A 42,757-nucleotide genomic window follows, 5' to 3' on the forward strand; every position below is an offset into this window, starting at 1 on the left:
GTGCTCGACAACGAGTCCATGGGCGACCGGCGTCATCTCGACGGGTTCGGTGTGCGCTTCATCGAGGGCGATATCCGCGATACGGACGTGCTCGACCATGCTGTCGCCGGGCAAGAGGTCGTCGTGCATCTGGCCGCCGATACCCGCGTGATGGATTCCATCGAGAACCCCGAGTACAATTTCGACGTCAACGTCAACGGCAGCTTTCGGCTGCTGCAGGCCTGCCGCAACCATGGCGTCGGCCGCGTCGTTGCCGCCTCCACCGGCGGCGCGATCCTGGGCGAGGTGCCCGCCCCCGTGCATGAGGAGATGGTGGCCAAGCCGATGGCGCCCTACGGCGCCTCGAAACTCGCGATGGAGGGATACCTGTCGGCGTTTTCGGGCGCCTATGGCGTGCAGGGCTGCGCGCTGCGGTTTTCCAACATCTATGGCCCCCGTTCCTATCACAAGGGCAGCGTGGTGGCGCATTTCTACAAGCAGATCCTCGCCGGCAAGCCGCTGACCGTCTATGGCGATGGCAGCCAGGCGCGTGATTTCCTGTTCATCGGCGATCTCGTCGAAGGCATCAGGCGCGCGATGGAGATTGACGCCACAGGCGTGTTCCAGCTGGGCAGTGGCCGGCCGACCACGGTGAACGAGCTGCTCGACATCATCCGCGACGTGACCGGCCGTGCCCCCGAGGTGCGCTACGAGGATTTCCGCGCCGGAGAGATTCACACGACCTGGTGCGACATTTCCAAGGCCCGGGACTCGCTCGACTTCGATCCGGATACCCCGCTGGCGGACGGAATGCGACAAACCTGGGCATGGTTCACGGACCGCGCGAGTGGATGATCTCGATCCGTGCAAACGCGCCTTGACATGCCCGAACAGTTCGCGGCACAGGTCAGGAAGGCTCTGGCGCTGCGCTGCGGGCGTGCTTGGATTATGAAAACTAGGAGAATCAAATGAAAGTCATCGTACTTGGGGGGGACGGATTCTGTGGTTGGCCGACCTCGCTGCACCTGTCCCGCCGCGGGCATGACGTGATCATCGTGGACAACCTGTCGCGCCGCGAGATCGATCTGGAACTCGAGGTGGACAGCCTGACACCGATCCGGCCCATCGGCGAGCGTCTGCGCGTCTGGAAAGAACTGACCGGCAAGGAGATTGAGTTTCACAACTTCACGGTCGGTGAGCATTATCACAGGCTTCTCACGCTGATCGAGGACGAGAAACCCGACGCAATCATCCACTTCGCCGAGCAGCGCGCCGCGCCCTACTCGATGAAGTCCGCATCGCACAAGCGCTATACCGTCAACAACAACCTCAACGCCACCAACGACGTGCTCGCCGCGATCGTCGAGTCGGGCCAGGATATCCACCTGATCCACCTCGGCACCATGGGCGTCTACGGCTATGGCACGGCCGGGATGAAGATCCCCGAGGGGTATCTGAAGGTGAAGGTCGACACCGCACACGGCCCCAGCGAACAGGAGATCCTCTATCCCGCCAACCCCGGGTCGATCTATCACATGACCAAGACCCAGGATCAGCTCTTCTTCCACTTCTACAACAAGAACGACCAGATCAAGATCACCGACCTGCACCAGGGGATCGTCTGGGGCACGCAGACCGACGAAACCCGCATGGACGAGCGGCTGATCAACCGTTTCGACTATGACGGCGATTACGGGACGGTGCTGAACCGCTTCGTGATGCAGGCGGCGGTGAACTACCCGATGACCGTTCACGGCACCGGTGGCCAGACACGCGCCTTCATCCATATCCAGGATACCTGCCGCTGTATCGAGCTTGCGCTCGAGAATCCGCCACAGAAAGGCGAGCGCGTGAACATCCTGAACCAGATGACCGAAACCCATCGCGTGCGCGAACTGGCCGACATCATCGCCAAGATGACCGGCGCCGAGATCGCCTATCTCGAAAACCCGCGCAACGAGGCCGACGAGAACGATCTGCATGTTGCGAACGATCGCTTCCTCGGCCTCGGGCTTGAGCCGATCACGCTCAATGACGGCCTGCTCGAAGAGGTCAAGCAGATCGCCGAGAAATACGCGGATCGTTGCGACCGGGACAAGATCCCCTGCGTCTCGCTCTGGAGATAACGCCAGCCGAGGTCATTCGCGATCACGCTCGGAGGGAACATGCAACTGGAAACCAATCAGCGGCTTGAACTCACCGAGCGTGCCGCGGCGCTCACACGAAACTACGAGCGGCTGCGCACCCACGACCTGCTGCGCGGCCTGCTCACCGAGGACTACCCCGGGCGCATCGGTCTCGTCTCCTCCTTCGGGGCCGAGGCGGCCGTGACGCTCCACATGGTCGCCGAGATCGACCCATATACACCGGTCATCTTTCTCGACACCTGGAAGCACTTTCCCGAAACACTGGCTTACCGTGACGATCTGGTCACGCGGCTGGGGCTTTGCAACATGCAGACGGTGACGCCCCGCCCCGTTCACCTTGAGGTCGAAGATCCCGATGGCAATCTCAGTGCACGTGACCCCGACCGCTGCTGCCACTTTCGCAAGACGCGGCCAATGCTTCAGGCGCTGCGCGCCATGGATTGCTGGATCACCGGCCGAAAGCGCCACCAGGCCGACACGCGCAGCGAACTGACCCTGTTCGAAGTCCAGGATCGCTGGATCAAGGTCAATCCGCTTCTGGACTGGAGTCCCGACGACGTGGCCGCATACTACCGGACGCACGATCTGCCCCCGCACCCGCTGACATCCCAGGGATATCCTTCGATCGGATGCGTTCCCTGCACGCGACCCGTCGCGCCCGGAGAGGACGCGCGCGCCGGTCGCTGGTCAGACAGTGAAAAGACCGAATGCGGAATCCATTTCGAGAATGGCAAGATTGTCCGCGGTGGCACCTAGGCGCGGCGGCGCCCACCCCTCATGCCAGTGAAAAGCGCGCATCCGCCGACAGGTGCGGATGTGGCGTGACACGGCGTTTGCCGGTCAGATCGACAAGATGCGCAAACACGTTGCGTGTGGCGGCGCCGAGAAGCGCGGGCGGCGTGTCGGTATAGATCCGCGTGGCCAGCCCATAGGCCGTGTCGGGGCCCTCCGCCAACCGCGAAAGGATCTCGGCCTCGCGCCCCTGCCGATGGGCCACCAACCAGTCGAGCCGCCCCGCCGGGTCGTCGATCGGCGCCCCGTGACCGGCATGGAACACCCGCCAGTCGCGGCGCTGCAACCGTGCGCAGGACGCCATGAAATCGCTCAGATCCCCGTCGGGCGGCGAGACCAGCGAACTGGCCCAGCCCATGACGTGATCCCCGCAGAAAAGTGCATCCCCCCATGCCAGGCTGATGTGGTTGCCGTAATGCCCCGGCGTGTGGACCGCCCGCAGGCTCCAGCCATCGCCCGCAAGGGTCTCGCCATCGCCCAGCACCTGGTCGGGGTGAAACCCGGTATCGACGCCCTCGCCGCCCCCGGCCAGCCCCTCGTCGGCCAGCTTCTGCATCACCGCCGAGCGCCCCGCCTGCCAGTCGCCGAATCCCACGATGGGCGCGCCGGTTTCGCGCGCCAGCGCCCGCGACAGCGGCGAGTGATCGACATGCGAGTGGGTCACGACGATATGGCTGATCTCCTGCCCGGGGCGCAGCGCATCCAGAATGGCGCGCAGATGCGCCGCGCTTTCGGGGCCCGGGTCGATCACGGCCAACTGCCGCTCGCCCAGAAGATAGGTATTGGTCCCGCGATAGGTCATCGGTGACGGGTTCGGCGCCAGGATCCGGGTCAGGCCCGGCTCGATCTCGATCGGCACGCCCGCGGGCGGGTTGAAATCATCGGGGCTTTGCATCGCTCTTCCTTGTGGCTCGTTCCCCGGCTAGGAATAGGCATGTTTTTCGATTGGCTCAAACGGTATATGCCACGCTCGCTTTACGGGCGGGCGGCGCTTATCCTGATCCTGCCGGTCGTGCTGCTGCAACTGGTGGTCTCGGTGGTCTTCGTTCAGCGCCACTTCGAAGGCGTCACGCGCCAGATGAGCCAAAGCACCAGCCGCGAGCTGGCCCTGGTGATCGCCTCGGTCGAAAGCGGTGACGAAAGGGCCACGCACCAGGCCGACCGGTTACAGATCGAGGTGCGGCGGCTGGCGAACGGCGATTTGCCCGGACGCGACTCAAGGCGCTGGTATGATTTCTCGGGGCTGATCATTCGCGAGGAAATGCGCACGCTGCTGCCCGGTTTCGCAGGAATCGACCTGCCCGATGACCAGCGGGTGCAGGTCTATGTTCAAAGCGAGGCGGGCCCCCTCGAACTCGGCTTCGACCGGAACAGGGTCTCGGCGAGCAATCCGCATCAGCTTTTTGCCAACATGCTCTTCTTTGGCATCCTGCTGACGGTGATCGCCTTCATCTATCTGCGCAACCAGTTGCGCCCGATCAAGCGGCTCGCCCGCGCAGCCGAGGCTTTCGGACGCGGGCGGCACGTGCCTTACCGGCCCACCGGCGCGGTCGAGGTGCGCGCAGCGGGTCATGCCTTTCTCGACATGCGCGCGCGGATCGAGCGGCAGATCGAACAGCGCACGCTGATGCTCTCGGGGGTCAGCCACGACCTGCGCACCCCGCTGACCCGTCTCCGGCTTGGCCTCGCGCTGCTCGACGAGGACGAGCGCGCACCGCTCGAACAGGATGTCGACGAGATGCAGCGCCTGCTCGACGCGTTCCTGGCCTTCGTGCGCGATGCCTCCGAGGGTGAGACCGAACTGGTCGATCCGGTCGATCTGGTGCGCCGGATCGTCGAGGACAGCCAGCGCGCCGGTCATCCTGTCACCCTCGTCCAGGCTACGGGCGAAGGGCCGGTCCCCCTGCGCTCACTGGCCATCCGTCGCGCGGTCGAGAACCTGATCACCAACGCCGTGCGCTATGGCAACTGCGCCGAGGTCTCGGTCGAACTGACCGACAAGTCGCTGCGCATCCGGGTCGAGGATGACGGCCCCGGCATCCCCCCCGAAAGCCGCGAAGAGGCGATGCGCCCCTTCACCCGGCTCGACACCGCGCGTAACCAGAACCGCGGCTCGGGCGTCGGGCTGGGCCTGTCGATTGCCACCGACGTGGCCCGCGCCCATGGCGGTGTGCTCCGGCTCGGCACGAGCGACACACTGGGCGGGCTCAGGGCCGATATCGTGATCGCGCGTTAAAATATTCCTGGCGGGCGCCCCCCTCAGGCGAAACTGCGCACCGTCTTGAGCGCGCCCTCCAGCGCCTCGCCCTTCTCGTCCTGCAACGCCGCCTCGCGCAGCCGCGCGACCCACTGGGCGGCATCCTCGCGCCCGCGCAAAAGTCCGGCCCCCTCCATCACCCGGTCGAACTTAGACAGGCCCCGTGCATGGGTGTCGGAATAGCCCTTGATCAGCCGCCGACAGCGCATCATCTCGACGGCCAGTGCGTAATCCTGTGACACGGCCTCCCTGACCACTACCAGCCAACGGTCAAGATGCGCCTCTTCGTGGCGGTGGCGCAGGGTGCGGCGGCGATACCCGCGCAGGCCGCCCAGCGCATAGAGCATCAGGAACGATCCCAACCGATGGGTGCGCACCCGCCGCCCACGGTTGAACCAGCGGTCGAGCCGCGCCATCCATTTCGGGCTCGCCTCGATACGTGCACCGATGCGCGCGGGCAACAGCCCGGCGATCTCCTCGGCGCGCGGATGCATGAACTCGGTCAGCGCCACGGGCCGGTCGCCGGCACCCATTTCCTCGCGGATACGCGCGAATCGCGCCGCCCGGGTCTTGAGATCGGCCACCCGGATCACGTCGTCATAGGCCATGGCATTGGCGATATGTTTCGCGGCCTCAAGGCTCAGCTCATGACCCTGCGCCGCATCGTCCAGTGCCGCGATCTCTTCGAGCCGATCCATGTATTCGCGGCCATAGTCCACGTCCTGGAACGCCACCACCTTGCGCAATCCGTGCAGGGCCATCTCCTGCGCCGGTCCCGGCAGGGCACGCGCACGGGTCGCCAGCGCCTCCCATTTCTCAAGCAATGGTTTCGGCCCCTGCGCCGCCGCCTGCATGGCAGGGGCCGGGCTCTCGCCGGCATCCTCCGGCTCTGCCACATCGTTGCGCGCCCGCTCGAAAGCCGCGCCAAAGGCCTGCAAGGACGCCTCGACGCCCTTGCCCGACGCGCGGATCGCATCCTCGAAGGCCGCGCGTGGAAAGGGCAGAGCCCCCGACCCCGCCAGCGCGCCAAGCAGCGAGGACGAGATCACCGAGCCATTCTCGGCCGCCATGCGATCCATGTCGAACGAGATGAGCTTGTCCGCGGCCAGTTCCGCCGCCGCGCGCACCTCCTCGGACGAGGCGATGCCGTCACCCGGCGCCATCTTTTCCGAAACCGCCAGCGCACGGTGGGTCGAAGCGATGAGCGTGGTGCGATCCGGGGTGACGAAACCGCGCATGATCGCACGTCCCGCCTCCATCATCTCGGCGGCGATCAGGATATCGACGTCACCCGCCGCCGGGGCGAGCGAAAACACCGGCGCGCGGTCGCCCAGCGGGGCCATCTCGATGTAGTAGATCGTGGCCCCCGTCCGCTGGGCAACACCCGCGACCGACGTGGCCTGACAGGCATAGCCTTGCGCGCGCGCTACCGCCTCGATCCAGCTGGTGAGCACTCCACCGCCCTGCCCGCCCACGGCCATGACGGCCAGCTTGATGATGGTGCCGAGTTTCGCGTCGGGTCGGCGCGGGGCCAGGGCCTGCTGAACGGTCATCGTGCACCCTCCGCGAATTCAAGCCGCCGCGCGGAGCGGCGCGCCTGCAACCAGCCGATGATGCGGGTCGACAGGGCCTGCCACCACCGCTCGATTCCCTTGGGGTTGTGCACCACATCGGCGCGGTAGAAGCTGGGGCAAAGCACGGCGGCATCCGCCACCTCGCCGCAATTGCCGCAACCGACGCAGGATTGGTCGATATGGGCGATGGGATCGTCGCGCAGCGGGTCGTCGAGCCGTTTGAGAGACAGCGACGGACAACCCGAAAGCCGGATGCAGGCATGATCGCCGGTGCAAATATCCGCGTCCACGCCAAAGCGCGGCACCTCGACGCGCGCACCCTCCCTGATCGCGGTGTTGCGCAGCGGCTTCTCGCGCCGCTGGCGATTGAGCATGCATTCCGATGAGGCCACGATCACCTTTGGCCCCGTCACGTCGGTGGTCAGCGCCTCGCGGATCGTGTCACGCATCCTGCCCACGTCATAGGTATGGTCGATCTGGCGCACCCATTTCACGCCCACGCCCCTGAGCGCTTCGGCAATCGGCTGCTGGGTGGTCTTGGTCGGGTTCTCGGCGCGGCTCGACAACACGTCCTGCCCGCCCGTGGCCGCCGAGTAATAGTTATCCACGATCACCGCCACGCTGTCGGACTGGTTGAACACCATGTTCCCGATCGAGGACGACAGCCCGTTGTGCCAGAACCCCCCATCCCCCAGGAACGAGATCGCCCGCCGCTCGCCGCCGCCGTCGAACGCCGCGTTCGAGGCCGGGCCAAGCCCATACCCCATGGTCGAGCCGCCAATCTCGAAAGGAGGCAGGCTGGCAAAGAGGTGACAACCGATATCGCCGGTGATCTGGTGCTTGCCCATTTCCTCCTCGACCAGTTTCATCGCGGCAAAGATCGGCCGCTCCGGGCAGCCGGTGCAAAACCCCGGCGGCCGGGTCGGCACGGTTTGCGACAGGTCGGGAATTTCCGGCGCCGGATCGTTGGGCGCGCGCACCTGCCCCGGAAGCAACCCAGGCGCATGTTCCTTCAAAAAGGCGGTGATCCCGTCCAGCATCACCTGCCCGGTATATTCGCCGGCCATGGGCAGCATGTCCTTGCCATGCAGTCGCACCTTTAGGCCCGCGCGCAACAGCACCGTGGACAGGCCCTGTTCGATGAACTCGGGCTGCCCCTCTTCCACCACCAGCAGCCCATCCTTGCCACGCGCAAAGGCTTCGAACTCGTCGCGCACGATCGGATAGGTCACGTTGAGACAATAGATCGGCACCGCGCTGTCGCCATGAATGTCGGCCAGGCCCAGCCGCTGCAAGGCGCGGATCACGCCGTTATACATCCCGCCCTGGCAGACAATGCCGATGCGTGCCTCACCGGGGCCGAAAACCTCGTTCAACCCCTTGTCGCGGATGAATTTCTCTGCCGCCGGCCAGCGGTTGTCGATCTTGTCCTGCTCGTGCCGATAGGACATCGGCGGCAGCACCACCCGGTTGAAATCACGCTGCGGGTCGGACAACGCCTCGCGCACCGTCAATGGCGGGCGGCGGTTGTCGCGGCAGTCGAAACTACCCGTCACATGGCACGACCGGATGCGCACCATCAGCATCACCGGCGTGTTGCTCGCCTCGGACAGCTCGAACCCGTCGCCCACCGCCTTGACGATCGAAGGCAGGTTGGGCCGCGGGTCGAGCAGCCAGAATTGTGATTTCATGGCAAAGGCGTGGCTGCGCTCCTGCATGATCGACGATCCCTCGCCGTAATCCTCGCCCACGATGACCAGCGCCCCGCCATTGACGCCAGACGAGGCGAGGTTCGCGAGCGCATCCGAGGCCACGTTGACACCCACTGACCCCTTGAACGTCACCGCCCCCCGGATCGGGTAATGCACCGAGGCCGCCAGCATCGCCGCCGCCGCGGCCTCCGAGGCATTGGCCTCGAACCGTACGCCCAGTTCGCCCATCAGGTCCTCGGCATCGGCCAGCACGTCCATCAGGTGGCTGATCGGCGCGCCCTGGTAGCCGCCGACATAACCTACACCGTTTTCCAGCAGCGCCTTGGTGATCGCAAGGATCCCCTCGCCGGTGAAGGTCTCGCCCGCGCCCATGCGCAGGTGCTCGACTTCGCGTTTGAACGATCTCTCGGCCATGTGCCCCCTTCAGAATGCGTTGTGGCGCACGTTGCGCAGGATCTTTTGCAGCGTCGCGACAAAGGCCCGCTGCTCGGCCTCCGGAATGTCGCGGAACATCTGGTCATGCGCAGATGCCATCGCGGGCCAATGCCGCTCGAACGTGGCGCGGCCCGCATCGGTGATGAACACCCGCGTGGCACGGCTGTCGTCCCGGTCGGGCGCGCGCCGGATCAACCCGTCGGCCGCCATCCCGTCCAGCGCCCGGCTCAGCGTGGATTGCTCGACCACCGCGTAAACCGCCAGTTCCCGGATCAGGATGCCGTCGATCACCGCCAGGACCGCCAGCGCGCGCATCTTGGGCGTGCTCATGCCCTGATGCGCCATGTCCGCGCGCAGCGTGGCGTTGTAGCGCCCCATGATGCGGTTCATCAGGTAGGGCGCGAAATTGTCCAAACCGATCTCGCCAAGTCGGCGCGTTGCCTCGGCCTCGTCCTTCATCCGCCTGCCCTCCCCGGTGAACGCGCGCCTGTCCGGCGCGGTTCGACGTTAGGTGATTTTATATGCGTTTGCAATTACCTTGACGTCACCGCCCGCCCAACTGGTTCGTCCATGAAGGCTCGTTTTCAGGATTCTTCGAAACATCTCCTTATTTAATGCGTTTGCATATACCGATCCACAACCCGCCACAGGCTTTGACAAGACCCGCGCGCCCGCGCTAATGAACAGCTGTTCAATTCATTCAAACCGGAGGGATCGCCCATGCGCATCCAGGATACCGCTGCCATCATCACCGGGGGCGCCTCGGGCCTTGGCGAAGCCACGGCCCGCCAATTCGTGGCAGGAGGCGCACAGGTCACGCTGCTCGACCGCGACAGCGCACGCGGCGAGACCGTCGCCAAGGAGATCGGCGCCACGTTCGCCGAAACCGACGTCACGTCCGAAGACAGCGTCGCCGCAGCCATTGCCAAGGCGAAATCCGACATGGGCCGGATCACCTGCGCCGTGAACTGCGCCGGGATCGGCACCGCCGAAAAGACCCTGGGCAAGGAGGGGCCGCACAGCCTCGACCATTACAAGCGCATCATCGACATCAACCTGGTCGGCAGCTTCAACGTCGCCCGCCTCGCCGCCGCCGAAATGGCCACCAACGACCCCGACGATGACGGTGCGCGCGGCGTGATCGTCAACACCGCCTCGGTCGCCGCCTTCGACGGGCAAAAGGGCCAGGTCGGCTATGCCTCGTCAAAGGGCGGCATCGTCGGCATGACCTTGCCGATGGCGCGTGACCTTGCGCGCAGCGGCATCCGCGTGATGACCATCGCGCCGGGCATCTTCGCCACGCCGATGCTCATGGGCCTGCCGCAAGAAGTGCAGGACAGCCTCGCCGCCGATGTCACCTGCCCGCAGCGGTTGGGCGATCCGTCGGAATACGCGCGCCTCGCGCAGTTCATCGTCGAATGCGGCTATCTCAACGGCACCGTGATCCGCATCGACGGCGCGCTTCGGATGCAATAGGCTCGGGCCGCGGCGGGCCGCGCGCCCCTCGCGGTCATCCCACGCCTTCGGTCTCGATCTTGAGGTCGTGCCCGCAATGCTTGCAGTGGATCGCGTCCGGATCATGCTTGAGCAATCCGCATTCCGGGCATTTGTGCCGCACCTTCGCAGGCATGAAGATCGCCCGCGCCAGTCGCAGGAAAAGCCCCACGCCGATCACCATGATCCCCACAGCCAGAACCCGCCCGGTGCCCGTTGTCATGATGATATCGCCATAGCCCGTCGTGGTGAGCGAAGTCACCGTGAAATAGAGCGCATCGACATAGGTCTCCAGTCCCGGCTCCTGCCCGCCGCGCAACACCAGCACGAGCGCGGTCATCGCGAAGATGAACACCAGAAGATTGACCGAGGCGAGAATCGCATCCTCGTGCAGGCGAAAGAACCGCACGTCCCGCCTCAGGTCGCGCAAGAGGTGATAGGAATGCACCAGCCGCAGCGCCCGTATCACCCGCAGCGCCGCCCATCCCTGCCCCAGGAACGGCGCCGAGGCGAGCACGACAAGCACCAACAGGTCGACGATCACGTAGATCTGCCGCATGTGGCGCAGCCCGTTCTCCGCGATCCAAAGTCGCCCCAGGAAGTCGGCAAGGATCAGCGTGCCGACCACCGCGTCCGCCGCGATCAGCCAGGGGCTGATCGGTATCGCCGCCGTCGCGAGGAAAAACACGATGGTCACCGCGTCGAAGATCAGCAGACCATAGCGAAACCGCGTCGCGCGCTTGCTGCGCCCCTCGTAGAGTAGGCGAAGGCGGTCCCGGACTGTGCGATCTGACTGGCTCATGCGAAACAACTTACCCAAGCCTGCGCGCGACCTACAGAAAAATCAGCTTTCGGCTTTCTCGGCCAGCGTCAGCCATTCTTCCTCGGCCGCGGCCAGTTTTTCCTGCCGCTCGACCAGCGCCTCGGTGGCCTTGCGGAACTTGACCGGCTCGGCGGTGTAAAGGTCGGGCTGCGCCAGAAGCTCCTCGAGCTTGGCAATCTCCGCCTCCAGCCGTTCGATCACGCCGGGCAACGCCTCGAGGCGGTGCTTCTCGGTGAAACTCAGCTTCGGCCTGGCGCTGACTTGCTGCGTGATCTTTTGGCCGGAAGATTTTGCTTTCTCTGACTTTTCCTGCCGCTCCGACGCCTCCGTGCGGGATTTCTGCCGCTGGTAGTCGCTCCAGCCTCCGGCATAGACGGTGGCGCGCCCATCGCCTTCCATCGCCACGGTTACGCTCGCCACCCGGTCGAGGAAATCGCGGTCGTGGCTGACCAGCAGGACGGTGCCCGCGTAGTCATCCAGCAGTTCCTGCAACAGGTCGAGCGTCTCCACGTCGAGGTCGTTGGTCGGCTCGTCCAGCACGAGCAGGTTGCTCTCTCGCGCCATCAGCCGGGCCAGCAACAGGCGCGCTTTTTCCCCGCCTGACAGGGACTTGACCGGCGCCCTGACCTGTCGCTCGTCGAACAGGAAATCCTTGAGATAGCCCACCACGTGACGCGGCGCGCCGCGCACCATCACCTGGTCGGACTGTCCCGAAACCCGCATTTCCTTGTCCTCGGTCAGGCTGTCCCAGAGGGTCGCCTCGGGGTCGAGCTGCGCGCGCGCCTGGTCGAACACCGCCGGAACAAGGTTGGTGCCATGGCGCACGCTGCCGCTGTCGGGCTCGATCTCGCCCATCAGCAGCTTGAGCAAGGTGGTCTTGCCCACACCGTTGGGCCCGACAAAGGCCACACGGTCGCCCCGCATCACCGTCAGGTCAAAGGGTCTCAGGATGAGCTTGTCATCGTAAGACTTTGAAATTCCTTTTGCTTCGATCACCTTGCGGCCCGATTTCGGCCCCGAGTCGAGCGCCATCGCCGCGGCGCCCTGCCGCGCGATCTGGGCGGCGCGCTCGGCCCGCAGATCGGCCAGCGCCCGCACCCGGCCCATGTTGCGCTTGCGCCGCGCGCTGATCCCCTCGACCGCCCATCGCGCCTCGGCCTTGATCTTGCGGTCGAGTTTGTGGCGGGACTGGTCCTCTTCGTCCCAGATCTTGTCGCGCCAGGCTTCGAAATGCGCGAAACCCTTTTCCTGGCGACGGGTCATTCCCCTGTCTATCCAGAGGGTTGCGCGCGTCAGCTCACGCAGGAACGCGCGGTCGTGCGAGATCAGGACAAAAGCCTTGCGCGTCGATTTCAGCTCCTGTTCCAGCCACAGCACCGCCTCGATATCGAGATGGTTGGTCGGCTCGTCCAGCAGCATCAGTTCGGGGCTTTCGGCCATCAGCTTGGCCAGTGCCGCGCGCCGCCGCTCCCCGCCCGAGGCGGTGTCGACGGCGCGGTCGGGATCGAATTTCAAGCCCTCCCCGGCGCGCTCAACCTTGTAAAACTCGCCCGGCTCCAACTCGCTCGATGCATAGTCGCCCAGCGTGGCAAAACCCTTCATCTCGGGCTCCTGCTCCATGTAGCCCACGCTCACGCCGGGGCCGGCAACCCGGCTGCCACGGTCGGGTTCGATCAGCCCCGCCATCACCTTCATCAGGGTCGACTTGCCCGACCCGTTGCGCCCCACCAGTGCCACCCGGTCGCCGGGCTGGATCACCAGCGACAGGTCGTCGAACAGCGGCTCACCGCCGAAGGTGAGGGAAATGTCGGTCAGTTGAAGCAAGGGAGCACGCGCCATGCCGCTGCGCTACCCCGCGCACGGGCCAAGGTCAAGCTAGCCCGCGACCGCCCGCAACGCCCGCTTGCGCGCATCCGGGATCTGCCCGATCTCGACCCCGGTGAAAACATGCAGCGTGCCCATCTCCGGGTCGACCACCGCGTGATCGCTGACCCAGCCCCCCATCATCAGGTAAGTGCGCAGCAAGGGTGGCATCGCGGCCATTGCGCGCCGCGCGTCGGGCTTGCGCCTGAGCCGGGACGCAAAGCGGAACACCTGCGGCGCCTTGACCCGCGGCAGCCAGCGTTTGGGGCCGAGATGCCGCGCCTTGAGCCAGGCGAAAACGTCCGAATACCGCGCCGCGTCCGTGCCCGCGAAGGACGAGCAGCCAAACAGCATTTCGATATCGTTTTCATCGACATAGCCGGTCATCGCGCCCCAGGCCACGCGCAGGATATCGGGGTCACGCCGCCCCGGCGCGATGCAGAACCGGCCCAGTTCGACCATCTTGCCCCCGAACCGCTCGAGCGCGGAAAGCTCGTAATACTGCGCCGAATAGCTGCGCGAGATCTCACAACCTCCGGTCAGCGGCAGGAACCGGAAACAGGCGACCAGCTCACCGCTGGCCCGTTCCTCGATCAGAACGTGATCGCAGATCCCGTCGAACCGGTCCGCGTCGCGGCCCTCTGTCCCGAAGAAACACAGATGGCGCAGGTGCTGCGCCGCCACGACATCCGCCTCCGTCTGCGCCATTCGCGCGCCATAGCGCCCCTTTGTCAGTTCCAGCGTCATGGGCCACCCCCGGCTCTGTGCATATGATCATGCGTCAAGCCAAGGTTACGGGCAAGATATGACGTTCTCGCGACCAACCGGCACGGCCGCGCGCATCGCAGGGTTTTCGCGCCCGTCAGCCGCGCGTTTCCAGCATGTCCCCGGCGTTGAAGCGCCCAAGGTTGCCCATCAGCTGCTGAAAGAAGCTCTTGTCCTCGACAGAACTGTCGGTGACCCGCCGCGACAACACGACAGGGCGCCCCTCCTCGAGGCCGAAACGTTCGATGTTCTGCACAACGTCCGAGTCGTCAAAGCTGATCGCCACGACCTCGCGATCGGTCACCCTGGGTTCCAACATGCCCAAATGGCGCACCTGGCTGCGCACGTAGTAGATGTCGCCGCCTTCCATGACCGCCCCCGCCGAGGGTGTGCCCAGCACGTCCTCGACCGTGGCGCGGCTGTCGATGCCGACGGTGATTTCCTGCAATTCGTCATCGCTCGGCACATAGCCATGGTTGCGCATGATCGGCGAGCAGCCCGCCACCGCGACCAGCGCCACAGAAACGATGATCGCCCGTGCGGTTGCTCTCATATCCATGCTGCTGCCCTCTTGCCACGGCGGATCGCGCCTTTTATCCCGCTTACAACACGCACCCCACTGGTTCAAGAATGTAAGCTCATGCCCCGTTACGGAAATGCCGCCCGCTTTCGCCTGGCGGATCTGTCGCACAAGACGCCCACCGGGTTCGACCTGCGCCCCGACGCCGAGACGCTCAAGGCGATGGCGCGCGATCTCGGGCTCGATGCCCTGCGCAAGCTGTCCTTCACCGGCAGCATCCGCGCCGAGGGCGCCCAGGACTGGCGCCTCGATGCGCGGCTGGGCGCGACGGTGGTGCAGCCCTGCGTCGTGACCCTCGCCCCCGTGACCACGCGAATCGAAGAGGACGTGACCCGCCGCTACCTCGCCCACATGCCCGAGGACGAGGTGACCGACGACGAGGTCGAGATGCCCCAGGACGATAGCATCGAGCCCCTCGGCGAGGTGATCGACGTGGGCGCCGCCATGGTCGAGGCGCTGGTACTCGCGTTGCCGCTCTATCCACGGGCCGACGACGCGACACTGGAGCAGGCGCAGTTCAGCGAGCCGGGCAAGGAGCCGATGCGCGACGAGGATGCCCGCCCCTTCGCGGCACTCAAGGCCCTGCGCGACAAGCTCGAGCGCGACGATTGAGCCGGGCGCCGGAATCCGCTTGCACTCGCGGCCGAACCGGCTATTTTCCCCGCTCTTGCGAATTTAGGGTTGGACAGTCCGGCGCGTTCGGACTAAGAGCCACCAGAACCCGCGAACGGGTGAAATCCGCTCTACTGGAAACATCCGGGCCCCGCGCCCGCACTTTGGAATTGAGGTTGTGACATGGCCGTCCAACAGAACAAGGTCTCGAAATCGCGCCGCAACAATCGTCGGGCGCATGACTCGCTGGTTGCCGCGAACCCCAACGAATGCTCGAACTGTGGCGAGTTGAAGCGCCCGCATCATGTATGCCCCGCCTGCGGGCATTACGACGATCGTGAGATTGTCGCCATGGCAGACGAGATCGACCTCGACGAAGACGCGGCCTGAGGCCGGCGTCGCCGCCGAACACCCGTGGCATGAACGCATCGCACGACACCTCCGCCCCGGACGAATCCGGCAAGGGGACGGTCACGGGAACCGGACGTATCAGCATATCCGTCGACACCATGGGTGGCGACGCGGGACCGGCGACCGTGTTGGCCGGGCTGGCACGTTATGCCAGAAAGCACACCGACGTCGATTTCATCCTGCATGGCCCGCGCGAGACGCTCGACCCGCTGATCGCGCGCCGCAAGCAGCTGGCCGGCCGTTGCGACATCCGCGACGTTCCGGACGTGGTGTCGATGGAGGACAAACCCAGCCAGGTCATACGCCAGAGCCGCAACACCTCCATGTTCTCGGCGCTCGAGTCGGTGCGCTCGGGCGAGGCACATGCCTGCGTCTCCTGCGGCAATACCGGGGCGCTGATGCTGCTGTCGGTGGTGCGTCTGCGCAAGCTTCCCGGCGTCTACCGCCCGGCCATCGCCGTGCTCTGGCCCTCGCGCAATCCCCAGGGCTTCAACGTCATGCTCGACGGTGGCGCCGACGTGAAGGCCGACGAGCGCGACCTTCTGCAATATGCGCTGATGGGGGCCTCCTACGCGCGCAACGGGCTGGGCCTGGCGCGTCCGCGGGTCGGGCTGCTCAATGTCGGCACCGAGGAATTCAAGGGCCGCGCCGAGATGCAGGCGGCCAATGAACTGATCGCCGAGAACGCGCCCGCGGCCCATTTCGACTATGTCGGCTTCGTCGAGGGCTCCGACTTGCCCGGCGAACGCTGTGACGTGATCGTGACCGACGGGTTCACCGGCAACGTGGCGCTCAAGACCGGCGAAGGCGTGGCCAAGCTCTTCGGGGATTTCCTGCGCGAAGCGTTCCGCTATTCTCCGCTCTCGCGTCTGGCCTCGGTTCTGGCCTATACCTCCATGCAGCGACTGAAAAAACGAATCGATCCGCGCCGGGTCAATGGCGGCGTGTTTCTCGGGCTCAACGGCACGGTGGTGAAATCCCACGGCGGGGCCGACGCCACCGGCGTCGCGGCGGCGGTCAAGCTCGCCGTGCAACTCGCGGAGTCGAATTTCGCAGACAAGCTCGCCGCGCGTATCGCCGCCGCCACGATGCTCGCCACCGAGGGCGGGCAGGATGAAAAGGACGGAGACCGGAAATGACCATCAGGGCGGTCGTGACAGGCGTGGGCCACTACCTTCCCGAACGGATCGTGCCCAATGCCGAGTTCGAAAAGACGCTGGACACATCCGACGAGTGGATTCGCACCCGCTCGGGGATCGAGCGGCGCCATTTTGCCGCCGAGGGCGAAACCACCGCCGACATGGCGGTGACGGCCGCGCGGCGCGCGCTGGAGAATGCGGGGCTTGCCGCCGATGACATCGACGCGGTGATCGTGGCCACCTCGACCCCCGATCTCACCTTCCCGTCCGTCGCCACCATGGTCCAGAACGGGCTCGGCATGACCCGTGGCTTCGGCTTCGACGTTCAGGCGGTCTGCGCAGGCTTCGTCTATGCGCTGACCAATGCCAACGCGCTCATGCTCGCGGGGCAGGTGCGGCGCGTGCTGGTGATCGGCGCCGAAACCTTCAGCCGCATCATGGACTGGACCGACCGTTCGACCTGCGTGCTCTTCGGCGATGGCGCCGGCGCGATCGTGCTCGAAGCGCAGGAGGGCACCGGAACGTCCGACGATCGCGGCATCCTCTCGGCCGATCTCAACTCCGACGGGCGCTTTCGCGACATGCTCTATGTCGATGGCGGCGTTTCCTCGACCGGCCATGCGGGCAAGCTCCGGATGCAGGGCAACCCCCTCTTCCGCCAGGCCGTGGACAAGCTCACCTCGACCGCCGACGCGGCCCTGGCCAAGGCGGGGCTTACCGGCGACGCGGTCGACTGGATCGTACCGCACCAGGCCAATATCCGCATCATCCGCGGAACCGCGAAGAAGATGGGCGTGCCGATGGAGCGGGTGATCGTCACCGTTCAGGATCACGGCAACACCTCTGCCGCCTCGATCCCGCTGGCGCTGGCCGTCGGGGTCGAACGCGGCCAGATCAAGCGCGGCGACCTTCTCGTGACCGAGGCGATCGGCGGCGGCCTGGCATGGGGCGCGGTCGTCCTGCGCTGGTAGTCGCGCACCCGAGGCACGCAGAGATAGCGCATCACAGGGCCGCGGTCGGGGGCCCACAACATCAGCCCAGGGCGGTTTATCCCGCAACACCATCCCCCGGCCGGAGCGGCGCGCATACCATCGAAAGCACCCGGCCGGGGGGCGGGCATGTGCTGCCCGGGCGGCTGCGCCGCTGTTCCGGGCGGGCACGATGCGGCAGCGCGGCGAAGCTCCACATAAAACCCCGTGGGCAAGCCCTTGATATTGACTCGGAAATTGCATTGCCCCAAGGTTGTCGGAAAACAACCCGGGGGAACAAATGAGTGAAAAGACATTGACGCGCATGGACCTGAGCGAGGCAGTGTTTCGCGAAGTGGGCCTCTCGCGCAACGACAGCGCTCAACTCGTGGAAAGCGTTCTGCAACATATGTCCGATGCCCTGGTGCGCGGCGAACAGGTGAAAATCTCCTCCTTCGGCACCTTCTCGGTGCGTGAAAAGGCCGCCCGCGTTGGCCGCAACCCCAAGACCGGAGAAGAGGTGCCAATCAATCCGCGCCGGGTGCTCACCTTCCGTCCCTCGCACCTGATGAAGGACCGCGTGACGGAAGGGAACAAACGCTAGAAGGGACCGCACATGGGCAAATCCGCCGACGCTTTCCGAACCATCAGCGAAGTCGCGGACTGGCTCGAAACCCCGGCCCATGTGCTGCGTTTCTGGGAAAGCAAGTTTCCCCAGATCAAACCGGTGAAACGCGCTGGCGGGCGCCGTTATTACCGCCCCGCCGACATGGCGCTGATCGGTGGTATCAAGAAACTGCTCCATGATGACGGGATGACCATCAAGGGCGTGCAGAAAATCCTGCGCGATCAAGGGGTCAAACATGTCGCGGCGCTCTCGCCCCCGATCGACGGCGAAACGCCCCAGGGCGACGGCGACACGATCGAGGCCACCGCCACGCCCGGCGTCACCGCCCCCGAGGAAAGCGCCACCGTTCTGCCCTTCCAGCCCGTGAACAGGCCCGCCGACGAGTCGCAGGAACCCGCCCCCGAACGGCTGGACGACGCGGCTGACGCGGACCAACAAGGGCAGCGCGCCGCAACGCCGCCAGCCCCCGACGCCAGCCCGCCCCTGCCCGATGACGCCACCGAAGCCGGCACTGCGGAGTCCGATCTCGACGCCGGCACTGCGGCCGAGGATGTGGACGCGACCGAACGGCCGGCCGCAGCGGCGCCCGAACCACGCGACCCGACGGACGCGCCCGAGGTCGCTGACGAGGCGCCTGCGGCCCCCGCACCCGAGGACACGGGAAAACCCGCCACCGTGCCCGCCTTTCTCCGTCGCGGCGCACCTTCCCCGGATGCAGCCCCCCCGCTCACCGCGCCCCAGCATGATCCGCGACCCGAGGCCGGGATCGAATCCCGGCCCGACTCGCCCCCCGGCGCCGCCGATACCCCGCCCGAGCCCGAACCGCTCCGCACGGCGCAGATCGACGTGCCGCCCGATCCTGACGATGACAGCATCACCGCCCCGCCCGGCCTTCTGGCCACCATCGCGGCGCGCAAAGGCAGACCGCTCGCCCCCGAGGCCCGCTCGGAACTGCGCGCCCTGCGTGACCGGCTCGCGGCGGTTCACGCCCGCCAGACCGACACGCCCCGGACCGCCGCAACCGACTGAACCTTCCCTGCTGCGGTTTCGGCAAATTCCCCCTTGCCCCTGCCCGCAAAACCGTTATCTAGGCGCAACGTCGGGCTATAGCGCAGTCTGGTAGCGCGTCCGTCTGGGGGACGGGAGGTCGTAGGTTCGAATCCTGCTAGCCCGACCATCAACTCCGCCCCCACACCGGAAATTTCCCTTTTCCCGCCGCGCAAGCGCATGTATCCCCATGCGAAACCCTGCGGGAGTGACCAACATGACAGGCGTTCTGGCCAGCCAGCAGATCGAGGAGATGATCGCCCGGGGCGAGATCACCGCCGATCCCGCCATCCTGCCCGACCAGGTTCAACCCGCCAGTCTCGACCTTCGGCTGGGCCGTCGCGCATGGCGCGTGCGCGCCTCGTTCCTCGCCGGTCACGGGCGCCCCGTCTCCGAACGGCTGGCAGAATTCGAGATGCACCAGATCGACCTCATGGGGGGTGCCGTGCTGGAAAAGGGCTGCGTCTACGTCGTGCCGCTGATGGAGGGGCTTGCTCTGCCCCCCGGCATCCAGGCGGTCGCCAACGCCAAGAGCTCGACCGGGCGGCTCGACCTACTCACACGCGCGATCACCGATGGCGGCGAGGAATTCGACCGCATCGCGCCGGGTTATCACGGCCCGCTCTATGCCGAGATCTGCCCGCGCAGCTTCTCCGTGCTGGTCCGCCCCGGCATGCGCCTCAACCAGATCCGCTTTCGCGCCGGGCAGGCCACGCTTTCCGACGATGAACTCGACGCGCTCCATTCCGAAACCCCGCTCGTGGACGGCGATGCCCTCATCGACGAGGGCCTCGGTTTTTCCGTCGACCTCAAACCGACGGAGGGCACCCGCGTCGGCTATCGCGCCAAGCCGCATACCGGCGTGATCGACCTCGACCGGATCGGCTTCTACGACCCCGCCGAATACTGGGAGGAGTTGCACAGCGCGAACGGCCAGATCATCCTCGACCCCGGCGCCTTCTACATCCTCGTCAGCCGCGAGGCGGTGCATATCCCGCCCGCCTATGCCGCCGAGATGGCCCCCTTCCTCGCCATGGTGGGCGAGTTCCGGGTGCATTACGCGGGCTTCTTCGATCCGGGCTTCGGCCATGCACAACTGGGCGGCGCGGGCTCGCGCGGGGTGCTCGAAGTGCGCTGTCACGAATCGCCCTTCGTGCTCGAACACGGGCAGGTGGTGGGCCGTCTCGTCTATGAACGCATGTCCCAAGTGCCCGAGCAGCTTTACGGCGCGGGCATCGCCTCGAATTACCAGGGCCAAGGCCTCAAGCTCTCCAAGCATTTCCGCGCGCAGGGTTAACCCTTTTCGTTAACGCAAGACGACCACCACGCCGGCAGCCGGGCGGCAGCCGGGCGGTGTACGTCAGTCACCCCCCGGATTTTTCGCAGAATGATCATGTTAACCGTCTGGAACGATGGCGCAAGGCACGGTTAACCGCGCCGCGCGCTCACATTTTCCCGATGCGGCGGCCCATCTTCATCGCCTGTCGTGCCCGGCGGGCCGATTGCTTGCCCTGCCGTGCCTTGCGGCGCTCCTCTGGCGACATCTCCTCACGGGATTTTCCTTTTCCCGACAGTCGGTTGATACCCGCGTTCATGCCGCGTCCCACGGCCTTGCGAATGAACATCCGCATCACGAGGTTGATGATCTGGTTGGCGTTCATGGCGCCCTCCTGCCGTTGTCTCATGACCATATAGAGGGTCAATTTGCCCGCAATATGGCACGGATCGCGGGCTTTACCAAATCACGATCCGGCCATGCGAGACTGTCCTCAATCCTCGAACAGCTCGCTTTGCCCCTCCGATGCCTCTTCCTCGTCCCCGTCCTCTCCCTCGCCCGCACGCGGCATCAATGCCGGCGGCGGGCGGCTTTCCAACAGGCCCGCGGCGCGCAGGTCTTTCAACCCCGGAAGGTCGCGCGCACTTTCCAGGCCGAAATGATCGAGAAAGCCCTGCGTCACCACGAATGTCACCGGTCGCCCCGGTGTCATCTTGCGCCGACCAAAACGAATCCATTCCATTTCAAGCAGTTGATCGACCGTCCCGCGCGACACGCTTACCCCGCGGATTTCCTCGATCTCGGCCCGCGTCACCGGCTGGTGATAGGCGATGATCGCCAATGTCTCGATCGCCGCGCGGCTCAGCTTGCGGGTCTCGACCGTCTCTTTCTGCATCAGGAACCCGAGGTCCGGCGCAGTGCGGATCGCCCAGGCATCGCCGACCTTGACCACGCGCACGCCGCGCCCCTCATAGCGCTTGCGCAGATGCACCAGCGCCTCGGCCGCATCCGATCCAAAGGGCATCCGCGCGTTCAGCTCCTGCACCGTAACCGGCTCGGCGCTGGCGAAAAGAATGGCCTCGACCATGCGTTCCTGCTCGGCGATGGGGGGCGACTCGAACAGGGTATCACGGTCACTTTCTTCTTCTTCATCAATGCCTTCCGACATCATCCTAATCCCTCCTGCGAAGCTCGATCGGCGCGAATGTCTCGGCCTGGCGCAGCTCGACCCGCCCCTCTTTCACGAGTTCGAGCGAGGCCGCGAAGGTCGAGGCCAGCGACGACCGCCGCCGCGCCGGATCACTGTCCCAACCCTCTGGAACATAGCTCGCAATATCCGTCCACTGCCCCGCGAACCCGATCAGCCCGCGCATCCGCTCCAGCGCCTGTTCCATCGTCCAGACCGCGTCACGGTCCATCGCATAGGGGCGAAACTCGTCGCGGGTGCGTATCCGCGCATAGCCCTGCATCAGGTCGAGGAGCGTGGCCGTGAACCGGACCTTGCGCACCCGCGTCACATCCTCCGGAATGCCCCGGGCAAAGAAATCCCGCCCCAGCCTGTCCCGCGCCATAAGCCGCGCCGCCACGTCGCGCATCGCCTGCAACCGCTCCAGTTGGAACGCCAGATGCGCCGCCAGTTCCTCGCCCGACGGGCCCTCTTCGCTCGGGTCGGGCGGCAGCAGCAGGCGCGACTTGAGAAACGCGAGCCACGCCGCCATGACAAGGTAATCAGCCGCCAACTCAAGCCGCAGCGCCTTGGCTTTCTCAACGAAAGCAAGGTATTGCCGGGCGAGTTGCAACACGCTTATCTTGCGCAGATCGACTTTCTGCGTCCGGCTCAGCGTGAGCAGCACATCAAGCGGCCCCTCGAACCCGTCCACATCCACGATCAGCGCCTCGGCGGCCAGCCGTTCGCTTACCGATTGCCGGTCTTCCTGGAACTCGTCCTCAGCCATCCACAGCGCCCTTTGAAAGCGCCTCAAACTCGGCTTCCAGCGCCGCGATGTCAATCTCGTCCGCCGCATGACGCGCCGCCAGCGCCCGTTCGGCCCGGGCCTGGGCAACCGCACCCATCCGCCCCGCCGCCTCGGCCACACGGCGTTTCTCGTCCAGCGTGCCGTTGCAATGCAGTACCACGTCACAGCCCGCTGCGATCGCCTGCCGGCTCAGGTCACCAGGATCGCCCGCCAGCGCCTTCATCGAGATGTCGTCGCTCATGATCAGGCCATCGAACCCGATCTCGTCGCGGATCATCGCCATGACCGGGGCCGAAAGCGTTGCGGGGGCCGCATCCAGCGCCTCGTAAACCACATGCGCGGTCATCCCCAGCGGCATGTCCGAAAGCGCACGGAAAGGCGCGAAATCAACCTCTTGCAGCGCTTTCTTCACGGCACTGACCCGAGGCAACTCGAGATGGCTGTCGCTCTGCGCCCGGCCATGGCCGGGCAGATGCTTCACCACCGGCAACACGCCCCCGTCCAGATGCGCCCGCGCCACTGCCCGCCCGATCCGCGCCACGGTCTCGGCGCTCTCGCCGTAGCACCGGTTGCGCAGGAACGGATGGGTCCGCGGGGTCGCCACATCCAGCAGGGGTGCGCAATTGCTGTCGATCCCCAGCGACCGCAATTCATGCGCGATGATCCGATATCGCAGGTACATCGCCCGCGCGGCCCCTGCCCCGGCGCGCTCCACCTGAGCAAGCGGTGGTATCCATTCACGCCACTGCGGCGCGTGCAGCCGCTGGACGCGCCCCCCCTCCTGGTCGATGGTGATCAGCGCCTCGCGCCCCACCGCCTCGCGCATCTCGGTACAGAGCGCGTCAAGCTGGCCGGGGCCCTCCACATTGCGCGAGAAAAGGATGAAGCCGAACGGATCGGCCTCGCGAAAGAACGCCTTTTCCTCCGCCGTCAGCCGCAGCCCCCCGGCATCGAGGATCGTCGCGCCGAAGCGGCTCACCGTGTCGTCACCGGGATGCAATCGCCCCGCTCGGCCTGCAGGGCCGAACAGAAGCGCCGCGCATCGTTGAGATCGGCAAATCCCATGGCGCGGAGTCTGTAAAATGTCCGCCCGCCGCTCTGCGCTTTCTGGATAACACGCTGTTTTCCCTCGAGGTAATCCCCGAATCTCTCGCTCAGGCGGTCCCATTCGCGTCGTGCGACATCGGCGCTTTCAAAGGCGCCGAGCTGCGCCAGCCGCGTTCCCTTGGCGATGCTCTCGGGGTCGACCTCTTCGGATTCGGTCGCGGGCCCTGCCGCCGCTGTCTGTTTCATCTCTTCCGGCCGCAGAACCGGGCGCAGGGACTGCTTGATCCCCCCCTTGACCTCCAGTCGCGTCTCGGGCGCGGGCTCGGGATTGCGCTCGTCCTCGCCCGGGGTCGCCTCTATGGCCGCCACATGCTGGATCTTTTCTGCCGGTTCGCCCGTGTCCAGGCGTTCGGCCCCGGCGGCCAGTCGATCGGCCAACGCCAGCATCGATTCATCGTCCGAGCCATCCGTTGCCGACCCGCTTTCCGCGTTTGCCGTCTGTTCCCGCTCAGGGCCCGATGTCTCCACTTCGACCGGCTGAACCGCGCTGAGCGCAACATCCTCCTCGCTCAGGTCAACCGGTGCCGGTGCGAGGATCAACTGATCTGCCGGCTTTTCGGCCGGCCCGAGCGCCGCGACGCTGTTCACCGCAAGCCCCTGGTGCAGCGCCGGCCGTCCACCCGGGTTTTCGGGCTGCACCCGCATCGGTTTGCCCTCGGCCGCACGCACGACCGGCACGGCACTCACGTCGCGGGCCAACATCTTGTATCCCCAGACACTTATTCCAACGACAAGTGCCAGAGACACCGCGGCTCCGGCCCAGTTCATCACCGTTCCGAGGGCCCTGAGCGTGTCGCCGCCGCCCTTGTTTTCCGCCGTATTCGTGCTACTGCCCGCATGTGACCCGTAATCGGGATCACCCAATGGAATATCCGCCATGTTCGCCTCGCTTTCCCCGGGCGATACATTGCCGCCGGGGTTGTCTTGACTGCCTCACCGGCGACGGCGCGTCTTGCCTGTCAGCGCATTTCTTCCGCCGGCGTTACCCCAAGAATACCAAGACCTGCGGAAATAACAACGGCCACGGACCTCACAAGGGCCAGTTTTGACTGGCTTGTGGCCGGATCGTCCTCCTGGAGAAAGCGCAAGGCGGGCTCATCATTGCCCCTGTTCCACAGGCTGTGAAACTCGCTGGCCAGTTCATAGAGGTAAAAGGCGACGCGATGCGGCTCATTCGCGCGGCCTGCCGTGTCCACAAGGCGCGGCCATTCGGCCAGCTTGCGGATCACCGTCATCTCGGCCTCATGCCCCAACCTGGCCAGATCGGCCGTGCAGAGCGTTCTGTCTCCCGTCTCGATACCCGCCTCAGTGGCCTTGCGCAGCACCGAACACACCCGCGCATGGGCATACTGCACATAGAAAACCGGGTTGTCCTTGGATTGCTCCATCACCTTGTCAAAATCGAAATCGAGCGGCGCATCGTTCTTGCGCGTGAGCATGTGAAAGCGCGTCACATCGGCGCCCACCTGATCGACCACGTCGCGCAGGGTCACGAAATTGCCGGCCCGCTTGGACATCTTGAACGGCTCGCCATTCTTCCACAGCTTGACCAGTTGCGTGAGCTTGATGTCGAGCGGCACCTTGCCATCCGAGAGCGCCGAAACGGCCGCCTTCATCCGCTTGACATAACCACCATGATCCGCCCCGAACACATCAATAAGCGCGTCGAACCCCCTGGAAATCTTGTCATAATGATAGGCGATATCAGGCGCGAAATAGGTCCAGCCGCCGTCGGATTTCATGATCGGACGATCCACGTCATCGCCATGGGCCGTCGAACGGAAGAGGGTCTGTTCGCGCGGCTCCCAATCCTCGGGCATCTTGCCCTTGGGCGGCTCGAGCACACCGCGATAGATCAACCCCTTGTCGCGCAGGCTATCGATCGCCGCCTCGATCCGCCCCGTGCCATAAAGCGATTTCTCGCTGAAGAACACATCCATCTCGACCCCCAGTGCCTTCAGGTCCGTGCGGATCAGATCCATCATCGCGTTCGTTGCGAAATCACGCAGCTCTTCGAGCCATTCCCCTTCGCCCTTGTCTAGAAGGGTCTCGCCGTATTTCTCCTTGAGTGCCGCGCCGACCGGCACGAGGTAATCGCCCGGGTAAAGCCCTTCCGCGATCTCGGGTTCGAGGCCGCACGCCTCGCGGTAACGCTCATAGACAGACCGCGCCAGCGTATCGACCTGCGCGCCGCCATCGTTGATGTAATATTCGCGGGTCACGTCGTAGCCCACGAAATCCAGCAGCGAGGCCAGCGCATCGCCAAAGACCGCGCCGCGCGTGTGGCCCACATGCAAGGGGCCGGTGGGGTTGGCGCTCACGTATTCCACGTTGACCCGCTTGCCTGCGCCAAGGGTGGAACGACCGAAATCCGCTCCTTCCGCCAGCACAGCGCGCAGCACCCCCTGCCAGACATCCGCATCAAGCCTCAGGTTCAGGAAACCCGGCCCCGCCACCTCTGCGCTGGTGATCCGCGCGTCACCCCCCAGCCGTGCGGCCAAGGCTTCGGCAATGTCGCGCGGCTTAAACCCGGCGGGCTTGGCCAGAACCATCGCGGCATTTGTCGCCATGTCGCCATGCGCCGGGTCGCGCGGCGGCTCGACCGTGACATTGGCGAAATCAAGGCCCTCGGGCAAGTCGCCCGCCACCTGCATCTTGGCAAGCGCGTCGACGACAAGGTCGCGGATATCCGAAAAAAGGTTCATGATACGGTCCTGGATGGTTAGGGGTCAGCATTTACCATACAGTACCCACGCTGCAACCCGCCCATGCGCCTTGTGTTGCGCTTTGCCTCTGGCCTTTTGCGCCGCCCCGGGTTAGGCGCCTGCGACGCATTCAGGAAGGCTGACTTATGGACCTGCGAAATATCGCAATCATCGCCCATGTGGACCACGGGAAGACCACGCTCGTGGACGAGCTTTTGAAACAATCCGGCTCGTTCCGCGAGAACCAGGCCGTGGCCGAACGGGCGATGGACAGCAACGATATCGAACGCGAACGCGGCATCACCATCCTGGCCAAGGCCACCAGCGTGGAATGGAAGGGCACTCGCATCAATATCGTCGACACCCCCGGCCACGCCGATTTCGGCGGTGAGGTCGAACGGATTCTCAGCATGGTCGACGGCGTCGTGCTGCTGGTCGATGCCGCCGAGGGCCCGATGCCGCAGACCAAGTTCGTGACTTCCAAGGCGCTCGCCCTCGGGCTACGCCCGATCGTCGTGCTCAACAAGGTCGACAAGCCCGCCGCCGAGCCCGACCGCGCGCTGGACGAGGTGTTCGACCTGTTCGCCAGTCTCGGCGCGAATGATGATCAACTCGATTTCCCGCATCTCTATGCCTCGGGCATCAGCGGCTGGGCCGATCCCGAGCTTGACGGCCCGCGCAAGGATCTGCATGCGCTCTTCAACCTGATCGTCAACCACGTCCCTGCGCCCAAACAACAAAAACACGCGGACGAGGATTTCCGCATGCTCGCCACCACGCTGGGCAGCGATCCGTTCGTCGGACGCATCCTCACCGGGCGGGTCGAGTCCGGCCGTCTCAAGGTGGGCCAGACGGTGCAGGCGCTGTCACGTATCGGGCAAAAGATCGAACAGTTTCGCATCACCAAGATCCAAGCTTTCCGCGGTCTCAACCTGCAAGACATCGACGAAGCGGTTGCCGGCGACATCGTCAGCATCTCGGGGATGCAAAAGGCCACAGTGGCCGACACGATCTGTGCGCTGGCCGTGGACACGCCGATCGATGCGCAACCCATCGACCCGCCGACGATCTCGGTCACCTTCGGCATCAATGACAGCCCGCTCGCCGGGCGCGAGGGCAAGAAGGTTCAGAGCCGGGTCATCCGCGAACGCCTGATGAAAGAGGCCGAATCGAATGTTGCCATCCGTGTGACCGACACGCCGGGCGGCGAAGCCTTCGACGTGGCGGGGCGTGGCGAATTGCAAATGGGCGTTCTGATCGAGAACATGCGCCGCGAAGGCTTTGAACTCTCGATTTCGCGCCCCAAGGTGATCATGCGCGAAGAAGAGGGGCAAAGACTCGAACCGGTCGAAGAGGTCACGATCGACGTGGATGACGACTATACCGGCGCCGTGATCGAAAAGATCACCGGCCCGCGCAAGGGCGAGTTGATCGAGATGAAGCCGGCAGGCGCGGGCAAGACCCGCATCATCGCGCATGTGCCCTCACGCGGGCTTATCGGCTATCACGGCGAGTTCCTGACCGATACACGCGGGACCGGCGTGTTGAACCGCGTCTTTCATGGCTGGACCCCGCACAAGGGGCCGATTCCCGGGCGTCGCGCGGGCGTTCTCATCTCGATGGAAAACGGCGAGGCCGTGGCCTATGCGCTGTGGAACCTCGAAGACCGCGGGCGGATGTTCATCAACCCACAGGACAAGATCTATCAGGGCATGATCATCGGCGAGCACAGCCGCGAAAACGATCTTGAGGTGAACCCGCTCAAGGGCAAGAAACTCACCAATGTGCGGGCCAGCGGCACCGACGAGGCTGTGCGTCTCACTCCGCCCACGATTCTCTCGCTCGAACAGGCCATCGCCTATATCAACGACGACGAACTGGTCGAGGTGACGCCCAAGGCGATTCGGCTGCGCAAGCGCCACCTCGATCCGCATGAACGCAAGCGGATGTCGAAACAAGCTTAGGGCGTATTGCGTCGAATTGGGTTCGGCTGCCACCCAACAAAAGGGCAGCGCCCGCCCATGGGGCGGGTCGGGCGCTGCCCGGGCCGCAAGTGCCCCGGGCGGAGTAATTTCAACCGAGTGCAGTACGCCTTAAGATTTCCGGATGAACTCGGAAGTCTTATTCAACTCGTCACGCAATGCTTCTGCTGCATCCCGGCTGAGATTGTCTGCCACAGTAGCACAAACGCGTATCACGAACTCACTATGTTCAGGAAATTCTCGTAATCGGTAGATCGCGGCCAGTTTCGAGGCCAACGTCCCTCGCTCATCAAGGAGAGACATCAATTCAAAAAAGTTCGCGTTTCCGATTTGAACGGCTATCAAGATATTGTTTCCAAACAAAAGCAAGCGCAGATCCAGCCAAAGTGAAAAGCGGGGCTAAAACTGCAATTTGCTGGAAAAGTTCCGTCACCTGTCACTCACTGGTTTCCACCACCATCAGCTCACGCTCGGATGCACCGCGCGCGTGGCTCAGCGCCTCCTGGTATTCCGGGCTGTGATAGCAATCGACCGCCGCCTCGACACTCGGGAACCGTGCCACCACGTTGCGCGGTCGCTCGCGGCCCTCAAGCTGCACGAAACGACCGCCGCGGGCGATGAACTCGCCCCCGTGCTTGGCAATCGCCGGGCCGGCAAGCGCGGCATACTTGCCGTAAGCCTCGGCATCGGTCACCGTCACATGTGCAATCCAGAGCGCACCCATCTCAACCTCCTATCACGGCTTGTGCCGCCTTGATCGCCGCATCGGCATTTCCTGCATCCGGGCCCCCCCCCTGCGCCATGTCGGGTCGGCCACCGCCACCCTTGCCGCCCAGCTCGACCACCGCCGCGCGCACAAGATCAACCGCCGAGAGCGTATCGGTCAAGTCCGCAGTGACGCCCGCCGCCACCGCCGCCTTGCCCCCGGCATCGGCAATGAGCAGGACCGCACCGCTTTCCAGCCGCGCCTTGTGCTCGTCGATGAGCGCGGGCAGGTCCTTGCCGCTCACCCCCGAAAGAACCTGCGCCAGGAACCGCACACCGTTGATGTCACGTGGCTCGGCACCGCTTCCCTGCCCCGCGCCCCCGGCCATGGCCAGTTCGCGGCGCAGTTGCGCAACCTCGTTCTGCAACGCCCGGCGCTCGTCCATCAACGTCCTTATGCGCGTGGCGACCTCGGCCGGCTGCGCTTTCACGGTGGCCGAGATTTCGCTGACCTGGGCCGCCTGCGCCTCGAGATGCTCGAAGGCCGCAGCCCCGGTCAGGGCCTCGATCCGCCGCACACCGGCACTCGATGCCGCATCGCTCACGATCACGCAGAGCCCGATATCCCCGGTGCGCGTCACATGCGTGCCACCACACAGCTCGATCGACCAGGTCTCGCCATCCGTGCCCTTGCCCGTCGGCGCGCGCCCCATTGACACGACGCGCACCTCATCGCCGTATTTCTCGCCGAAAAGCGCCTGCGCCCCGATCTCGCGCGCTTCGTCGGGCGTCATGATCCGGGTTGTCACCGGGCTGTTCTGGCGGATAAAGGTGTTCACCTCTTCGCCAACCGCGCGCAGTTCCGCCTCCGTCAGAGGCTTGGCATGGCTGAAGTCGAAGCGCAGCCGATCCACGTCGTTGAGCGAGCCGCGCTGTGCCACGTGATCGCCCAGATGCACGCGAAGCGCCTCGTGAAGCAGATGCGTGGCCGAATGGTTGGCCCGCACCTTGCTGCGACGCTTGTGATCCACTTCGAGAGAAACGGTATCACCCCGCCCGAGGGCGCCACGCTCCACCCGCAGCTTATGCGCGAAGAGCCGGCCATCGGCATGTCTTTGCACGTCCGTCACGTGGCTGACGTCATCGAGATCCGCGAGCCGCCGGATATAGCCGTGGTCGGCCACCTGCCCGCCCGCCTCGCCGTAGAACGGGGTCTGATTGAGAATGGCCCAGCCCTCCTGCCCGGCATCCAGCCGCTCGACCTCGGCCCCCTCCCGGACCAGGGCCAGAACCTGCCCCTCGGCCGTCTCGGTGTCATACCCGAGAAAATCCGTGGCCCCGTGCCGATCCGCCAGGTCGAACCAGAGCGAGGCATCCGCCGCCTCGCCCGACCCGGCCCAGGCCGCGCGCGCCTTGGCCTTCTGTTCGGCCATGGCCTTCTCGAACCCTTCGGTATCGACCGCGCGCCCCTTCTCGCGCAGGGCATCCTGCGTGAGATCGAGCGGGAACCCGTAGGTATCATAGAGCTTGAACGCCGATTCACCGGGCAAGGGCGCGTCCGCATCAAGCGTTTCAAGCTCCTCGTCAAGGAGCCGCAGGCCCCGATCCAGCGTCTGCTTGAACCGCGTTTCCTCAAGCTCCAGCGTTTCCTCGATCAGGGGTTGTGCCCGCCCCAGTTCGGGATAGGCCGCGCCCATCTGGTGCACGAGCGCCGGAACCAGGCGGTGCATAACCGGGTCTTTCGATCCCAGAAGATGCGCATGGCGCAGCGCGCGCCGCATGATCCGGCGCAGGACGTAGCCCCGGCCGTCATTCGACGGCATCACGCCATCGGCAATGAGGAACGAGGTCGAGCGCAGATGATCGGCAATGACCCGGTGATGCGTCTTGCCCGGACCGTCCGGGTCGCTCGACGTGGCATTTGCGCTGGCCTCGATCAGCGCGCGAATGAGGTCGGTCGCGTAATTGTCGTTGGTCCCCTGCAACAGCGCCGCGACCCGCTCGATCCCCATGCCTGTGTCGATCGACTGCATGTCGAGCGCCTTCATCGAGCCGTCCTCGAATTGCTCGTTCTGCATGAAGACAAGGTTCCAGATCTCGACGAACCGGTCGCCATCCTCTTCCGGGCTCCCGGGCGGGCCACCCCAGTATTGCTCGCCATGGTCAAAGAATATCTCGGTGCAGGGCCCGCAAGGGCCTGTCGGTCCCATCATCCAGAAATTGTCGCTGGTCGGGATGCGGATGATCCGTTCATCCGGCAGGCCCGCGACCTTCTTCCACAGATCGGCCGCCTCGTCATCGGTATGATAGACCGTGACGAGGAGCCGTTCGGCCGGGATATCGAGCTCTTTCGTCACCAGTTCCCAGGCAAAGGGAATCGCCTCGGCCTTGAAATAATCACCGAAGCTGAAATTGCCCAACATCTCGAAAAACGTATGATGCCGCGCGGTATAGCCGACATTGTCGAGATCGTTGTGCTTGCCGCCCGCGCGCACGCATTTCTGAGCCGTGGTGGCGCGCGTGTAGTCGCGGGTCTCGACCCCGGTGAACAGGTTCTTGAACTGCACCATGCCCGAATTGACGAACATCAGGGTCGGGTCGTTGCGCGGCACGAGCGGACTCGAGGGCACGATCTCGTGCCCGTTCCTTGCGAAATAATTCAGGAAGGTCGAACGGATATCGTTCAGGTTGGGCATCGCGCATGGCCTCTGGGACTGGGTCAGTGATCCTGTGCGGTTTAGCCCCAAGCGTTTGGCCTGTCCACCGCCCTTGAACGGCCCGCCCGACCCCGACAATGCGCTCCGTATGAAAGGGGCCGCCCGTTAGATGGGCGGCCCTGGAAACAAGCGGCGGATGGCGCTCAGGTATCGAGAACGGCGTCGTCCCCCGCGGCGCCTTCGGGCGCATCGAAATCGAGCCCGTGGGCCGCCCGGATCTTGTCCTCGATCTCAAGCGCTGCCTTGGGGTTGTCCTTGAGATACTGGCGCGCATTCTCGCGCCCCTGCCCAATACGCTCATCCCCATAGGAATACCACGAGCCGGATTTCTGCACGGCGCCGGCCGCAACCCCCAGATCGAGGATCTCGCCGGTCTTGGAAATGCCCTCGCCGAACAGAATGTCGAACTCCACCTGCTTGAAGGGCGGCGCCACCTTGTTCTTGACCACCTTCACGCGGGTCTGGTTGCCGATCACCTCGTCGCGATCCTTGATCGAGCCGATCCGCCGGATGTCGAGCCGCACGGAGGAATAGAACTTGAGCGCGTTCCCGCCCGAGGTCGTTTCCGGACTGCCGAACATCACGCCGATCTTCATGCGGATCTGGTTGATGAAGATCACCATGCAGTTCGACCGCGACATCGAGCCGGTCAGCTTGCGCATGGCCTGGCTCATCAGCCGGGCCTGCACGCCCACGCTCGAATCGCCCATTTCGCCCTCGAGCTCGCTTTTCGGGGTCAGGGCCGCGACCGAGTCGACCACCACCAGGCTCACCGCGCCCGACCGGACCAGCGTGTCGGTTATCTCGAGCGCCTGCTCGCCCGTGTCCGGTTGCGAGATCAGCAACTCATCGAGATCGACGCCGAGTTTCCTGGCATATTGCGGATCGAGCGCATGTTCGGCATCGACAAAGGCGCAAACCCCGCCCCTCTTCTGCTCTTCGGCCACGCAGTGCAGCGTCAGCGTCGTCTTGCCCGAGCTTTCGGGGCCGTAGATCTCGATGATCCGACCCTTGGGCAGGCCGCCGATGCCCAGCGCGATATCGAGCCCGATCGACCCGGTCGAGGTCGCCTCGATCTGTTGAACCGGGCTGTCGGCCCCCAGTTTCATGATCGAACCTTTCCCGAATTGCCGTTCGATCTGCGCCAGCGCGCTGTCGAGCGCCTTTTGCTTGTTCGCGTCGCGTTTGTTGTCCATCTGGAAAAGTTCTGCCGTTGCCATTGATTTGCGTCCTTATCTCACAGCCGCCCCGGAGCGGCAATCGCCGTCACTCATGTTCCCTTAATGTTCTTATTGGAGACAAAAAGGGAACATTTCAACAGGAAATTTCATGAACCCACTTTTTCGCCAAAAGGTTAAAAGATAGTTTACGCGCAACAGAAAGCCGCATCCGCCATAACGGGACCGCTGACATGCTCGTTTTTTCCAAGGCACGCCTGGTGGTCCTTTCGGTCCCCAAGACCGGCACGACCGCGATCGAACAGGCGCTGGCCGCACATGCCGCCATCGCCGTGCTCGATCCGCCCGAGCTCAAGCACGCGCCGGTCTATCGTTACAACCGGTTCTTCCGCCCCATGGTCGAGAAGTTCATCGGCGCGGATGTCGAAACCATCGCCGTCATGCGCGAGCCGGTCAGCTGGCTGGGCAGCTGGTATCGCTATCGCCAACGGCCGTTCCTTTCCGGAACGCCTGTCTCCACCGCCGAGATGAGCTTTGCAGACTTCGTCGAGGGCTACCTTCGCGATCCCCGTCCGGCTTTTGCCAATGTCGGCTCGCAGGCCAGGTTCCTCGAACCACGCCCCAACGGTACATCGGTTGACCGGATCTTTCGTTACGAGGCGATCGAGGATTGCGTGGCCTATCTCGAAGAGCGCCTAGGGCTCGAGATCGCGCTGCCGCGCGTCAATGTTTCGCCGGTTGCGGACCTGACATTGCCGGAGTCGCTCAGAACCCGGCTGACCGATGCCTGCGCCGAGGATTTCGCCTTGTGGGACAGCCTGGCGTGAGTTTGCCGCGCTATCGCCCTGCCTGTCTGGCCGACCTGTGCGCACGCCTGCGCCGGCCCCCGGCATCAATGCAGTTGCCGCTGCACCACTTCCGTCAATTCGGTGAGTGAGAACGGTTTCGGCAGGAAAACAGAGTTCGGAATGCCCGGCTGTCCTTCCGCGAAGGCATCCTCGGGATACCCCGAGACAAAGACCACGCGCACACCGGGATGCGTTTCCAGTGCCCTTCGCACCCAGCTCGGGCCATCCATGCCGGGCATCACGACATCGGTGACGAAGACATCAATGTCGAGATCGGTTTCTTCCAGCGTGCGGAGCGCATCCTCGGCCGATTCGGCCTCCAGAACCGTGTAGCCGCGCAGGCGCAGGGCGCGCGACGCGAAGGATCGCACCGGCGCCTCATCCTCGACCAGCAGGATGACACCATCGCCCGCAGGTGCGGCCATCGGCAAGCCCCCTTCCGCGGGCTTTGCGGGCTCACGCAGCTCGTCCTCGTCATGGATCGGAAGGATCACGCTGAAGACCGTTCCTTGCCCGGGGGTGCTGTCGGCGAAGATGAACCCGCCCGATTGCTTGATGATCCCGTAGGCGGTGGAAAGTCCCAGTCCCGTGCCCTCGCCGGTGCGTTTCGTCGTGTAGAACGGCTCGAAAATCTTTTGCAGAATATCCGGCGGCATGCCGACGCCGTCGTCATGTATCCGGATGCAGACATATTTCCCGGCCGGCACCACCGCCCGGTTACGCGTCATCGGCTCGGCCAGGTCGAGGCCCTGCGTCTCGATCCGGATCTCTCCGCCGTCCGGCATGGCATCGCGGGCGTTCACCACGATGTTCATCAGAACCTGCTCCAGCTGCCGCTTGTCCGCCCTGAGCTTGTGAACCACCGGATCATGTTCGAGCGTGAGCACCACCTTCTCACCCACGAGCCGGTTAAGCAGATGGGTCAGGTCCGAGAGCGTTTCGCGCAGGTCGAGCAACCTGGGTTGCAGGGTCTGCTTGCGCGAGAATGCAAGCAGCTGCCCCACGAGGGCGGCCGCACGGTTGGCATTCTGGTTGATCTGGACAAGGTCGCTATAGTCCGGATCGCTCTGATCGTGGCGCAGCAGCAAGAGATCGCAATGGCCCGAAATCGCGGTAAGCAGGTTGTTGAAATCATGCGCCACGCCCCCGGCAAGCTGGCCGATCGCCTGCATCTTCTGGCTTTGCACGAATTTCGCTTCCAGCGTCTTGAGTTCCGTCGCATCGTTCAGGACCGCGATCAACCCGGTGTCGCCCGGCGCGTTCACGCGCTTGAGCAGCACCTGCACAAAGACCTCCCGGTCACGCTGCGACACGCGCAGGAATTCGTTGTTCGTCACCTCGCGCCCTTCGGCGACCTCGGTCAGCCAGTCGGTGATCGACCGGCCCAACCCTTCCAGCAGTGCAGAAAGGTGCTGGCCCTCGCGCGCCGCGCTGCCGAGCAGGTCGCGCGCCTGTTCGTTCATGAACAGCACGGTCCCGTCAGCGGCCAGCTTCAACAGCGGCACGGGAAGGGTCTCCATGTGGCGCGCGTCATCCGCTTCCGTGCGATCTGCGCCATCGTGTTGCTTGACGGCTTCGGGCGCGGGCACGAGATAGAGTTCCGAACGACCGACAGAACCACGGATTTCGGCAGCGATCACGCGTCGGATGCCATCCTTGGTGCTGATCTGCTGAATCTCGCCGGACTGCACGGGCAGCGTCGTGAACAGCCGGTCGAGCGATTTCACCCGCTCTCCGATCAGCCGCTGCGCCGCCGCGTTCATGAACAGGACCGCGTTGTTGCGCCCGACGGTCAGGGCCGGAAGGGTTGCGCCGTTACCGCCGCGCCCCTGCCCCTTCTCGGCCGTTTCCTCGATGCGCCAAAGGAACACGGCCGGCCCGACCCGATGCGTGGCGAGCCGGACATGGCCCCGCCGTGTCACGACATCCTCTCGTGCGGCGCCCGCGGTTTCCGCCCGCTTCATGAGACGAAAGATCACCGCCGAGGGATTTGCGAAAACCTCTTCAAACACGCGGGCGAGGGTTTGCGCGCCAGCGTCGAACCGTTTCCCGGCCGCGGGATTCGCATGCGATATCTCGCCATCGGCATCGGTCACGAAACAGGGCACGGCGTCATGCTGCACGAATTCCGCCACCGCCCTTTGCGATTGCCGGTTCCGGGCCCGATACCACCAGACCATGGCCGAGATCATGCCCGCCAGCACCAGCAGCGTGCCACCCGCCGTGCCCAGCGCCAGCGACAGCCCCCCCTCACCCAGCGCATAGGCAGCCGCCAGGCACGAAGCGGCCAACAGGGCAAGCATGCCAAGTCGCGGCACCACCCTCTCGGCGGCGCGCAACAGCATGCCATGCGTGGAGTCGGTATGCGCCAAAAAAGCCCCCTTGAGCCGGTTCTGTCTGGCAGCGATCTTGCACGCCAAAACCTTAAGCGAGCGTTAACCCTGCCCGGAAACCCGCCCTGGTTGCGGCCTACGTTTCCGCATACCGTTCAAGCTGCGCAACAAAAAAGCCATCGCCCCCTTCGCTCAACGGAAACTGATGCGAGAAGGCGACACGCCACCCAGGCCGACGCGCACAGAACTGCGCGACCCGGGCCTCGTTCTCGTCCGGCAAAAGCGAACATGTCGCATAGACCAGCAATCCGCGCGGGGCGACCATGGGTGCGGCGGCCTCCAGAATCCGGTCCTGTGTCCTTGTCAATTCCGCGAGCCGCTCCGGCGTGAACCGCCATTTCGCGTCCGGATCACGCCGCCATGTCCCCGAACCCGAGCAGGGCACATCGCACAGCACGAGATCATAGGGCGCCCATCGGGCCAGTTCGGACGCATCAAGACACCGCACCTCGACCCCGGCCCGCGCCGCGCGCGGCGGCAGGTCATGCATGCGTGCAGGACTGGCGTCATGGGCAAAGAAATCCGCCTCGACCCGACCGGCCAACGCCAGTGTCTTGCCGCCGCCTCCAGCGCAGTAATCCAGTATTTTCATACCGTTGCGCAGTGGAATCCGCTCCATCGCGGATTGGCTGGAGAGATCCTGCAACTCGACCATCCCGGCCAGGAACGCACGCGACCGGGCAATCGCCCGCGCGCCCGCCGCAACCCGGAGCGCCATCCCGGACCCCGCGCAGGGCTGCGCCACGATCGAATCCTCGGCCAAATGGCCGATCGCCGTGTCCCGTGTCGCCTTGCGCCCGTTGACCCGCAGGAACACCGGCGCCCGCTGGCGCAACGCCGCAAGCTGGGGGGCCAGTGCCGCGCCATAGCGGGCTTCAAGCCCCGGCAGGAGCCAGTCGGGAAGTTCCGCAAACCCGGCGTCCGGCGGTGGCGGGAGCGGTTGCTGCTCCGCCGCGTTCAGCCCCGCAGGCGCATGGCGTTCACCGGTAAAGAACGCCTCCGGCGCCTCACCCCGCGACCGGATCAGCCCCAGCATCAGCGCGCGCCCGGTCTCCCCGCCGCCCAGATGGGCGCAAAGTCGCTTCTGGCGCAACACGTCATAGACATGATCGCGCACCGCCGCGCGGTCCTTTGATCCGGCATAGCGCGCCCCGCGTGCCCAAGCGGTCAGCGCCTTTTCCGCGGGCGCACCGGCAAGGATGCGGTCAACACAGTCCGCCGCCGCCTGCACCCGCGCATCAGGCCGCATCAGCCCATCCGGTAGTTCGAGCTTTCGCGCGTGATCTGAACATCATGCACATGCGACTCCTTGAGGCCGGCGCCGCTGATCCTGATGAACTGGCAATCGCGGCGCATGTCCTCGACCGTCGCACAGCCGGTATACCCCATCGCCGCGCGCAACCCGCCCACGAGCTGATGAATGACCACGCTGGCCGATCCCTTGTAGGGCACCTGCCCCTCGATCCCCTCGGGAACCAGCTTGTCGCTGGCCGCGTCCTTCTGGAAATAGCGGTCGGCGCTGCCGCGGGCCATCGCGCCAAGGCTGCCCATGCCGCGATAGCTCTTGAAGCTGCGCCCCTGGTACAGGATGACCTCGCCGGGGCTTTCATCGGTGCCCGCGATCATGGAACCCACCATCGCACAGGACGCCCCCGCCGCAATCGCCTTGGCGAAATCGCCCGAGAACTTGATGCCGCCATCGGCGATGATCGGAACATCACCCGCAGCCCGAACACAGTCCATGATCGCGGTCAGCTGCGGCACGCCCACGCCCGCCACGACCCGCGTGGTGCAGATCGAGCCCGGCCCGATACCCACCTTGATCGCGTCCGCGCCTGCGTCAATGAGCGCGCGCGTGGCCTCGCCGGTGGCGACGTTGCCGGCGATGATCTGCACCTCGTTCGACAGGCACTTGGCGCGTTTCACCGCCTCCAGCACACCGGCGGAATGGCCATGCGCGGTGTCCACCACGATGATGTCGCAGCCCGCATCGATCAGCGCCTCGGTCCGCTCCAGCCCGGCATCGCCCACGCCGGTCGCCGCCGCCACCCTGAGCCGTCCAAGGCGATCCTTGCACGCCGTTGGATTGAGCACCGCCTGCTCCGTGTCCTTGAGCGTCAGTAGCCCGGTCAGCTTGCCCTTGCCGTCATGCACCAGCAATTTCTCGATCCGCCGCGCCCGCATCAGGCTCTTGGCCTCGTCGAGATCGGCCGGTTCGGCCAGCATCGCCAGGTCTTCGGTCGTCATGACCAGCTTTATCGGCGTGTCCTCCGACGTGGCAAAGCGCATGTCCCGGTTGGTCACGATCCCCACGATGTGACCGCGCTCGTCCACCACCGGGAAGCCGGTGAAATTGTATCGCTCCACCAGCGCCCGCGCGTCCGCGATGGTCTGATCGGCGCGCAGCGTGACCGGGTTATAGACGATACCGCTCTCGAACCGCTTGACCCGGCGCACCTCGCGCGATTGCTCTTCGACGCTCAGGTTCTTGTGAATGACCCCCATGCCGCCGGCCTGGGCCATGGCGATGGCCATGCGGGATTCGGTCACCGTGTCCATGGCCGAACTCAGAAGCGGGATGTTGAGCGCGATGGATTTCGTGACATGGGTGCGCGTGTCGGCGGTGCTGGGCAACACGCTCGACGCCCCCGGAACTAGCAACACGTCATCGAAGGTCAGGGCCTCACGAATCTCCATCTGGGCTCTCCATGGCTCGGGATCGTTTGGCGCTTCCCTATCGCATGGATACCGGCCGGGGGAAACCCCAATTACGGCTTGCTCCCCGCCACCAACCGGGCCACCTTCACGACACCAAAGGAGAGACCCGCATGACCACCCACGGTTACGAATCCGGCCGCCTCAACCTGCCCTTCGTGGGCATCGCGACCTTCGGCAAACGCCCCTATGTCGAGGACTGGTCCGCCATCGCGGCCGATATCGCCGTCCTCGGCGCGCCCTTCGATTTCGGCACCCAGTGGCGCGCGGGCGCGCGCTTTGGCCCGCGCGCCGTGCGCGAGGCCAGCACCCTCTTCGCCTTCGGTCATGCCGGGGCCTATGATCACGAGGACGATTGCACCTACCTGCCCGGCTCGGTGCGCATGATCGACATGGGCGATGCCGATATCGTCCATACCGACACGCTGACCTCCCACGCCAATATCGAGGTTGGCGTGCGCGCCGCCCTTGCCGCCGGTGCCCTGCCGGTGGTGATCGGCGGCGATCACTCGGTCAACATCCCCTGCATCAACGCCTTCGAAGATCAGGGCGACATTCACATCCTCCAGATCGACGCCCATCTCGATTTCGTCGATGAGCGCCATGGCGTGCGCTTCGGCCACGGCAACCCGATGCGCCGCGCCGCCGAAAAGCGTTACGTCACCGGCCTCACCCAGGTCGGGATCCGCAATGTGAGTTCCACCGCGAAAGAGGGTTATGACGATGCCCGCGCCATGGGCGCCGACATCCTCTCGGTGCGCCAGGCCCGCGCGCTCGGCCCCAAGGCGCTGGCCGACCGCATCCCCCAGGGCGCGCGCGTCTATGTCACCCTCGACATCGACGCCTTCTGCCCCTCGATCGCGCCCGGCACCGGCACGCCCTCCCATGGCGGGTTTCTCTATTACGACGTGCTGGAACTCCTGCAAGAGGTCGCCAACCGACACGAGATCGTGGGCATCGACCTCGTGGAGGTCTCCCCCGATCACGACCCATCTGGTTCGACCGCGATCCTCGCCGCGCAGGTTCTGCTCAACTTTCTCGGATTCATCTTCCACGCCCGCGGCTTCCGCTAACCCCCCCTTCATCTTGCCCCAATTACTCCCGCCGGAGGCGTCCCCCCTTGCCCCGGCGCCAGGGGGGCGGAAAATGCCGCTCCCGGAAAAGATTATGCCGCTCCGCATCTTTTTCCCGGCGGCAAAGCCCCTATTGTCGGGGCAACGGCACAAAAGGCAGCGTCATGGACAACGACCCCCTCGTCATCTTCACCCCCTCGGGCAAACGCGGCCGCTTTCCCGCGGGCACCCCGGTCCTGACCGCCGCGCGGCAACTGGGCGTCGATCTCGACTCGGTCTGCGGCGGGCGGGGGATCTGTTCGAAATGCCAGGTGACACCGTCCTACGGCGAATTCTCCAAGCACGGGGTCACCGTGGCGCCCGACGCGCTGTCCGAATGGAACGCGGTCGAGGAACGCTATGACCGCAAGCGCGGGCTCGCCAAGGGCCGCCGCCTCGGCTGCCAGGCGACGATCCAGCACGACGTGGTGATCGACGTGCCACCCGAATCGCAGGTTCACAAGCAGGTCGTGCGCAAACGCGCCGAGGCCCGCGACATCGTGATGAACCCCGCCGTGCGGCTCTATTATGTCGAGGTCGAGGAGCCCGACATGCACGAGCCTTCGGGGGATCTCGAACGCCTGATTGCGGCGCTTGAAAACCAATGGGAGATCAAAGGCGTCGAGTCCGATCTTCACGTCCTGCCTTACCTTCAGCCCGTCCTGCGCAAGGGCGGCTGGGGTGTCACCGTCGCCCTGCATCAAGGCATGGGCGCGCCGCGCATCATGCATCTCTGGCCCGGGCTCTACGAGGGCGCGCTCTATGGCCTTGCCGTCGATCTGGGCTCGACCACCATCGCCGCCCACCTGTGCGACCTGCGCACCGGCGAGGTGGTGGCCTCCTCCGGACTGATGAACCCGCAGATCCGCTTTGGCGAAGACCTGATGAGCCGGGTGTCCTATTCGATGATGAATCCCGGCGGCGCGGGGGAAATGACCCGCGCAGTGCGCGAGGGCATGAACACGCTTTTCGAGCAGATCGCGACCGAGGCCGGCATCGACCGCGCCCTGATCATGGACTCGGTCTTCGTGATGAACCCGGTCATGCATCACCTCTTTCTGGGCATCGACGCCTATGAACTGGGCCAGGCACCCTTCGCGCTGGCCACCTCGAACGCGCTCCACCTGCGCGCCGCCGATCTGGATCTCGAGCTTCACCCGGCGGCCCGCACCTATATCCTGCCCTGCATCGCGGGCCATGTCGGCGCCGATGCTGCCGCCGTCACCCTCTCCGAGGCGCCCGACAAGTCCGAGGATCTGGTGCTTGTCGTCGATGTCGGCACCAATGCCGAGATCCAGCTTGGCAACAAGAACCGGCTGCTGGCCTGTTCCTCGCCCACCGGCCCCGCCTTCGAGGGCGCCCAGATCAGCGCGGGCCAACGCGCCGCCCCCGGTGCGATCGAGCGAGTCGAGATCGACCCCGCCACGAAAGAGCCACGCTTTCGCGTGATCGGCTGCGATCTGTGGTCCGATGACCCCGGCTTTTCCGAAGCCATCGCCGCCACCGGCATCACCGGCATCTGCGGCTCGGGCATCATCGAGGCGATTGCCGAGATGCGCATGGCCGGCATCGTGGACGCCTCAGGCCTGATCGGATCGGCCGAGCAGGTGGGCACCCAACGATGCATCGCCGACGGGCGCACCCATTCCTATGTGCTCTGGCACGGCACCGAGGACAGCCCCCGCATCACCGTCACCAACCCCGATATCCGCGCCATCCAGATGGCCAAGGCCGCACTCTATTCCGGCGCGCGGCTGCTGATGGACAAGCTCGGCGTCGATACCGTGGATCGCGTCGTGCTGGCCGGGGCCTTCGGGGCGCATATCTCGCCCAAGCACGCGATGGTTCTGGGCATGATCCCCGATTGCGCGCTCGACAAGGTGACATCGGCAGGCAACGCCGCCGGCACAGGCGCGCGCATCGCGCTCCTCAACAGCGATACCCGCGCCGAGATCGAGGAAACGGTGCGCAATATCGAGAAGATCGAAACCGCCATCGAACCCCGCTTCCAGGAGCATTTCGTGAACGCTTCGGCCTTGCCCAATTCGGCCGAACCCTTCCCCATCCTGAACTCGGTCGTGCCCCTGCCGGATGTCAGCTTCAACACCGGCGGCGAAGACAGCGGCGGGCGCAGGCGACGGCGGCGCGGTTGATCCTTCGCGCCCGGCGGGTCACGCATTGCCCCCGCCTCGATTGCAGCGCATCATGGCATGGTTCCAAACTCACCCGAAAGAGGCAGCCCCATGAACATACACCGCGCAGGATCGCGTCCATCGGAGTACCCGAACCAGGATTATTTTACCGGCACCGTCCGCTTCGACCCGGTGATCTCGGCCCCCTCACCCGCACGCGTGGCCGCACTCACCGTCACGTTCGAGCCGGGCGCGCGCACCGCCTGGCATACCCACCCCTTCGGCCAGACCCTGATCGTCACCGCCGGCAAGGGCCGGATCGGCACCCGCAAGGACGAGGTCCGCGAGATCTTTCCGGGTGACGTCATCTGGTTCGAGCCGGGCGAAGAGCATTGGCACGGCGCCGCGCCCGATTGCGCCATGACCCATATCGCGATCCAGGAAAGGGACGGCGAGAGCGCCGCGGACTGGCTCGAAAAAGTGTCCGATGCCGATTACGGCGCCGATCCCGCCTGACGCACCACGGCCCATGCGCGCGCTCAGCTGTTGGAGCTCCAGAAACAGCGGCCGACATCGACATAGCGGATCATGTCCTCGGCCTGCCCCGCCGGCACGAGGCGCGAGCACCCCTCAAGCGCGTGCCGCGACTCGGGCGCCTCCGCGTCACCGGCCGCCTCCGCCTCGG

General features: G+C 65.2%; 37 protein-coding genes and 1 tRNA gene. 18 read left to right on the plus strand and 20 right to left on the minus strand.

Annotation, left to right across the window (positions count from 1 at the left end; translation table 11 throughout):
• The 3 genes from ACESL9_RS02920 to ACESL9_RS02930 form a co-directional block, all read left to right on the plus strand.
• A partial coding sequence (locus ACESL9_RS02920; RefSeq protein WP_372674484.1) for an NAD-dependent epimerase/dehydratase family protein occupies positions 1 to 834 on the plus strand: 834 nt, incomplete at its 5' end.
• A 113-nt stretch (positions 835 to 947) separates the two neighbouring features.
• Positions 948 to 2,105, plus strand: a complete 1,158-nt coding sequence (locus tag ACESL9_RS02925; RefSeq protein WP_372674485.1) for an NAD-dependent epimerase/dehydratase family protein — start codon at positions 948 to 950, stop codon at positions 2,103 to 2,105.
• Positions 2,106 to 2,144: 39 nt separating this feature from the next.
• Positions 2,145 to 2,882, plus strand: coding sequence for a phosphoadenylyl-sulfate reductase (locus tag ACESL9_RS02930; protein WP_372615069.1), 738 nt, complete (start codon positions 2,145 to 2,147; stop codon positions 2,880 to 2,882).
• Between the two features lie 19 nt (positions 2,883 to 2,901).
• Here ACESL9_RS02930 and ACESL9_RS02935 read toward each other — a convergent pair whose 3' ends face one another.
• On the minus strand, positions 2,902 to 3,813 hold the full coding sequence (locus ACESL9_RS02935) for an MBL fold metallo-hydrolase (RefSeq protein WP_372615070.1): 912 nt from the start codon (positions 3,811 to 3,813) through the stop codon (positions 2,902 to 2,904).
• 39 nt (positions 3,814 to 3,852) lie between these two features.
• On the opposite strand from ACESL9_RS02935, the gene ACESL9_RS02940 reads away from it, so the two are divergent.
• Entirely contained in the window at positions 3,853 to 5,154 is a 1,302-nt protein-coding gene (locus ACESL9_RS02940) for an ATP-binding protein (RefSeq protein WP_372615071.1), read from the plus strand.
• Between the two features lie 23 nt (positions 5,155 to 5,177).
• On the opposite strand, the gene ACESL9_RS02945 is transcribed toward ACESL9_RS02940, so the two are convergent.
• The 3 genes from ACESL9_RS02945 to ACESL9_RS02955 are packed head-to-tail and all read right to left on the minus strand — an operon-like array spanning position 5,178 to position 9,355.
• Positions 5,178 to 6,728 (minus strand): indolepyruvate oxidoreductase subunit beta family protein, encoded by a 1,551-nt coding sequence (locus ACESL9_RS02945; protein WP_372615072.1) that lies wholly within the window; start codon positions 6,726 to 6,728, stop codon positions 5,178 to 5,180.
• On the minus strand, positions 6,725 to 8,875 hold the full coding sequence (locus tag ACESL9_RS02950; RefSeq protein WP_372674486.1) for a thiamine pyrophosphate-dependent enzyme: 2,151 nt from the start codon (positions 8,873 to 8,875) through the stop codon (positions 6,725 to 6,727). The genes ACESL9_RS02945 and ACESL9_RS02950 overlap by 4 nt, the downstream gene beginning before the upstream one ends.
• A 9-nt stretch (positions 8,876 to 8,884) precedes the next feature.
• On the minus strand, positions 8,885 to 9,355 hold the full coding sequence (locus tag ACESL9_RS02955; protein ID WP_372615074.1) for a MarR family winged helix-turn-helix transcriptional regulator: 471 nt from the start codon (positions 9,353 to 9,355) through the stop codon (positions 8,885 to 8,887).
• Positions 9,356 to 9,616: 261 nt separating this feature from the next.
• Here ACESL9_RS02955 and ACESL9_RS02960 point away from each other — a divergent pair, with 261 nt between their 5' ends.
• Positions 9,617 to 10,372, plus strand: a complete 756-nt coding sequence (locus tag ACESL9_RS02960) for a 3-hydroxyacyl-CoA dehydrogenase (RefSeq protein WP_372615075.1) — start codon at positions 9,617 to 9,619, stop codon at positions 10,370 to 10,372.
• Between the two features lie 34 nt (positions 10,373 to 10,406).
• Here ACESL9_RS02960 and ACESL9_RS02965 read toward each other — a convergent pair whose 3' ends face one another.
• The 4 genes from ACESL9_RS02965 to ACESL9_RS02980 form a co-directional block, all read right to left on the minus strand.
• Positions 10,407 to 11,192 carry an ion channel gene (locus tag ACESL9_RS02965; protein ID WP_372615076.1) on the minus strand — a complete coding sequence of 262 codons (786 nt, stop codon included), beginning with the start codon at positions 11,190 to 11,192 and terminating at the stop codon, positions 10,407 to 10,409.
• A 42-nt stretch (positions 11,193 to 11,234) separates the two neighbouring features.
• On the minus strand, positions 11,235 to 13,052 hold the full coding sequence (locus ACESL9_RS02970) for an ABC-F family ATP-binding cassette domain-containing protein (RefSeq protein WP_372674487.1): 1,818 nt from the start codon (positions 13,050 to 13,052) through the stop codon (positions 11,235 to 11,237).
• Between the two features lie 36 nt (positions 13,053 to 13,088).
• Complete coding sequence (locus ACESL9_RS02975; protein ID WP_372615078.1) at positions 13,089 to 13,823, minus strand: GNAT family N-acetyltransferase; 735 nt, start codon at positions 13,821 to 13,823, stop codon at positions 13,089 to 13,091.
• A gap of 115 nt (positions 13,824 to 13,938) precedes the next feature.
• Positions 13,939 to 14,400 (minus strand): outer membrane protein assembly factor BamE, encoded by a 462-nt coding sequence (locus tag ACESL9_RS02980; RefSeq protein WP_372615079.1) that lies wholly within the window; start codon positions 14,398 to 14,400, stop codon positions 13,939 to 13,941.
• A gap of 81 nt (positions 14,401 to 14,481) precedes the next feature.
• Here ACESL9_RS02980 and ACESL9_RS02985 point away from each other — a divergent pair, with 81 nt between their 5' ends.
• The 8 genes from ACESL9_RS02985 to ACESL9_RS03020 all read left to right on the plus strand — a co-directional run bounded on the left by ACESL9_RS02985 (position 14,482) and on the right by ACESL9_RS03020 (position 20,523).
• Complete coding sequence (locus tag ACESL9_RS02985) at positions 14,482 to 15,033, plus strand: YceD family protein (RefSeq protein ID WP_372615080.1); 552 nt, start codon at positions 14,482 to 14,484, stop codon at positions 15,031 to 15,033.
• Between the two features lie 183 nt (positions 15,034 to 15,216).
• The gene (rpmF, locus tag ACESL9_RS02990; protein ID WP_372615081.1) at positions 15,217 to 15,423 is read left to right on the plus strand and encodes a 50S ribosomal protein L32; all 207 of its coding nucleotides are present in this window, start codon (positions 15,217 to 15,219) and stop codon (positions 15,421 to 15,423) included.
• Between the two features lie 29 nt (positions 15,424 to 15,452).
• On the plus strand, positions 15,453 to 16,583 hold the full coding sequence (gene plsX / locus ACESL9_RS02995; RefSeq protein ID WP_372615082.1) for a phosphate acyltransferase PlsX: 1,131 nt from the start codon (positions 15,453 to 15,455) through the stop codon (positions 16,581 to 16,583).
• Positions 16,580 to 17,554: a beta-ketoacyl-ACP synthase III gene (locus ACESL9_RS03000; protein WP_372615083.1), complete on the plus strand. Its 975-nt coding sequence runs from the start codon at positions 16,580 to 16,582 to the stop codon at positions 17,552 to 17,554. Before plsX ends, ACESL9_RS03000 begins: the two co-directional genes overlap by 4 nt.
• A 298-nt stretch (positions 17,555 to 17,852) precedes the next feature.
• Positions 17,853 to 18,155 carry an integration host factor subunit alpha gene (ihfA, locus tag ACESL9_RS03005; RefSeq protein WP_111362244.1) on the plus strand — a complete coding sequence of 101 codons (303 nt, stop codon included), beginning with the start codon at positions 17,853 to 17,855 and terminating at the stop codon, positions 18,153 to 18,155.
• 12 nt (positions 18,156 to 18,167) lie between these two features.
• Complete coding sequence (locus ACESL9_RS03010; protein ID WP_372674488.1) at positions 18,168 to 19,208, plus strand: MerR family transcriptional regulator; 1,041 nt, start codon at positions 18,168 to 18,170, stop codon at positions 19,206 to 19,208.
• A 71-nt stretch (positions 19,209 to 19,279) separates the two neighbouring features.
• Positions 19,280 to 19,356: transfer RNA gene (locus ACESL9_RS03015), tRNA-Pro, on the plus strand.
• An 87-nt stretch (positions 19,357 to 19,443) separates the two neighbouring features.
• A complete protein-coding gene (locus tag ACESL9_RS03020; protein WP_372615085.1) occupies positions 19,444 to 20,523 on the plus strand; it encodes a 2'-deoxycytidine 5'-triphosphate deaminase in 1,080 nt (359 codons plus the stop codon).
• A gap of 148 nt (positions 20,524 to 20,671) precedes the next feature.
• Here ACESL9_RS03020 and ACESL9_RS03025 read toward each other — a convergent pair whose 3' ends face one another.
• The 6 genes from ACESL9_RS03025 to argS all read right to left on the minus strand — a co-directional run bounded on the left by ACESL9_RS03025 (position 20,672) and on the right by argS (position 26,290).
• The gene (locus tag ACESL9_RS03025) at positions 20,672 to 20,887 is read right to left on the minus strand and encodes a hypothetical protein (protein WP_372674489.1); all 216 of its coding nucleotides are present in this window, start codon (positions 20,885 to 20,887) and stop codon (positions 20,672 to 20,674) included.
• 108 nt (positions 20,888 to 20,995) lie between these two features.
• Positions 20,996 to 21,670: an SMC-Scp complex subunit ScpB gene (gene scpB / locus ACESL9_RS03030; protein WP_372674490.1), complete on the minus strand. Its 675-nt coding sequence runs from the start codon at positions 21,668 to 21,670 to the stop codon at positions 20,996 to 20,998.
• 4 nt (positions 21,671 to 21,674) lie between these two features.
• Complete coding sequence (locus tag ACESL9_RS03035) at positions 21,675 to 22,457, minus strand: segregation and condensation protein A (RefSeq protein ID WP_372674491.1); 783 nt, start codon at positions 22,455 to 22,457, stop codon at positions 21,675 to 21,677.
• Positions 22,450 to 23,457, minus strand: a complete 1,008-nt coding sequence (nagZ, locus tag ACESL9_RS03040) for a beta-N-acetylhexosaminidase (protein WP_372614175.1) — start codon at positions 23,455 to 23,457, stop codon at positions 22,450 to 22,452. Before nagZ ends, ACESL9_RS03035 begins: the two co-directional genes overlap by 8 nt.
• Positions 23,454 to 24,464, minus strand: a complete 1,011-nt coding sequence (locus ACESL9_RS03045) for an SPOR domain-containing protein (RefSeq protein ID WP_372614173.1) — start codon at positions 24,462 to 24,464, stop codon at positions 23,454 to 23,456. Before ACESL9_RS03045 ends, nagZ begins: the two co-directional genes overlap by 4 nt.
• A gap of 80 nt (positions 24,465 to 24,544) precedes the next feature.
• Positions 24,545 to 26,290, minus strand: a complete 1,746-nt coding sequence (gene argS, locus ACESL9_RS03050; protein ID WP_372614171.1) for an arginine--tRNA ligase — start codon at positions 26,288 to 26,290, stop codon at positions 24,545 to 24,547.
• A gap of 146 nt (positions 26,291 to 26,436) precedes the next feature.
• Between argS and typA the strand changes: the two genes are divergently transcribed.
• A complete protein-coding gene (typA, locus tag ACESL9_RS03055; RefSeq protein WP_372614169.1) occupies positions 26,437 to 28,254 on the plus strand; it encodes a translational GTPase TypA in 1,818 nt (605 codons plus the stop codon).
• Between the two features lie 454 nt (positions 28,255 to 28,708).
• Here the strand turns inward: typA and ACESL9_RS03060 are convergent, their stop codons facing one another.
• From ACESL9_RS03060 to recA, 3 genes are all read right to left on the minus strand, one after another.
• Entirely contained in the window at positions 28,709 to 28,996 is a 288-nt protein-coding gene (locus ACESL9_RS03060) for a DUF1330 domain-containing protein (RefSeq protein ID WP_372614167.1), read from the minus strand.
• Position 28,997: 1 nt separating this feature from the next.
• On the minus strand, positions 28,998 to 31,673 hold the full coding sequence (gene alaS / locus ACESL9_RS03065) for an alanine--tRNA ligase (protein ID WP_372614165.1): 2,676 nt from the start codon (positions 31,671 to 31,673) through the stop codon (positions 28,998 to 29,000).
• A 164-nt stretch (positions 31,674 to 31,837) separates the two neighbouring features.
• Positions 31,838 to 32,914 (minus strand): recombinase RecA, encoded by a 1,077-nt coding sequence (gene recA / locus ACESL9_RS03070; RefSeq protein WP_372614163.1) that lies wholly within the window; start codon positions 32,912 to 32,914, stop codon positions 31,838 to 31,840.
• A 191-nt stretch (positions 32,915 to 33,105) separates the two neighbouring features.
• Here recA and ACESL9_RS03075 point away from each other — a divergent pair, with 191 nt between their 5' ends.
• Positions 33,106 to 33,699, plus strand: a complete 594-nt coding sequence (locus ACESL9_RS03075; RefSeq protein ID WP_372674492.1) for a gamma-glutamyl kinase — start codon at positions 33,106 to 33,108, stop codon at positions 33,697 to 33,699.
• Between the two features lie 65 nt (positions 33,700 to 33,764).
• On the opposite strand, the gene ACESL9_RS03080 is transcribed toward ACESL9_RS03075, so the two are convergent.
• The 3 genes from ACESL9_RS03080 to guaB all read right to left on the minus strand — a co-directional run bounded on the left by ACESL9_RS03080 (position 33,765) and on the right by guaB (position 38,810).
• The gene (locus tag ACESL9_RS03080) at positions 33,765 to 36,065 is read right to left on the minus strand and encodes an ATP-binding protein (protein ID WP_372674500.1); all 2,301 of its coding nucleotides are present in this window, start codon (positions 36,063 to 36,065) and stop codon (positions 33,765 to 33,767) included.
• A 124-nt stretch (positions 36,066 to 36,189) separates the two neighbouring features.
• Entirely contained in the window at positions 36,190 to 37,362 is a 1,173-nt protein-coding gene (locus ACESL9_RS03085) for an RsmB/NOP family class I SAM-dependent RNA methyltransferase (RefSeq protein WP_372674493.1), read from the minus strand.
• On the minus strand, positions 37,362 to 38,810 hold the full coding sequence (guaB, locus tag ACESL9_RS03090) for an IMP dehydrogenase (RefSeq protein ID WP_372614157.1): 1,449 nt from the start codon (positions 38,808 to 38,810) through the stop codon (positions 37,362 to 37,364). Before guaB ends, ACESL9_RS03085 begins: the two co-directional genes overlap by 1 nt.
• Before the next feature lie 131 nt (positions 38,811 to 38,941).
• On the opposite strand from guaB, the gene ACESL9_RS03095 reads away from it, so the two are divergent.
• The 3 genes from ACESL9_RS03095 (at position 38,942) to ACESL9_RS03105 (ending at position 42,588) form a co-directional block, all read left to right on the plus strand.
• A complete protein-coding gene (locus ACESL9_RS03095) occupies positions 38,942 to 39,901 on the plus strand; it encodes an agmatinase (RefSeq protein ID WP_372614155.1) in 960 nt (319 codons plus the stop codon).
• Positions 39,902 to 40,065: 164 nt separating this feature from the next.
• Positions 40,066 to 42,093: an ASKHA domain-containing protein gene (locus tag ACESL9_RS03100; protein WP_372614153.1), complete on the plus strand. Its 2,028-nt coding sequence runs from the start codon at positions 40,066 to 40,068 to the stop codon at positions 42,091 to 42,093.
• 90 nt (positions 42,094 to 42,183) lie between these two features.
• Positions 42,184 to 42,588 carry a cupin domain-containing protein gene (locus ACESL9_RS03105; RefSeq protein ID WP_372614151.1) on the plus strand — a complete coding sequence of 135 codons (405 nt, stop codon included), beginning with the start codon at positions 42,184 to 42,186 and terminating at the stop codon, positions 42,586 to 42,588.
• Positions 42,589 to 42,757: the final 169 nt, after the last annotated feature.

The organism is Aquicoccus sp., from assembly GCF_041686535.1.
Lineage (GTDB): Bacteria > Pseudomonadota > Alphaproteobacteria > Rhodobacterales > Rhodobacteraceae > Aquicoccus.

Coding starts and splice junctions, on each gene's coding strand:
- ACESL9_RS02925 (WP_372674485.1), top strand. CDS start 948: ATGAAAGTCATCGTACTTGGGGGGGACGGATTCTGTGGTTGGCCGACC.
- ACESL9_RS02930 (WP_372615069.1), top strand. CDS start 2,145: ATGCAACTGGAAACCAATCAGCGGCTTGAACTCACCGAGCGTGCCGCG.
- ACESL9_RS02935 (WP_372615070.1), bottom strand. CDS start 3,813: ATGCAAAGCCCCGATGATTTCAACCCGCCCGCGGGCGTGCCGATCGAG.
- ACESL9_RS02940 (WP_372615071.1), top strand. CDS start 3,853: ATGTTTTTCGATTGGCTCAAACGGTATATGCCACGCTCGCTTTACGGG.
- ACESL9_RS02945 (WP_372615072.1), bottom strand. CDS start 6,728: ATGACCGTTCAGCAGGCCCTGGCCCCGCGCCGACCCGACGCGAAACTC.
- ACESL9_RS02950 (WP_372674486.1), bottom strand. CDS start 8,875: ATGGCCGAGAGATCGTTCAAACGCGAAGTCGAGCACCTGCGCATGGGC.
- ACESL9_RS02955 (WP_372615074.1), bottom strand. CDS start 9,355: ATGAAGGACGAGGCCGAGGCAACGCGCCGACTTGGCGAGATCGGTTTG.
- ACESL9_RS02960 (WP_372615075.1), top strand. CDS start 9,617: ATGCGCATCCAGGATACCGCTGCCATCATCACCGGGGGCGCCTCGGGC.
- ACESL9_RS02965 (WP_372615076.1), bottom strand. CDS start 11,192: ATGAGCCAGTCAGATCGCACAGTCCGGGACCGCCTTCGCCTACTCTAC.
- ACESL9_RS02970 (WP_372674487.1), bottom strand. CDS start 13,052: ATGGCGCGTGCTCCCTTGCTTCAACTGACCGACATTTCCCTCACCTTC.
- ACESL9_RS02975 (WP_372615078.1), bottom strand. CDS start 13,823: ATGACGCTGGAACTGACAAAGGGGCGCTATGGCGCGCGAATGGCGCAG.
- ACESL9_RS02980 (WP_372615079.1), bottom strand. CDS start 14,400: ATGGATATGAGAGCAACCGCACGGGCGATCATCGTTTCTGTGGCGCTG.
- ACESL9_RS02985 (WP_372615080.1), top strand. CDS start 14,482: ATGCCCCGTTACGGAAATGCCGCCCGCTTTCGCCTGGCGGATCTGTCG.
- rpmF (WP_372615081.1), top strand. CDS start 15,217: ATGGCCGTCCAACAGAACAAGGTCTCGAAATCGCGCCGCAACAATCGT.
- plsX (WP_372615082.1), top strand. CDS start 15,453: ATGAACGCATCGCACGACACCTCCGCCCCGGACGAATCCGGCAAGGGG.
- ACESL9_RS03000 (WP_372615083.1), top strand. CDS start 16,580: ATGACCATCAGGGCGGTCGTGACAGGCGTGGGCCACTACCTTCCCGAA.
- ihfA (WP_111362244.1), top strand. CDS start 17,853: ATGAGTGAAAAGACATTGACGCGCATGGACCTGAGCGAGGCAGTGTTT.
- ACESL9_RS03010 (WP_372674488.1), top strand. CDS start 18,168: ATGGGCAAATCCGCCGACGCTTTCCGAACCATCAGCGAAGTCGCGGAC.
- ACESL9_RS03020 (WP_372615085.1), top strand. CDS start 19,444: ATGACAGGCGTTCTGGCCAGCCAGCAGATCGAGGAGATGATCGCCCGG.
- ACESL9_RS03025 (WP_372674489.1), bottom strand. CDS start 20,887: ATGAACGCCAACCAGATCATCAACCTCGTGATGCGGATGTTCATTCGC.
- scpB (WP_372674490.1), bottom strand. CDS start 21,670: ATGTCGGAAGGCATTGATGAAGAAGAAGAAAGTGACCGTGATACCCTG.
- ACESL9_RS03035 (WP_372674491.1), bottom strand. CDS start 22,457: ATGGCTGAGGACGAGTTCCAGGAAGACCGGCAATCGGTAAGCGAACGG.
- ACESL9_RS03045 (WP_372614173.1), bottom strand. CDS start 24,464: ATGGCGGATATTCCATTGGGTGATCCCGATTACGGGTCACATGCGGGC.
- argS (WP_372614171.1), bottom strand. CDS start 26,290: ATGAACCTTTTTTCGGATATCCGCGACCTTGTCGTCGACGCGCTTGCC.
- typA (WP_372614169.1), top strand. CDS start 26,437: ATGGACCTGCGAAATATCGCAATCATCGCCCATGTGGACCACGGGAAG.
- ACESL9_RS03060 (WP_372614167.1), bottom strand. CDS start 28,996: ATGGGTGCGCTCTGGATTGCACATGTGACGGTGACCGATGCCGAGGCT.
- alaS (WP_372614165.1), bottom strand. CDS start 31,673: ATGCCCAACCTGAACGATATCCGTTCGACCTTCCTGAATTATTTCGCA.
- recA (WP_372614163.1), bottom strand. CDS start 32,914: ATGGCAACGGCAGAACTTTTCCAGATGGACAACAAACGCGACGCGAAC.
- ACESL9_RS03075 (WP_372674492.1), top strand. CDS start 33,106: ATGCTCGTTTTTTCCAAGGCACGCCTGGTGGTCCTTTCGGTCCCCAAG.
- ACESL9_RS03080 (WP_372674500.1), bottom strand. CDS start 36,065: ATGCTGTTGCGCGCCGCCGAGAGGGTGGTGCCGCGACTTGGCATGCTT.
- ACESL9_RS03085 (WP_372674493.1), bottom strand. CDS start 37,362: ATGCGGCCTGATGCGCGGGTGCAGGCGGCGGCGGACTGTGTTGACCGC.
- guaB (WP_372614157.1), bottom strand. CDS start 38,810: ATGGAGATTCGTGAGGCCCTGACCTTCGATGACGTGTTGCTAGTTCCG.
- ACESL9_RS03095 (WP_372614155.1), top strand. CDS start 38,942: ATGACCACCCACGGTTACGAATCCGGCCGCCTCAACCTGCCCTTCGTG.
- ACESL9_RS03100 (WP_372614153.1), top strand. CDS start 40,066: ATGGACAACGACCCCCTCGTCATCTTCACCCCCTCGGGCAAACGCGGC.
- ACESL9_RS03105 (WP_372614151.1), top strand. CDS start 42,184: ATGAACATACACCGCGCAGGATCGCGTCCATCGGAGTACCCGAACCAG.